53 protein-coding genes and 1 pseudogene (2 of these 54 only partly in view) are annotated in these 55,627 nt (G+C 66.6%); 26 read left to right on the top strand and 28 right to left on the bottom strand.

Annotated elements, in window-relative coordinates; genetic code table 11:
* From treS to AC4BCK_RS02400, 5 genes are all read right to left on the bottom strand, one after another.
* Positions 1-115, bottom strand: partial view of a maltose alpha-D-glucosyltransferase gene (treS, locus tag AC4BCK_RS02380; protein ID WP_490566538.1) — the 5' end (the start) only. Its footprint begins 2,195 nt before the window's first position; the window shows 115 of its 2,310 coding nt (coding positions 1-115); it begins with the start codon at positions 113-115; the stop codon falls past the left edge of the window.
* Positions 116-240: 125 nt separating this feature from the next.
* Positions 241-900, bottom strand: coding sequence for a GntR family transcriptional regulator (locus tag AC4BCK_RS02385; RefSeq protein WP_490566539.1), 660 nt, complete (start codon positions 898-900; stop codon positions 241-243).
* A 131-nt stretch (positions 901-1,031) separates the two neighbouring features.
* Entirely contained in the window at positions 1,032-2,078 is a 1,047-nt protein-coding gene (locus AC4BCK_RS02390; RefSeq protein ID WP_217432513.1) for a transketolase family protein, read from the bottom strand.
* Positions 2,075-2,977 carry a transketolase gene (locus AC4BCK_RS02395; RefSeq protein ID WP_174178404.1) on the bottom strand — a complete coding sequence of 301 codons (903 nt, stop codon included), beginning with the start codon at positions 2,975-2,977 and terminating at the stop codon, positions 2,075-2,077. The genes AC4BCK_RS02390 and AC4BCK_RS02395 overlap by 4 nt, the downstream gene beginning before the upstream one ends.
* The gene (locus AC4BCK_RS02400) at positions 2,974-4,314 is read right to left on the bottom strand and encodes an MFS transporter (RefSeq protein WP_174178405.1); all 1,341 of its coding nucleotides are present in this window, start codon (positions 4,312-4,314) and stop codon (positions 2,974-2,976) included. Before AC4BCK_RS02400 ends, AC4BCK_RS02395 begins: the two co-directional genes overlap by 4 nt.
* Before the next feature lie 200 nt (positions 4,315-4,514).
* Here AC4BCK_RS02400 and AC4BCK_RS02405 point away from each other — a divergent pair, with 200 nt between their 5' ends.
* The 6 genes from AC4BCK_RS02405 (at position 4,515) to AC4BCK_RS02430 (ending at position 9,304) form a co-directional block, all read left to right on the top strand.
* On the top strand, positions 4,515-5,339 hold the full coding sequence (locus AC4BCK_RS02405; RefSeq protein ID WP_490566540.1) for a sugar phosphate isomerase/epimerase family protein: 825 nt from the start codon (positions 4,515-4,517) through the stop codon (positions 5,337-5,339).
* A gap of 90 nt (positions 5,340-5,429) precedes the next feature.
* On the top strand, positions 5,430-6,203 hold the full coding sequence (locus tag AC4BCK_RS02410; RefSeq protein WP_471899880.1) for an SDR family NAD(P)-dependent oxidoreductase: 774 nt from the start codon (positions 5,430-5,432) through the stop codon (positions 6,201-6,203).
* A gap of 45 nt (positions 6,204-6,248) precedes the next feature.
* Positions 6,249-7,997: a dihydroxyacetone kinase family protein gene (locus tag AC4BCK_RS02415; RefSeq protein ID WP_490566541.1), complete on the top strand. Its 1,749-nt coding sequence runs from the start codon at positions 6,249-6,251 to the stop codon at positions 7,995-7,997.
* Complete coding sequence (locus tag AC4BCK_RS02420) at positions 7,994-8,485, top strand: RpiB/LacA/LacB family sugar-phosphate isomerase (protein WP_285835569.1); 492 nt, start codon at positions 7,994-7,996, stop codon at positions 8,483-8,485. The genes AC4BCK_RS02415 and AC4BCK_RS02420 overlap by 4 nt, the downstream gene beginning before the upstream one ends.
* Before the next feature lie 46 nt (positions 8,486-8,531).
* Positions 8,532-8,810 (top strand): hypothetical protein, encoded by a 279-nt coding sequence (locus AC4BCK_RS02425; protein ID WP_251420933.1) that lies wholly within the window; start codon positions 8,532-8,534, stop codon positions 8,808-8,810.
* Between the two features lie 53 nt (positions 8,811-8,863).
* Entirely contained in the window at positions 8,864-9,304 is a 441-nt protein-coding gene (locus tag AC4BCK_RS02430) for an SRPBCC family protein (protein WP_364409416.1), read from the top strand.
* 182 nt (positions 9,305-9,486) lie between these two features.
* Here the strand turns inward: AC4BCK_RS02430 and AC4BCK_RS02435 are convergent, their stop codons facing one another.
* Both AC4BCK_RS02435 and AC4BCK_RS02440 read right to left on the bottom strand, forming a co-directional pair.
* A complete protein-coding gene (locus tag AC4BCK_RS02435; protein WP_364274193.1) occupies positions 9,487-9,777 on the bottom strand; it encodes a hypothetical protein in 291 nt (96 codons plus the stop codon).
* A gap of 285 nt (positions 9,778-10,062) precedes the next feature.
* Positions 10,063-10,362 (bottom strand): DUF4193 domain-containing protein, encoded by a 300-nt coding sequence (locus tag AC4BCK_RS02440; protein WP_174178421.1) that lies wholly within the window; start codon positions 10,360-10,362, stop codon positions 10,063-10,065.
* 116 nt (positions 10,363-10,478) lie between these two features.
* On the opposite strand from AC4BCK_RS02440, the gene AC4BCK_RS02445 reads away from it, so the two are divergent.
* Together AC4BCK_RS02445 and AC4BCK_RS02450 are read left to right on the top strand one after the other, a co-directional pair.
* Positions 10,479-11,102, top strand: a complete 624-nt coding sequence (locus AC4BCK_RS02445; RefSeq protein ID WP_435876500.1) for a TetR/AcrR family transcriptional regulator — start codon at positions 10,479-10,481, stop codon at positions 11,100-11,102.
* Positions 11,099-12,085: a DMT family transporter gene (locus AC4BCK_RS02450; RefSeq protein ID WP_490566542.1), complete on the top strand. Its 987-nt coding sequence runs from the start codon at positions 11,099-11,101 to the stop codon at positions 12,083-12,085. Before AC4BCK_RS02445 ends, AC4BCK_RS02450 begins: the two co-directional genes overlap by 4 nt.
* On the opposite strand, the gene AC4BCK_RS02455 is transcribed toward AC4BCK_RS02450, so the two are convergent.
* Positions 12,002-12,301 (bottom strand): DUF3040 domain-containing protein, encoded by a 300-nt coding sequence (locus tag AC4BCK_RS02455; protein WP_310110296.1) that lies wholly within the window; start codon positions 12,299-12,301, stop codon positions 12,002-12,004. The two genes, AC4BCK_RS02450 and AC4BCK_RS02455, sit on opposite strands and share 84 nt — an antisense overlap.
* Before the next feature lie 157 nt (positions 12,302-12,458).
* Positions 12,459-13,505, bottom strand: a complete 1,047-nt coding sequence (locus AC4BCK_RS02460) for an aldo/keto reductase (protein ID WP_490566543.1) — start codon at positions 13,503-13,505, stop codon at positions 12,459-12,461.
* 364 nt (positions 13,506-13,869) lie between these two features.
* On the opposite strand from AC4BCK_RS02460, the gene malQ reads away from it, so the two are divergent.
* A complete protein-coding gene (gene malQ / locus AC4BCK_RS02465) occupies positions 13,870-16,068 on the top strand; it encodes a 4-alpha-glucanotransferase (protein WP_490566544.1) in 2,199 nt (732 codons plus the stop codon).
* A gap of 122 nt (positions 16,069-16,190) precedes the next feature.
* On the opposite strand, the gene AC4BCK_RS02470 is transcribed toward malQ, so the two are convergent.
* Entirely contained in the window at positions 16,191-19,361 is a 3,171-nt protein-coding gene (locus AC4BCK_RS02470) for an alpha-amylase family glycosyl hydrolase (RefSeq protein ID WP_364409428.1), read from the bottom strand.
* Positions 19,362-19,809: 448 nt separating this feature from the next.
* A complete protein-coding gene (locus tag AC4BCK_RS02475) occupies positions 19,810-20,856 on the bottom strand; it encodes a lactonase family protein (protein WP_490566545.1) in 1,047 nt (348 codons plus the stop codon).
* 102 nt (positions 20,857-20,958) lie between these two features.
* Here AC4BCK_RS02475 and AC4BCK_RS02480 point away from each other — a divergent pair, with 102 nt between their 5' ends.
* The gene (locus tag AC4BCK_RS02480; protein ID WP_490566546.1) at positions 20,959-21,822 is read left to right on the top strand and encodes a putative protein N(5)-glutamine methyltransferase; all 864 of its coding nucleotides are present in this window, start codon (positions 20,959-20,961) and stop codon (positions 21,820-21,822) included.
* Between the two features lie 42 nt (positions 21,823-21,864).
* On the opposite strand, the gene AC4BCK_RS02485 is transcribed toward AC4BCK_RS02480, so the two are convergent.
* From AC4BCK_RS02485 to AC4BCK_RS02525, 9 genes and pseudogenes are all read right to left on the bottom strand, one after another.
* Complete coding sequence (locus tag AC4BCK_RS02485) at positions 21,865-22,467, bottom strand: maleylpyruvate isomerase family mycothiol-dependent enzyme (RefSeq protein ID WP_174178435.1); 603 nt, start codon at positions 22,465-22,467, stop codon at positions 21,865-21,867.
* Positions 22,468-23,025: 558 nt separating this feature from the next.
* Positions 23,026-23,496, bottom strand: a complete 471-nt coding sequence (locus tag AC4BCK_RS02490; RefSeq protein WP_490566547.1) for an HNH endonuclease signature motif containing protein — start codon at positions 23,494-23,496, stop codon at positions 23,026-23,028.
* Entirely contained in the window at positions 23,493-25,124 is a 1,632-nt protein-coding gene (locus AC4BCK_RS02495; protein ID WP_490566548.1) for a hypothetical protein, read from the bottom strand. Before AC4BCK_RS02495 ends, AC4BCK_RS02490 begins: the two co-directional genes overlap by 4 nt.
* Positions 25,125-25,644: 520 nt before the next feature.
* On the bottom strand, positions 25,645-26,124 hold the full coding sequence (locus tag AC4BCK_RS02500; RefSeq protein ID WP_174180616.1) for a YtxH domain-containing protein: 480 nt from the start codon (positions 26,122-26,124) through the stop codon (positions 25,645-25,647).
* A gap of 111 nt (positions 26,125-26,235) precedes the next feature.
* Positions 26,236-26,502, bottom strand: coding sequence for a GlsB/YeaQ/YmgE family stress response membrane protein (locus tag AC4BCK_RS02505; RefSeq protein WP_174180614.1), 267 nt, complete (start codon positions 26,500-26,502; stop codon positions 26,236-26,238).
* A gap of 131 nt (positions 26,503-26,633) precedes the next feature.
* Positions 26,634-27,467, bottom strand: coding sequence for an aldo/keto reductase (locus AC4BCK_RS02510; RefSeq protein ID WP_490566549.1), 834 nt, complete (start codon positions 27,465-27,467; stop codon positions 26,634-26,636).
* 100 nt (positions 27,468-27,567) lie between these two features.
* Positions 27,568-28,598, bottom strand: a pseudogene (locus AC4BCK_RS02515) (NAD-dependent epimerase/dehydratase family protein).
* Positions 28,592-29,563 carry an aldo/keto reductase gene (locus tag AC4BCK_RS02520; RefSeq protein WP_174180608.1) on the bottom strand — a complete coding sequence of 324 codons (972 nt, stop codon included), beginning with the start codon at positions 29,561-29,563 and terminating at the stop codon, positions 28,592-28,594. The pseudogene AC4BCK_RS02515 and the gene AC4BCK_RS02520 overlap by 7 nt, the downstream one beginning before the upstream one ends.
* A 36-nt stretch (positions 29,564-29,599) precedes the next feature.
* Positions 29,600-30,421 (bottom strand): aldo/keto reductase, encoded by an 822-nt coding sequence (locus AC4BCK_RS02525; RefSeq protein ID WP_400576674.1) that lies wholly within the window; start codon positions 30,419-30,421, stop codon positions 29,600-29,602.
* A gap of 198 nt (positions 30,422-30,619) precedes the next feature.
* Between AC4BCK_RS02525 and AC4BCK_RS02530 the strand changes: the two genes are divergently transcribed.
* Both AC4BCK_RS02530 and AC4BCK_RS02535 read left to right on the top strand, forming a co-directional pair.
* Positions 30,620-31,513 (top strand): helix-turn-helix domain-containing protein, encoded by an 894-nt coding sequence (locus tag AC4BCK_RS02530; RefSeq protein WP_251425887.1) that lies wholly within the window; start codon positions 30,620-30,622, stop codon positions 31,511-31,513.
* 127 nt (positions 31,514-31,640) lie between these two features.
* Entirely contained in the window at positions 31,641-31,856 is a 216-nt protein-coding gene (locus AC4BCK_RS02535; protein ID WP_251425886.1) for a hypothetical protein, read from the top strand.
* A gap of 82 nt (positions 31,857-31,938) precedes the next feature.
* On the opposite strand, the gene AC4BCK_RS02540 is transcribed toward AC4BCK_RS02535, so the two are convergent.
* Positions 31,939-32,148 (bottom strand): dodecin, encoded by a 210-nt coding sequence (locus AC4BCK_RS02540; RefSeq protein WP_066273346.1) that lies wholly within the window; start codon positions 32,146-32,148, stop codon positions 31,939-31,941.
* A gap of 169 nt (positions 32,149-32,317) precedes the next feature.
* Positions 32,318-33,022: a FadR/GntR family transcriptional regulator gene (locus AC4BCK_RS02545; RefSeq protein WP_363939889.1), complete on the bottom strand. Its 705-nt coding sequence runs from the start codon at positions 33,020-33,022 to the stop codon at positions 32,318-32,320.
* Positions 33,023-33,193: 171 nt separating this feature from the next.
* Between AC4BCK_RS02545 and AC4BCK_RS02550 the strand changes: the two genes are divergently transcribed.
* From AC4BCK_RS02550 to AC4BCK_RS02580, 7 genes are all read left to right on the top strand, one after another.
* The gene (locus AC4BCK_RS02550) at positions 33,194-34,669 is read left to right on the top strand and encodes a four-carbon acid sugar kinase family protein (RefSeq protein ID WP_490566550.1); all 1,476 of its coding nucleotides are present in this window, start codon (positions 33,194-33,196) and stop codon (positions 34,667-34,669) included.
* A 44-nt stretch (positions 34,670-34,713) separates the two neighbouring features.
* Complete coding sequence (locus AC4BCK_RS02555) at positions 34,714-35,613, top strand: NAD(P)-dependent oxidoreductase (RefSeq protein ID WP_490566551.1); 900 nt, start codon at positions 34,714-34,716, stop codon at positions 35,611-35,613.
* A 138-nt stretch (positions 35,614-35,751) separates the two neighbouring features.
* Complete coding sequence (locus tag AC4BCK_RS02560; protein WP_174180576.1) at positions 35,752-37,170, top strand: GntP family transporter; 1,419 nt, start codon at positions 35,752-35,754, stop codon at positions 37,168-37,170.
* Positions 37,170-38,021 carry a class II fructose-bisphosphate aldolase gene (locus AC4BCK_RS02565; protein ID WP_364319024.1) on the top strand — a complete coding sequence of 284 codons (852 nt, stop codon included), beginning with the start codon at positions 37,170-37,172 and terminating at the stop codon, positions 38,019-38,021. Before AC4BCK_RS02560 ends, AC4BCK_RS02565 begins: the two co-directional genes overlap by 1 nt.
* 99 nt (positions 38,022-38,120) lie before the next feature.
* Positions 38,121-38,525, top strand: a complete 405-nt coding sequence (locus tag AC4BCK_RS02570) for a DUF1304 domain-containing protein (RefSeq protein WP_174180572.1) — start codon at positions 38,121-38,123, stop codon at positions 38,523-38,525.
* A 92-nt stretch (positions 38,526-38,617) separates the two neighbouring features.
* Positions 38,618-39,949, top strand: a complete 1,332-nt coding sequence (locus tag AC4BCK_RS02575; RefSeq protein WP_251425915.1) for an acyltransferase family protein — start codon at positions 38,618-38,620, stop codon at positions 39,947-39,949.
* A 20-nt stretch (positions 39,950-39,969) separates the two neighbouring features.
* On the top strand, positions 39,970-40,299 hold the full coding sequence (locus tag AC4BCK_RS02580; protein ID WP_174180570.1) for a GNAT family N-acetyltransferase: 330 nt from the start codon (positions 39,970-39,972) through the stop codon (positions 40,297-40,299).
* An 88-nt stretch (positions 40,300-40,387) separates the two neighbouring features.
* Here AC4BCK_RS02580 and AC4BCK_RS02585 read toward each other — a convergent pair whose 3' ends face one another.
* Together AC4BCK_RS02585 and AC4BCK_RS02590 are read right to left on the bottom strand one after the other, a co-directional pair.
* Positions 40,388-40,699 carry a hypothetical protein gene (locus AC4BCK_RS02585; protein WP_174180568.1) on the bottom strand — a complete coding sequence of 104 codons (312 nt, stop codon included), beginning with the start codon at positions 40,697-40,699 and terminating at the stop codon, positions 40,388-40,390.
* A 194-nt stretch (positions 40,700-40,893) separates the two neighbouring features.
* Positions 40,894-41,238, bottom strand: a complete 345-nt coding sequence (locus AC4BCK_RS02590; protein WP_400602867.1) for a hypothetical protein — start codon at positions 41,236-41,238, stop codon at positions 40,894-40,896.
* 280 nt (positions 41,239-41,518) lie between these two features.
* On the opposite strand from AC4BCK_RS02590, the gene AC4BCK_RS02595 reads away from it, so the two are divergent.
* The 5 genes from AC4BCK_RS02595 to AC4BCK_RS02615 are packed head-to-tail and all read left to right on the top strand — an operon-like array spanning position 41,519 to position 47,827.
* A complete protein-coding gene (locus AC4BCK_RS02595) occupies positions 41,519-43,120 on the top strand; it encodes a pyridoxal phosphate-dependent decarboxylase family protein (RefSeq protein ID WP_400584273.1) in 1,602 nt (533 codons plus the stop codon).
* Complete coding sequence (locus tag AC4BCK_RS02600) at positions 43,117-44,562, top strand: lysine N(6)-hydroxylase/L-ornithine N(5)-oxygenase family protein (RefSeq protein ID WP_490566552.1); 1,446 nt, start codon at positions 43,117-43,119, stop codon at positions 44,560-44,562. Before AC4BCK_RS02595 ends, AC4BCK_RS02600 begins: the two co-directional genes overlap by 4 nt.
* A complete protein-coding gene (locus tag AC4BCK_RS02605; RefSeq protein WP_490566553.1) occupies positions 44,559-45,152 on the top strand; it encodes a GNAT family N-acetyltransferase in 594 nt (197 codons plus the stop codon). Before AC4BCK_RS02600 ends, AC4BCK_RS02605 begins: the two co-directional genes overlap by 4 nt.
* Complete coding sequence (locus AC4BCK_RS02610; RefSeq protein ID WP_400602653.1) at positions 45,149-47,014, top strand: IucA/IucC family protein; 1,866 nt, start codon at positions 45,149-45,151, stop codon at positions 47,012-47,014. The genes AC4BCK_RS02605 and AC4BCK_RS02610 overlap by 4 nt, the downstream gene beginning before the upstream one ends.
* A gap of 9 nt (positions 47,015-47,023) precedes the next feature.
* Positions 47,024-47,827, top strand: coding sequence for an SDR family NAD(P)-dependent oxidoreductase (locus AC4BCK_RS02615; protein WP_377084732.1), 804 nt, complete (start codon positions 47,024-47,026; stop codon positions 47,825-47,827).
* Here AC4BCK_RS02615 and AC4BCK_RS02620 read toward each other — a convergent pair.
* Both AC4BCK_RS02620 and AC4BCK_RS02625 read right to left on the bottom strand, forming a co-directional pair.
* Positions 47,777-48,886, bottom strand: coding sequence for an FUSC family protein (locus AC4BCK_RS02620; RefSeq protein ID WP_364409731.1), 1,110 nt, complete (start codon positions 48,884-48,886; stop codon positions 47,777-47,779). The two genes, AC4BCK_RS02615 and AC4BCK_RS02620, sit on opposite strands and share 51 nt — an antisense overlap.
* A gap of 233 nt (positions 48,887-49,119) precedes the next feature.
* Positions 49,120-50,736 carry an MFS transporter gene (locus AC4BCK_RS02625; RefSeq protein WP_490566554.1) on the bottom strand — a complete coding sequence of 539 codons (1,617 nt, stop codon included), beginning with the start codon at positions 50,734-50,736 and terminating at the stop codon, positions 49,120-49,122.
* 524 nt (positions 50,737-51,260) lie between these two features.
* Between AC4BCK_RS02625 and AC4BCK_RS02630 the strand changes: the two genes are divergently transcribed.
* The gene (locus AC4BCK_RS02630; protein WP_174180553.1) at positions 51,261-51,521 is read left to right on the top strand and encodes a hypothetical protein; all 261 of its coding nucleotides are present in this window, start codon (positions 51,261-51,263) and stop codon (positions 51,519-51,521) included.
* Positions 51,522-51,638: 117 nt separating this feature from the next.
* Here AC4BCK_RS02630 and AC4BCK_RS02635 read toward each other — a convergent pair whose 3' ends face one another.
* On the bottom strand, positions 51,639-54,089 hold the full coding sequence (locus tag AC4BCK_RS02635; protein ID WP_400576922.1) for an ATP-dependent DNA ligase: 2,451 nt from the start codon (positions 54,087-54,089) through the stop codon (positions 51,639-51,641).
* Between the two features lie 40 nt (positions 54,090-54,129).
* Between AC4BCK_RS02635 and ku the strand changes: the two genes are divergently transcribed.
* On the top strand, positions 54,130-55,257 hold the full coding sequence (ku, locus tag AC4BCK_RS02640) for a non-homologous end joining protein Ku (RefSeq protein WP_174180549.1): 1,128 nt from the start codon (positions 54,130-54,132) through the stop codon (positions 55,255-55,257).
* Positions 55,258-55,396: 139 nt separating this feature from the next.
* Here ku and AC4BCK_RS02645 read toward each other — a convergent pair whose 3' ends face one another.
* Positions 55,397-55,627: the end of an integrase catalytic domain-containing protein gene (locus AC4BCK_RS02645; protein WP_306971031.1), read on the bottom strand. 987 nt of this gene lie beyond the right edge of the window; the window shows 231 of its 1,218 coding nt (coding positions 988-1,218); the start codon falls outside the window, past its right edge — the gene reads right to left on this strand; its stop codon occupies positions 55,397-55,399.

Below are 55,627 nucleotides of genomic sequence, written 5' to 3' on the forward strand. Positions count from 1 at the left end.
CGAAATTGACGTCCGGTTCCACCAAGGGCTCAGCTGCCGCCGAACCTGCTTCCTGGTCATCACCTGCAACGGTCTCCGGTTCAAAGACACCGTCGCTGGCCATAGGTTCCCGCATGAGTCCTCTTTCTACAAGTTGTTTCCGCGGTCCCAAGGCGTGCTGCCTGGCCGCCCTGTCCATAATCCCTGTACCCGGGGGTGCCGGGACTATTCGGGGCGAACTACGAAACTACCAAGAAACGGCTAGGCCACGAGGTTTGCGGCCGCCGTGTCCATGTGGGCCCTGATGGTTTTCCGCGCCTTCGAGGCATCGCCGGTCTCAATGGCGGCCACGATGTCGTGGTGCCGGTCCACGCTCATGTTCTTGACGCCTTTTTCGAGTCCGGCAAACATGATGGACATCCTGATGGACCCTTCCAGGGATTCCCAGGTGTGCAGGAGGGTTTCGTTGCCCGTGAGCCGGCACAGGGTGCGGTGGAACTCCAGGTCCGATTCGACCCGCTGCTGCAGGCTCTCCTTTTCCGCGGCCTTCATCGTGTCAATGGCTGCGCGGAGGGAGGTGATGGCGTGCTGGCGGTCCGGCAGTTCGCAGAGCGTCCGGGCGGCCAGGGACTCAAGGGCGGCGCGGACGGCGTAGATATCGCGGATTTCCTTCTCGTCCAGGTGGCGGACGGAGAGCCTGCCGCGGGGACCGGCGGACAGCAGGCCCTCCTGTTCCAGTTGGCGGAGCGCCTCACGGAGTGTTCCCCGGCTGATCCGGAGCATCTCCGAAAGTTCGGTTTCCACCAGGTGGCGGCCGGGTTCCAGCTCTCCGCTGGTGATCGCTGTGCGCAGTGCCGAGAGGGCCTGCTCGCGCAGGCTCTTCTTTTCCAGTCCCAGCAGCGGTGCTGTCGCTCCGGCCATGGCGTCCATCCTCAATGTTGGAAGTCGACTGTCTACAGTCGGTAATAGTTTCGATAGTACGGCAGAAAGCACGGCACCGGCCGGGACCGGTGCCGTGCTTTCCGTGGTTCCTGCTCCGTGGTTCGCACCAGCTAGCCGAGTTCGGCCAGGACCTTCGCCACGATGCGGTCCACGGCCAGGCCGTAGCGGTCGTGCAGCGTCGGCAGGGCGCCGGCGTCGAGGAACTGGTCCGGGAGGGCCACGGGTACCACGCGCTTGCCCACGCCGGCCGTGACGACGGCGGAGGCGACCGTTTCGAACAGGCCGCCCACCACGGAGTGGTTTTCCAGGGTGACGGCAAGCCGGTCGGTGTTGATCTCGGCAAGGACGGTGGCGGCGTCGAACGGCTTGATGGTGGGGGTGTGGACGACGGCAACGTCCACGTTGTGTGCCGCGAGCGCCTTCGCTGCCTGCAGCGCGCGCATGGTCATCAGCCCGGAGGAGATGAAGACGACGTCGTTGCCGCCGCGCAGCACCTTGGCCTTGCCGAGTTCGAAGGTGTAGCCGTATTCGTCCAGGACGGTGGGGACGTTGCCCCGGAGCAGGCGCAGGTAGGTGGGCCCGTCGCTGGCGGCGAGCTGCGGAACGGCCTGTTCAATGTCGATCGAGTCGCACGGGTCCACGATGGTGAGGTTGGGCATGCCGCGGAAGATCGCCATGTCCTCGGTGGCCTGGTGGCTGGGGCCGTATCCGGTGGTCAGGCCGGGGAGGCCACCCACGATGTTGACGTTCAGGTTCGGCTCGGCAGCGTCGAGGCAGAGGAAGTCGTAGGCGCGGCGGGCGGCGAACACGGAGTAGGTGGACGCGAACGGTACCAGGCCGGTTTCGGCCAGCCCGGCCGCGGCGCCGAACAGCAGCTGCTCGGCCATGCCCATCTGGAAGAAGCGCTCCGGGAAGGCCTTGGCGAAGATGTGCATGTCCGTGTACTTGCCCAGGTCCGCAGTCAGGCCGACGATCCTGTCGTTCTCCTGCGCAGCCTTCACCAGTGCGTGCCCGAACGGGGCAGACGCGGTCTTCTGTCCGGGGTCGGCGAAGGAGGCGATCATCGCCGAGGTCTTTAGTTTCGGCTTGGCCGGTGTTGCAGCGGCTGCTGCGGTGACTGTAGGTGCCGCAGCGGCGGCCGAGGTGGTGGTGCTCATGCTGAAGCCTTTCCTTCGTATCCGGCGGTGAGCTGCTCGCGGCAGACCTGCCATTCGTGTTCGTCGATGCGCATGAAGTGCGCCTTTTCGCGCTCCTCCAGCAGCGGCACTCCGCGGCCCACCTTGGTATCGCACAGGATTACCGAAGGACGTCCGACGGCGGCCGCCTGGGCGGCTGCGTTGTCGAACGCTGCCAGCAGCGCGCCGACGTCGTTTCCGTCCACCCGCTGCGTGTACCAGCCGAAGGATTCCCATTTCTCGGTCACCGGCTCGGTGCGGAGCACCGTGTCCGTCTTGCCGTCGGCCTGCAGGGCGTTGATGTCCACCATCGCGGTGAGGTTGCCCAGCTGGTGGTGGTGCGCACCCATGGCGGCCTCCCAGGTGGAGCCCTCGTCCAGTTCGCCGTCGGACAGGAAGTTGAAGACGCGGGCGCTGGAGCCCTGGTGGCGCAGGCCCAGGGCCATGCCCACGGCAATGGTGAGCCCGTGCCCCAGCGACCCTCCGGAGATTTCCATGCCCGGCGTGTAGGTGGACATGCCGGACATCGGCAGCCGGGAATCGTCCGATCCGTAGGTTTCCAGCTCCTGCACGGGGAGGATGCCGGCCTCGGCGAGGGCCGCGTAGTGGCCGATCGCGTAGTGGCCGGTGGAGAGCAGGAACCTGTCCCGTGCTTCCCAGTGCGGGTCCTCCGCCCGGAAGCGGAGCTGGTCGCCGTAGACCGTGGCGAGCATGTCCGCAGCCCCGAGGGCCTGGCCAACATAGCCCTGCCCCTGGACCTCGCCCATGTTCAGGGCGTGGTGCCGGATGCGGTAGGCCGCAGCGCTGACGTGCGCCAACCGGTCCTGGACGATTCCTGCGGGCATTGCTGACTCCGTGTTCGATTCGTGGGTGATGGTCATGAGACGGTCACTGACTGCGGGGTGCTTTTAGCGGCTTCGTCTGCCAGCTGGCGCTCGCGCTTGCCCCACGTTTCCCGGGTGACGAGGGCGGCCCAGAGACCGATGGCTGCGTAGAAGCTGAAGAGGAGCGCGGGGCCCATCCAGCCAAGGGCTACGAACAGCAGGGTGGTGACGAAGGGGGTGAAGCCGGAGACCATGGCGGAGATCTGGTACGCCAGGGAGGCGCCGGAGGAGCGGGTCTTGGCCTGGAACAGTTCCGGGAACCACGGGCCCTGGGCGCCGGCCAGCGAGTTCTGGCAGACCGCGTAGGAGATCACGATGGTGGCGATGACGAAGATGAACATTCCCGTGTTGACCAGCAGGAACATGGGGATGCCAAACAGGGCGGCGAAGGCGCAGGACCAGATGTACAGGGGACGGCGGCCAATACGGTCCGTGAGCCGGGCCCATGCCATCGTGGCGAAAATGCCGACCGCCGAGGCGATGCAGAGGGCCACCAGGGTTTCGGTCTTGTCCGCCAGCTGCTGGGTGTGCAGGTAGGAAATCATGTACGTGACGGAGACGGCGTAGCCGGCGGTCTCGGCGATGCGCAGGCCGATACCCCGGACAATGCTGCGCCAGTCGGTCCTGATGACCTCGACGATGGGGGACTTGACGATCGAGCCGCTCTCCTTGACCTCGTCGAAGACGGGGGACTCCGGAACCTTGGAACGGATGATCAGGCCGACGGCGACGAGCACGATGCTCGCGAGGAACGGGACGCGCCAGGCCAGTTCGCCGCCGAGGTTCACGCTGACCAGGAAGACGAGGTTGGCCAGCAGGAGGCCCACAGGGAAGCCTGCCTGCACGATGCCGGTGTACCTGCCCTTGGACTTCCACGGCGCATGCTCGTAGCTCATGAGGATGGCGCCGCCCCACTCTGCGCCGAAGGCCAGGCCCTGGACGATGCGGACAAACACCAGCAGGGCCGGCGCCAGGAGGCCCACCTGCTCGTAGGTGGGGAGCAGGCCGATGAGGAACGTGGCCACGCCCATGAGGATCAGGGAAGCAACCAGGACGGGCTTCCTGCCCACCTTGTCACCCAGGTGTCCGCCGATGATGCCGCCGATGGGGCGGGCTGCGAAGCCGACGCCCAGGGTGGCGAACGCCGCAAGCGTTCCGGTCACGGGGTCGCCCGTGGGGAAGAAGGCGGTACCGAAGTACAGGGCCGCAGCGGTGCCGAACCCGATGAAGTCGTAGGTCTCAATCACGGCGCCGACTCCGGAGCCGACGGCTACCCGCTTTGCATCCTTGGTGCCATGCACATGGCCGCGCATTTTTAGAGCTTCGTTGCTCATGGTGTTTCCCTTTCGAAAAGCGGCTCAACTGGATCTGCCGCTGTCGACTGTTAACAAATGATACGCCAAGTGTGACCCGGATCATGATCACTGTCAACAGTCGACTTTTAGAGTTGACTGTTGACAGTCAACGCATCTACTGTGGTCCTCATCACTACCGCCGGCCGCTCCACCAACCGGCAAGAACCGAAGGATCAACGATGTTCCATTCCAGGCTCGGGTGCTCATCCATCAGCTTCCGCCACCAGGAGCTTGATGCTGCGCTGCGCACCATCAAGGACCTGGGTTTCGAGGAAATAGACCTCGGCGCCCTGCCCGGTGTCTGCAACCACGTCCCTTATGAACTGGACGCTGCAGCCGTCGCGGCCGTGTCAGCCGAAGTTGCCGGGTCCGGGCTGCGGGTCCGCTCCGTCAACGGGGACATCGGCGACCTCAACGCAGTGCTCGACGCCGGACAGCAGGCTGGCCGTGCACGGCACCTGGATGCCCTTCTCACCCTCACGGCCAACACCGGCGCGAAGGCGCTGGTCCTTCCATGCGGCGCCCTGGGCCACGACCCCGTCCGGAGCGTGGACGAAGACCTGGACACGATCGCCGCCCGGCTCATCCACGCCGGGCAGCGCGCCGCGGAGTTCGGCGTCGAACTCTGGACCGAATCCCTGCACTTCCTGCGGTTCTGCTGCAACCTGGAGCGCGCGGAACTGCTGGCACAGCGGCTGGCAGGCTCCGGCGTCGGAATTGTCATGGACTTCAGCCACATCGTGGCTGCCGGCGAGGACGTCCAAGCCTACCTCCGACGGCACCAGGACCGCATCCGCCACGTCCACCTGCGGGACGCCGTGCCGGGGAACATCAACCTCAGCATCGGCAACGGCCAGGCGGACTTCGCCGGTGGCCTGAAGCAGCTCGCCGCGGACGGCTACACCGGGCACTTCTCGCTCGAACTCGAAACCCGGGACGTCACCCACGATGAACGCCCCGCAGCGGCAGCCAAGGCCGCCAGCTTCATCACCGACCTCATCTGACCATCGATTGCTGAGTACTTGCCGTTTTGAACGTCCAGAACGACAACTACGGAGCAATCGATCCATCCAAAGAAACCCAAGGAGCACATCATGACCACCATCCAGCGCACCGCCGTCCTCACCGGGGCAACCTCGGACCGGGGCATCGGCATCACCACCGCCCGCCGCTACGCCAGCCAGGGCTGGGCGGTGGTGATCCTCGACCTCGACGGCGAGAAGTCAGCCAAGGTCGCGGCGGAAATCGGCAACGACTTCAACGTCCCCGCCTTCGGCCACGAGGTCGACGTCGCCAATGAAGCATCCGTCACGGCAGCCCAGGCCGCCGTCGCCGCCGAGGTCGCCTCGGGCAACCTGCCGCCGGTGGGAGCACTGGCCAACATCGCCGGCATCACCTCGCCGGTTCCCTTCCTGGAAACCACCCTTGAGCTCTGGCACAAGGTCATGGACGTCAACGCCACCGGCACCTACCTTGTGACCAAGGCATTCCTGCCGGCCATGATCGATAACGGCTGGGGCCGGATCGTGAACATGTCATCGGTCTCCGCCCAGCGCGGCGGCGGCGTGTTCGGCAAGGTCCCCTACTCCGCCGCCAAAGCCGCCATCCTGGGCTTCACCAAGGCGCTGGCCCGCGAGCTCGGCACCACCGGCGTGACCGTCAACGCCATCACCCCCGGGGCAGTGGACACCAACATCCGCGTGGGCAGCACCGAGGAGCAGGAGGCCGCCATCAACGCCGGCATTCCGCTGGGCAGGAACGCTACCACCGAGGAAGTAGCCGCGGTGATCACGTTCCTTTCCTCCGAGGATTCGGCCTACCTCACCGGAACCACCGTCGACATCAACGGCGGCAGCCACATCCACTGACAGTCCGGTCCGGCCCGCTAAGGACCACACGGCAGAGAGCTCAACATGACGAAAATCTTCAATGACCCCTCGGACTTCGCCGAGGAGGCCCTCGCAGGGTTCTGCGACATCCACTCCGGCCTGGTGCGCCAGGTGACCGGCGGTGCCGTGCGGCGCTTCCGGCCGGTGCAGCCCAAGGTGGCTGTCCTTGCCGGCGGCGGGTCCGGGCATTACCCGGCTTTCGCGGGCCTCATCGGAACAGGATTCGCCGACGGCGCCGTGGTGGGCAACATCTTCACGTCCCCTTCGGCGCAGCAGGCGTACGCCGTGGCCAAGGCAGCGGAGTCCGGAGCCGGCGTCGTCTTCACCTACGGAAACTACGCCGGAGACGTCATGAACTTCGGCATGGCCAGCGAACGCCTGGCGGCGGAGGGCATCGCCGTGGACAAGGTCCTGGTGACCGACGACATCGCCAGCGCCCCGCCGTCGGAATCGGAGAAGCGCCGCGGCATCGCCGGTGACTTCATCGTTTTCAAGGTCATGGGCGCCGCCGCCGAGGCCGGCGCGGACCTCGCCGAGGTGGTCCGCCTCGGCCGGAAGGCCAACGACCGCACCCGCACCATCGGCAGCGCGTTCTCCGGCTGCACCTTCCCCGGCGCGGAAACGCCGCTGTTCTCCCTGCCCGAGGGCCAGATGGGGCTAGGGCTGGGCATCCACGGAGAGCCCGGACTGTTCGACACGGACCTGCCGCCGGCCAAGGCGCTGGGGGAAGAACTCGTGGGACGCCTGCTGGCGGAAACCCCGCCCGGAGCAGGCAACCGGATTGCGGTCATCCTCAACGGTCTGGGATCCACCAAGCATGAGGAACTGTTCGTGCTCTGGGGAACCGTGGCCCCGCTGCTCCGGGAAGCCGGGTACACCCTGGTGATGCCGGAAGTTGGAGAACTCGTCACCAGCCTGGACATGGCAGGGGTTTCGCTCACGGTGACCTGGCTGGACGGGGAGCTGGAACCGCTGTGGCTTGCCCCGGCGGACACGCCCGCCTACCGCCGCGGCAACGCCGTCCGGGAAGGCGGGCCCGTGGCGGACGGGGGAACGTCCGACGTCGAGGCGACGTCCGCCCCGTTCGTCGCCACCGGCTCCTCCCGGGATTACGCCACCGCCTGCCTTGCTGCGCTGGAGGCCACGCAGGCCCTCCTGCACGAGGCCGAGGAACGGCTCGGCAGGATGGACGCAATCGCCGGTGACGGCGACCACGGACGCGGCATGGTGCGCGGGATTGACGCTGCCACGGCCGCTGCTTCCGCCGCTCTGGGGCAGGGGGCCGGAGCCGGCGATGTGCTCGCAGCCGCCGGTGATGCCTGGGCCGATAAGGCAGGCGGGACGTCCGGCGTCCTGTGGGGAGCCGGACTTCGGGCTTTCGGCGAAGCTGTGGGCAACAGCGCGGCACCGGAGCCCGGACAGCTCTCGGCGGCGGTCAGGGCCTTCGCGGACCGGATTGTGCAGCTGGGCAAAGCCGAGACAGGCGATAAGACCATGGTGGACGCATTGCTGCCGTTCGCATCATCCTTTGCCGGCCTGGTGGCGGCAGGCGCGGAACCGGCCCGTGCGTGGGGGGACGCCGCACGCGATGCGACGGCGGCAGCCGAGGCGACGGCCGGCCTGCTGCCCCTCAAGGGCCGGGCGCGTCCGCTGGCCGAAAAGAGCCTGGGCACACCGGACCCCGGAGCAACCTCGCTGGCCATGATCTTCACCATCATGGGTCCGCACCTCACCGCCGCCGCGTCCCGGGAAACCGTTGGAGTGCGGCAATGAACACTGAAGGAAAGACCATGGGACTGAGACTGGTTGTAGGCGCTGACGAAGCGGGGGTGGACTACAAGGACAAGGTCCTCGAGGATCTCCGCCAGGATCCCCGGGTGAGCGAAGTGATCGATATTGGAGTCAACCGTTCCGACGCGCCGGATGACTTCACCAGGCCGTACCCGTACGTGGGAATCGCGGCGGGCGAGATGATCAGGGACGGAGCCGCGGACCGGGCCATCCTCTTCTGCGGCACCGGAATCGGTGTGGCCATCGCGGCGAACAAGGTGGAAGGCATCAGGGCCACTGCGGCGCACGATTCCTTCTCCGTGGAACGCTCGGTCCTGTCCAACGACTGCCAGGTGCTGACCATGGGCCAGCGCGTGGTGGGCATCGAACTCGCGCGCCGGCTCGCCAGGGAATGGATCGGCTACACCTTCGACCCGGCGTCCGCCTCCGCGGGCAAGGTCAAGGTCCTCACGGACTTCGAAGCCTGCTAGGCCCTGGTCTTCTGGTACGTCTTGCCACGCTGCAGGAAGGATCACGATGGAGAGTTACCGGTTGAGCGACTGGTGCCGCCTGATCGGCATCCCGGTGGAGGTCCGCAAGGACTTTGAGCTGGTCCGGTCAGGCGTGGTGGACGATGCCATGGAAGATTCTTCAGCCCTATGGATCGCCGCGGATGCTTCCGGCGGCAGGGCGCTTTTCGCGGCTGCGGAAGGCTACGAGGTGTGGATCCGGCCCCGGGAGCTGGAGGGAAGGCTGTGCTACAAGATGGCCGCTGCCCTGCGGCCACTTCCTGCTGGTGCGGCAGGCCGGGCCTAGCCGCTGGTGGCCGGGGGCTGTGTTTGCAGGCGGCCTGTTCCTACACTGGGGTGATGATCACAGTCGCTGGAAGCGTGGAAACCACATTGTCCGCCGAGAAGGCCTTTGCCTTTTTGAGCCAGTTCGAGAACACCCCCAAGTGGGATCCCAACACTCCTGTCATGGATAAAGTCACGCCGGGGCCGGTGGCCGTGGGGCACAAATACAACGCCGAAGCCGAGTTCCGGGGCAAGCGGCAAAGCCTGGTCTACGAGGTCATCGAGCTGACGGACAACCACATCAAGCTGCGCGGCGAGAACAAAACCGTCACCTCCTTCGATTCCATCGACGTCACCCCCAACGGGGCAGGCTCGGTGGTGAAGTACACGGCCGAGTTCAGCATCAAGGGACCCGCCAAGATCATCCAGCCGCTCCTGAAGCCGGCCTTCATGTCGCTCCGGGATCCGGCACTGAACGGGATCCGGGACACGCTTAACTCGCTGGCCGCAGCCTGACGGCTTCGAAGAACTCCCGGAGCTCCCGGCGGGGGTCCGCCTCCAGCCGGGGCTCCTCGTCCAGGATCATCGTGGCCCGCAACGCACCGTACTCCGGCGGACTGTTCCTGAGCGTGGGTGGGCGTCTGTCATGGTTGACACCATAAGCCTTCCCCGGAGGTGGTCCGGAATGCTCCCGGCGCCTACATGGATGGGCCGGGTCCCCGTGGGCCGGTGTGTGCCTGGACCAGGGGAGAGCCGCTCAACGGTGCCCGGGCCGGCAGGCCTGCTTCGGCGCAATGCTCGTTGACCGCCTGCGCCAGTGCGTCACGGTCCGTGACGGAAAGCCCCGCCAGCCCGGCGCTGTAGTCCCTGATGGCCTGTTCCGAGGCGTCGCCGCCCAAGGCCAGGTGCGCCAGCCACAGCCGGTCCAGGTCCAGGCCATGTTCCAGTATCACCGCGCCAATCAGGGCCTGCTGGTCCACCTCGTCCATCGTCCGTCCGTCCCCTCGGGAGAGTAGTTCTCCCAAGGGTTTCGGAGCGCGCCCGCTGTTGGATGGGGTGGGTTGTGTTTGTCAGGCAGGCTGGGCGGCAGGCCCCAGGACTGGCTGGGCGGCAAGCTCCCGCGCCCGTCCGGCAAGCCAGCGTGCGCTCTCTTTGGGGGATCCGCTCCTGGGTGCGCGAGCTCTGCCGTTCAGCGCCGACCCGCTGCGCGCCTTGGCTGCCCAGCGGCAGTTCCTTGAGGCATCGCTGCGAAGCCTGGTGGCTTTGCATCGACCCTAGGACTCACACTCCTTGCAGTACTTCCTGCCGTCCTTTTCCCTGGCGAGCTGGCTGCGGTGGTGCACCAGGAAGCAGGACATGCAGGTGAACTCGTCGGCCTGGACCGGCACCACCTGGATCAGCAGCTCCTCGTTGGACAGGTCCGCCCCGGGCAGTTCGAAGCTGTCCGCGAGCTCGGTCTCGTCGACGTCGGCAATGGCCTCCCTTCGGCCCGACTTCTCGGTTTTCAGCTCCTCGAAGCCGCTGTTTGGCTCTTCCTCGGGCGTCACCCGGGGAGCGTCATAGTCAACTGACATTGGTGCGTTCTCCTGTCGGCTGGATGCAGTTCATCCTGAACAGAGCAACAACAGAACGGGGGCTTCGGATATTCCCCACCAATTTGTAGGTAGACTGACCTACCTACTCTGTGTCCATGAAGGAGGCCTTTTTGTCCGCCAGGAATAACGTTGCGCACACGCCTGCGCCGCCGAAGCGTCCGGCCCGCGCGCTGCTGCTTGACGCTGCGTCGCGGCTCTTCTATGCGCAGGGCGTGGCCGCCACCGGCATCGACACCATCACCACCGAAGCCGGTGTGGCCAAGAAGAGCCTCTACAACAATTTCGCTTCCAAGGCCGAGCTGGTGGCCGCGTACCTTGAGGCCCGGCATGCGGAATGGCTGGGGCTGTACAGCAGGCGGCTGGAGGAGGCCAGGGATCCGCGCGAGCGGGTGCTGGCCGTTTTTGACGCCTATGCGGACCATGCCAACGCCGCCTACCCCAACGGGTTTCGTGGATGCGGACTGCTCAATGCGGCAGCGGAACTGCCGGCAGGTGCGCCGGGGCGGCTGGCGGTCCGGAAGCACAAGGAAGAGGTTGAGGCGCTCCTGTCACGGCACGTGGCCGAGCTGCTCCCGGCGGGCGATGGCCGCGCCGCAGGACTGGCCCGGCAGCTGGCCTTCCTCCTGGAGGGTGCCATGGCCCGGGCCGGGCTTGAGGGCAATGACGCGTGCCTGAAAGAATGCCGGACCATCGCTGCCCGGCTGCTGGCGGACGTGTGAAACCGGCGGCCGGTTCGGCCAACGCGCCGCTCTGGGGCGCTTTGTGCGTGGTGGCGGCTTCCGTGCTGTGGGGCACCACAGGCACTGCTGCCACGTTTGCGCCGTCCGTGAGTCCGCTGGCCGTCGGTGCGGTGGCCATGGGAATCGGGGGCCTGCTGCAGGCGCTGTACGCAACCAACGCAATGACCGGGCAGTGGCCGGGCCTGCTGGACCGCTGGCGTTTGGTTGCCCTGGGCGCGGCGGCGGTGGCCGTCTATCCGCTGGCCTTCTACAGTTCCATGCGGCTTTCAGGCGTGGCGGTGGGAACGGTGGTGTCCATCGGTTCCGCGCCGGTGGCAGCCGCGCTCATCGAGCGCTTCGCCGACGGCAAACACCTCACCCGCCGGTGGATGGCGGGAGCCCTGCTGGGCGTCTCGGGCGCTGCCCTGCTGTCCTTCGCCGGGCACGCGCCGGCCGGTTCCCCGGGCGGTTCCTGGACATCCCTGGCCGGGATTGCCCTGGGGCTACTGGCTGGCGCCACCTATGCCTTGTATTCCTGGGCAGCCCACCGCCTGATCGGAGGAGGGCTGTCATCGCGGGCGGCCATGGGGGCAGTCTTTGGTCTCGGCGGACTGCTGTTGATGCCCGTGCTGGCAGTCACCGGCCGGCCCCTGGTTGAGTCATGGGTCAATTTCTCGGTGGGCGCCTACATGGCCCTGGTGCCGATGTTCGCCGGGTACGTCCTCTTTGGATGGGGCCTGGCCAGGATCCGGGCCAGCACCGCCACCGGGATTTCCCTGCTTGAAACGGTGGTGGCCGCTGGTCTGGCGGTCCTGGTGGTGGGTGAGCGGTTGCCGCCGCATGGCTGGCTTGGCGCCGCCGTCGTCCTTTTCAGCCTCTTTGTCCTGACGCCGGGGCGGTCAGCCCGCGGGCCGCTCCGGTCCCCTTCTCCGCCCGGGAAAAAACTTGCCCAGCAGCAGGCCGGTGCCCAGCCCCACGAGTGAAAGTCCCAGGGCCAGGAGGGCAACAATCCGGCCGCTGGCGCCGGCGATGAGCAGCACCAGCCCGGTCAGGCCCGCGAGGGCACCGAAAAATAGGTCCGCCCTGAACCGGGGCGCGGGGTAGCCGGAGAGCAGCTCCATGGCCAGGTGGGGGTCGTCGGCGATCAGCCCCAGCTCCAGCTCCTTGAGCAGCCGCCGTTCCTCTTCGGACATTGGCATGGGATGCCCCTGGTTTCCGGGTAAAAGGGATATCGGTATTGACGCTAGGACTCCTGTGCCGTGGCGTCAAGAGCTCCGGTGACGGCACTCGAAGCATCGATTCTGGACGTCGTCCTGGCCCTGCCGTGGCACCCCGGTGAGGTCCGCGGAGGGGTGGTTACCGCCGTCGGAGTTCCGCGAACTCAAGCGAGGGGACGATGGCGCCCGCGTCCCGCTCCACGAAGTTGGTACCTGGTGGCACCACGTCATCAATGGCGTCAAGGACGGACTCGCTGAGCCGGACCTGCGAGGCCTGCACGTAGGCCCGCAGGTGCTCCTCGCTGCGGGGGCCGATAATCACGCTGCTGATGGCCGGGTGCGTCAGGGCGAAGCCGACGGCAAGGTCCACCAGCGACAGTTCCAGCTTGTCGGCCAGCCGCGCCAGGGCATCCGCGGCCAGGAGCTTCCGCTCGCTGGCGGGACCGGTCATGTCGTAGCGGCCCGGGAGCGAGTGGACCCGGGTGGGCGCCTTCCCCGGTTCAGGGGAGAAGCTGCCGGACAACCAGCCTCCGGCCAGGGGACCGTACGCCAGGACCCCCAGCCCGTATCGCTGGGCGATGGGCAGCACGTCGCGTTCGGTGCCGCGTACCAGCATGGAGTACGGCACCTGGTTGCCCAGCGGCGGAATCAGGTGGTTGGTGGTGGCCAGCCACTGCGCCTCCACCAGTTGCGCGGGTGTGAAGACGGAGGTGCCGTAGTAGAGGATCTTGCCCTGCCGGATCAGGTCGTTGAGCGTGGTGATGGTTTCCAGCACGTCGGTGTTGTAGTCCGGCCGGTGCGCCTGGTACAGATCAATCCGGTCCGTCTGCAGCCGCCGGAGGCTGCCCTCCACAGCCTGGGTGATCCAGCGGCGCGAGTTCCCGGAATGGGCCGGGTTGGGGCTCATCTGGCCGTGGAACTTGGTGGCCAGGAAAATGTCGTCGCGGCGCCCGCGAAGTGCGCGGCCCACCACCTGTTCGGATTCACCCTGGGAGTAGACGTCCGCGGTGTCGACGGCGGTGATCCCGGCATCCAGCGCCGCATGGATGATGCGGATGCTTTCCTCGGCCCCGGTCGGGGCGCCGTGCGGGCCGCCGTTGCCTTCGCCGAAGTTCATGGTTCCCAACGTGAGTGGGCTGACGGGGGTACCCGACCGCCCAAACACCCGCAGTTCACTGAGGCTCATCCCGGTCTCCTTCCGCCGCGCTGCCACGCGTCCCCTCGACCGTCACGAGGCTACACAGCTTCCCGGAAGCAGGGCAGAGGTACGCCATAGTCCTTAGTTTTTCGTCGCACGGGGTAACGCGGCTGCCCGGGATGACGAATTGTGGCGGCCGCGTGCAACTTTGGGAGTGTGGACTTGCCCGCGCCTGTAACCCCGGGCCGGGTTTCGTCTGTGCGCCGCCCTGCAATAATCTGAACCAATCGGTTGTGCGCGGGGGTGCAGGCGCCCGGTGCAACAGGCAGCACTGTAAGTTCGGGCGGCATCACACCAGACGAGGCGGACACGCATGACGGCTTCAGACCAGCAGAATCCACAGCAACCAGGGATGCCAACAGACCCTCCCGGGCTTTCGCCCGCGGCGGGCGGGGCTGCTGCCGGCCTGGCCGTGGACCCCCATTCGCTCCAGAAACTGGCAGATGCGCACGGCGTGGGCACCTCCTTCCAGGGCTGGGACGGCCTGCCGCACACGGTGGCAGAAGAGACGCTGGTCAAGGTCCTGGCTGCCTTGGGGGTACGGGCGGACACGAACCAGGCCATCGAGGCCGCGCTGGCGGAAGCTGAACTGGCCCCCTGGCGGCGGATGCTGCCGCCCGCCGTCGTCATCCAGCAGGGTGAACCCGCGCTGGTCCCGGTCCATGTGCGCGATGGCGTTGCAGTTAAGCTGGGCATCGCCCTTGAAGGCGGGGCCGGCCCTGTTGACGCCGTCCAGGAGGACGTCCGGGAACAGCCCCGGGATGTCGACGGGGTGGCTACCCGCCGTATGACCTTCGCCCTCCCGCAGGACCTGCCCCTCGGCTGGCATACCCTGAACGCCCAGGCCGGTGACGTGACCGCGGAGGCCACCTTGGTGGTGACGCCGCGCCAGCTCACCACCGCGCAGCCGCTCGAACAGCGCCGCGGCTGGGGGCTGGCCACACAGCTGTATTCCGTCCGGTCCAGGCGCTCCTGGGGGATCGGTGACTTCGCCGACCTCGCCGACCTCGCCGCCATCAGCGGCGAACGCGGGGCCGACTATGTGCTGGTCAACCCGCTGCATGCGGCCGAACCCGTGCCGCCGGTGCAGCCGTCGCCGTACTCGCCGTCCACACGCCGGTTCTTCAACCCGCTCTACATCCGCATCGAAGCTGTTCCCGAAGTGGCATACCTGAAGCCGCGCCGGCGCGCCGCGGTGGAGAAGCTCCGTGAGGAAGTGTCCGGGCTGAACAAGGACGGCGCGCGGCTGGACCGGAACGCCGTCTACGCGGCCAAGCTACAGGCCCTGGAAATGCTCTACCACGCACGCCGCTCCCCGGCCAGGCAGGCCGCCTTCGATGAGTTCTGCCGGATCTCCGGCCAGGGACTGGACGATTTCGCGCTGTGGTCCGCCATCCGGGAGGACCTCGCGCCGGATGACCCGTTGTGGACCGATCCCGCCTGCGCGCTGGGCACCCCGGAGGCCGAGGCGCTGCGGGAAAAGCTGGGAGACAGGATCGGGTTCCACCGGTGGCTGCAGTGGATCTGCGATGAGCAGCTCGAAGAGGCCCAGAGGGCTGCGCTGCGTTCCGGCATGAGGCTTGGGGTGGTGCACGACCTCGCCGTGGGCGTGGACCACAGCAGCGCCGATGCCTGGACCCTGCGCGGCGTGCTGGCTCCCGCGACCAGCGTGGGCGCGCCCCCTGACATGTACAACCAGCAGGGCCAGGACTGGGGACAGCCGCCATGGCATCCGGCGCGCCTGGCCGAGGCCGGCTACATCCCGTTCCGGAACATGCTGGCCACGGTCCTGCGGCATGCGGGCGGGATCCGGGTGGACCACATCCTGGGCCTGTTCCGGCTGTGGTGGATTCCGGTGGGAAATGCCCCGGGTGACGGCGCGTACGTGCGCTACGACCATGCGGCGCTGATTGGCATCCTCGCCCTGGAGGCGCAGCGTGCCGGGGCCGTGGTCATTGGCGAGGACCTTGGCACCTTCGAGCCGTGGGTGCGCGACTATCTGGCTGCCCGCGGCATCCTTGGTACGTCCATCCTGTGGTTCGAGTACGACGGCGACTCCCCCCTTGCGCCCGAAAAGTACCGGACGCAGGCCCTCGCCAGCGTCAACACCCACGACCTTCCGCCCACGGCCGGCTACCTCGCCGGTGACCACGTGGCGCTGCGCAGCGGCTTGGGTTTGCTGGAGCGCTCCGAGGCGGAGGAGCGTGCCGAGCACAACGCGTCCCTGGAGAAGATGCTCGCCCTGGTCCGGGAACGTGGCTACCTGCCCGGGGCAACCGCGGGCGGGCAGGCGGAGACGGAAGAGCAGACCATCGAGGCGCTGCACCTCCTGCTCACCCAGACGCCGTCGGTCCTGCTGGGTGTTGCCCTTGTGGACGCGGTGGGGGAGCGGCGGGTCCAGAACCAGCCCGGCACCACCGAAGCGCTGTATCCGAACTGGCAGGTTCCGCTCGGCGGGCCGGATGGCAAGCCGGTGTTCCTTGACGATCTTCCCGCCAACCCGCGCTTTAACACGCTGCTGGCAGCGGTTGAAGGGGCCCTGCACAGCTAACTGACCGCCAGCAGCCTGTGCCGCCAACACCTTGTTGCCGCACACAAAAAACGCGGGGCCACGTTGCGCCCGTCCGATGCTCCGGAACGGGTGCGACGCGACCCCGCGTTTTTGTGGTTCCGCTAGCCGGCCGTGATCACGTGGGTGAAATGGTCGTAGCGGAAGGTGGCCGGGCCGCCGCCGTGCTCGAACACGATGTTGGCCCCGGGCGACGCGCCGCCCGCGCCGTAGCTGACATTCCATGACCGGTCCAGGGCGGCCTTGAATTCATAGGTGCCGGCGGGCAGGGCCGGAGCGGACAGCTTCCACACGAGGTCAGCCGGATCGAGCTGAAGCTGTGCCTGGTCGCAGGCAGGCTCCCAGTCTGCGCCGCAGCCAAGCTCACTGTTCATGCTCCCGGCAGCCGCGACGGCACCCGGCTGCTGGGAGGCATAGACGGCGCTGAGCAGGTGGGTGCTGTTGTCGTAGCGGAACGTCACGGGGCCGCCGGGATGGTCCAGCGTGATGTTTTGCCCGTTGAGGGCGCCGCCTGCACCGTAGTTCTCGTCCCAGCCGCCGTTCAGCGCTGCCTTGTATTCGTACTGTCCCTTGGGAAGGTCCACCGTAAGGCGCCAGATCTTGTCCGCGGGGTCGAGTGCCATCATTGCCTGGGAACAGGCCGGGTCCCAAGGTTCAGCGCAACCCATTGCCTGGTTCAGGGAACCGGCCACCGTCACGGAATCGGGCTGCGGTGCTTCGCCCACCGTCACGGTCCGGGTTTCGCTAACCACGCTGAAGCCGGGCCCGCTCAAGGAGGCCCGGTAGCCCACCTTGGTGCCGTCATCGAGCCCGGAGACGTCGTCCTTTGCCGAGTACACGGGCGAGGAATCATCCGTGGACACCTCGGTCCAGGCGCCGTCCGCCACGCTTCGTTCGAAGGTAACTGTGTGGCTTGCCTTCTCGGGGTCCACGGTGGCACTCAGCTCCACCTGGCCCTCGGCGCTGCTGCCCTCTGCGGGCTTGTCCAGCGTCACGATGGGAGCCGGCACGCTCGCCGTGCGTGGCTGCGAGGTGGCGGTGTGCCCGCCGTTGTCCAAAACAGTGGCGCGGTAGTCGACGGGTGTCCCGGAGTCCAGCCCCGCCACGTCATGGAACACCTGGTACGGGGCGGTGTCGTCAGTGCCGATGGGCACCCACTCGCCGCCTGCTGTCCTGGCCTCAAAGGTGACCTCGTAGAACGAAGAACCGCCGACGTCGGCCGTCACCTTGAGGCGCCCGTTGTCACCGGGAGCCGCTGCCGGGTCCTGGAGGGCGACGGCGGGCGCGGCCTTGGAGTGCGGGATCCGCCCGGACGACTGGTACACCACGGCGGAGAGCGGCGGGACCGTAACCGTCAGCGTGCCGGCCTCGGACGTCTTGGTTTCAGCCGCAGCGTCTCCGTAGATGCGGGTGTAGTTGCGCTTGCCAATGTAAGTGGGAACCTCAGCGGTCTGCGCCTGTTCGCTGTTGTTCAGGGCCACCACGTACTCGCGCTGGTCTCCTGCGTCCGTGCGGGAGAAGGCGTAGATCCCCTGGCCTTCGGAGGCGTACCGGTGCTGGTGTGCGCCGTCGCGCAGGGCCGGGTGCTCGCTGGTGAGGGCGGCCAGCTCACTGATCTTGCGGTACAGCGGGTGCCCGGTGTTGAAGTTGTCGGTGGCGTGCGTGGCATCCGTGCCCAGAAGGTTGTCGTCGAGGTACTCCGGCACCTGGCTGGCGAACAGCGTCTGGCGGGCGTCCTGGTCCCCGCCGGGGCCGGTGAAGCCCTGCTCGTCACCGTAGTAGATGACGGGGTTGCCGCGGGAGAAGTACATCAGCTCGTGGGCTAGCTGGTCGCGTGCCACCTGTTCGGCGTCGGACGATCCGGGGTTGTCAGCGGCGATGAAGCTGCCGATGCGGCCCATGTCATGGTTCCCGAGGAACGTTGGCAACTGGTAGACGTTCGAGTCCGCGTCCGTGTACCAGTCATCTCCGGCGAAGAACGTCTCCAGCGTGCGGGCGTCCTGGCTCTTGGAGGCGAAGCTGCGGGCGGCGTCCTGGAAGGGGAAGTCCAGGACGGCCTGCATCCGGTTCCGGGTTGTGTACTGGGAGGTGAAGCTCTTGGTGGTGTCGAAGACTTCGCCGAACATGAAGAACTCGTCCTTGCCCTGGGCTTTGGCGTAGCTGAGGACGTCCGGGCCGAACTCCTGCCAGAACTCGTTGTTGACGTGCTTCATGGTGTCGATGCGGAAACCGTCAACGCCAAAGTCGCCGATCCAGGTCTTGTAGATGTCCTTCATGCCGTCCACCACGGTGGGGTGCTCGGTGAACAGGTCGTCCAGGCCGAAGAAGTCGCCGTAGTAGGCGTCCTCGCCCACGAAGGTTGTGTCGCCCCGGTTGTGGTACAGCGTGGGGTCGTTCAGCCAGGCGGGAACCTTCAGGTCCTCCTCGCCGCCCTCCAGGACCGGGATGTAGGGGAAGGAAGTTTCCGGGTCGAGCTCAGGGAAGCTTTCCGAGCCGGCGTAGTCGCGGTCGTCGAACACCTCGCCGTCCGCGGTCTTGTAAGGAACGTCGTCCTTGGAGGTGTAACCCTTGCGGGCGCCTCCTTCATAGCCGATGACATCCGCCGTGTGGTTGGTGATGATGTCGAAGTAGACCTTCATGCCGCGGGCGTGGGCCTCGTCGATGAGGGCCTTCAGTTCATCGTTGGTGCCGAGGTGCGGATCGATCTGCGTGAAGTCGGTGATCCAGTACCCGTGGTACCCGGCCGACTTGTCCTCGGGCTGGACCGCCTTGTTCTTGAAGCTGGGGGTGAGCCAGATGGAGGTGGTGCCGAGGCCTTGGATGTAGTCGATCTTCTCCAGCAGGCCGGCCAGGTCTCCGCCGTTGTAGAAACCCTTCCTGGTGGGGTCGAAGCCGGACACCATGGGGTCGCCGCCCAGCCCGCCGTCGTCGTTCGCGGCGCTGCCGTTGCTGAAGCGGTCGGCCATGACGAAGTAGAAGTTCTCGTCCGTGACGGGAGCGCGGAGCGAGTGGAAGGCCGACGCCGGGCCCGGGTCTTTCGGGCCGGGTGCGGCGTGGGCGGGGAGGACTGCCGCTGAAACTGCGACGGCGGCCGCCAGCAGCCCCGCGGCTGAACGGAAGGCGGTTGCTTTGGCGGTTGTTTTGGTCGTGATGCGGGCGGTGGTGCCGGCCCGGTCGGTGCGGTCGGCCCGCTCGGCCTGGGACGGTGGGACGGGTGGAGAAGCGGCTGATCTGCGGGCGCGCGAGGGCCCGCCGGAATGGGTGCGGAATAACAAGGGGTGAGACCTTCCTGGGAGCGTCGCTGCTGTTCAGGCTTGCCGGGGTAACAGGCGGCAATGATGAGTGCGGTTCACGGGAAAGCCAGCCTTTCCGTGAGGCACATCACAACTGTAAGCGCTTGCACCGAATAACTCCAGTGATTGTGCGATGGCGTAGGTGGCCGCCTGGCGTATGTCCCGCTCTACGGCCCGCCTCAGATGCGGGCCGGCAGGGCTCAAGCGGCAGGGCCTAAACGGCAGCGCTGCCCCGGGCTGTCGCCTTTCAGTGCTCACCTGTAATTGGCAGCGGCCCTCCGTCCAGTGGCTGCCCGGCAGTGCTCGTTCGGCAGCCCTGCGCCGCATACTCGACTGGCTGTGCATATGTAGCGGACCTGCTCCGGACGCCGCCCGGCAGTGCCTATCCGGCAGTCTTCACCGGCCCTTCCCAGTGCCCAGCCGGGGCCGGCTAGATTGAAGGCACCAGGGCGGTTGGCGAGGGGGTCTGGAGGTTGTGAACAATGTCTCCCGGGCAGCCCGAGAGGGAGTCCAGGGCAAAGGTGGCCACGTTGTCGGACCGCTCGTGGGCCACGTGGAGCCAGTTCTCCCGCACCAGGTGGTGACGAGGCCAGTTACCCCCGCTGGGCGAGTCCTTGACGGGAATCAGTTCCGTCCCGCCGGCACCAACCTTGAGGACGCTGATGATATTGGAGCCGCGAACGCCCACGTACGCATAGGAACCTTGGAAGCCGAGGCAGATTTCCGCGCCGGAGTCGTCCGGCAGGCTGCGGCCCGAGGTTGCCGGACCGCGGAAGACCAGCTCGAATACCCCCGCTTCCGGCCTCACGACGAATACTTCAACGGAGTACTCGGACACCACGAACACGTTTCCGTTCTGGTGCTGCACCAGGTGCCGGGGGCCACTGCCGAAGGGGAGGACAACTTCGTGGTCAGCCACCAGCCCGGTGCCCGGCACGTAGTTCCACACCCGAAGGGTGTCGTGGCCCAGATCCGTCGTCATGATGCGTCCGTCCGCCAGCATCAGGCTTGCGTGGGCGCGGCTCTGTCGGGGCTCACCTGTACCCAGGCCCGCGTGTGGATCCACCGACGGTGCAGCAGGGAGACGGCCGGTCATTCCGCCGTCGGCATCCAGTTCGAAGAGCAGGACCTGCCCGTCGCCCCAGCAGGTTACGGTGACGAAGCGGCCCTGCCGGTCCACAGCGACATGGCACGTTGCTTCTCCGGCGGGTTGCGGATCGCCGAGGGGCTCCAGCCCGTAGTCGCCTGAGCGGCGGAAAGCCCGAACCATTTTGCGCTGTTCGGCCACTGCGTACACCACGGGCAGGGTGGCGTGAACGGCAACGAACGACGGCGAGTCCGTTTTCGCCGCAGTCCCCAGCCGTTCAAGGCTTCCGTCGGGCTTAGCGGCCAGGGCGCCGATGCCGTCAGCACGGCCTCCTCCGTCGGGCGTGTACGTGCCGGTCCAAATAACGGGCTGCTGCCCAGGCAAAGTCATGGGTCCATCCTGCCAACAAACGGATGCTTTGCGGTGCACCTGCCCACTAGCATGGGCCTGCAGTCACGCTGTTGGCTGCAGGCCCTCGGGAAGGGATGATGAATGCCAGTTGACGATGCAACGGCCGCGCCCCATACCCTTGCTCCCATTGTGTCCGCCCTGCGGGCAGCCGGCTGCGTTTTCGCGGAAGACGAAGCGCAGCTGCTGGTAGCCGAGGCGCCGGACTCCGAAGCCCTCGCCGAATGGGTGGACCGCCGCATGTCCGGCATGCCACTGGAACACATTCTTGGGTGGGCGGACTTCTGCGGGGAACGGATCGCCGTGGACCCGGGAGTTTTTGTGCCCCGGCGCAGGACTGAACTGCTGGTTCACCAGGCGGTAAGCCTGCTGCAGCGGGACCGGCCGTTGTCACCGACCCCTGTTGTTGTCGACCTTTGCTGCGGGTCGGGCGCGGTGGGTACGGCTATTGCCCGGCTGTACCCGGAGGCGGAACTGCACTCAGCCGATATTGATCCTGCCGCAGTGAACTGTGCCCGCCGCAATGTGGACGCCGTGGGTGGCCGCGTATATCAGGGTGACCTGTTCGCAGCCCTGCCGCCGGGACTTCAGGGACGGGTGCGGATCCTCGCCGTCAACGCGCCTTATGTCCCCACTGAGGCGATAAAGACAATGCCGCCCGAAGCGCGCCTCCATGAGTCACGGGCAGCGCTCGACGGCGGCGACGACGGTTTGGACTTCCACCGCCGCGTGGCAGCAGAGGCCAGCGAATGGCTTTTGCCTGACGGGCACCTGCTGATCGAGACCAGTGGACTGCAGTCCGGGCGGACAGCCGGGATTGTGGCTGGGGCAGGGTTCACTGTCCGCGCCGTCCACTCTGATGAGCTGGACGGAACTGTGGTGGTTGGTGCGCCTCTTTGTGGCAAACGCCCCCGAGGGTTTCCAGGGCGCCGGACGCCGTCTTGCTGATCAATCCGTGTCCTCAGTCGGTGGCAGGCCGAGTTGCGCCGCTTAGGTCCGCGACCGGAGGATGGGCAAGCCGGGGCCGGCAAGCTCGTCCAGGTAAGGCTTGCGGCCGGCCATGCCCATTACCAGGGCGAGGGTTGAACCGGTGACCATCGGGCCGGTGCCCGCGGCGAACGAGCCATCATCAGCGCGTAACTGCAGGCCGGCCGCAAGTGTGCCGCTTTTCACGGTGAAGTCGCGTCCAGCATAAAAATCGGCTACGACGGTCAACGCCTCAACGCTCGGCCTCCGGGGAAGTCCCAGCGGTTGGCGGATGTCTTGGGCATGCACCACAACTTCGCCGAGGTAGGCCGCAAGGTGGCCTGAGGGCGCTTTGGTACTGCCGAGTATGGCGCGGAAGCGCTCTAGCGTCTCGGCCGGCGTCCTGCCGCGATGCTCGGCCAGCCTGCGCTGATTATGGACGTCGGGCCGGAAACGCGCACCGAGTATGCTGCGGAGCCACTGCCACTGGTTCAAACTCGCGGCGGCCGTGAGGTGGGCGAGAACTTGCTCGACATCCCACTGCGAACACAGAGTGGGGTGCTGCCACTGCTCTGCGGTGAGGCTCTCCAGGTCTTCTGCCAGGGCGGTCCGCTCAGCTTGGACCATGTGCCATAAGTGTTCGCTTTTCAATGACGTCCCCCTACATTCTCGCGGCCAGTGCTCACCGGCGACGCTCACGCGAGGCCGACGTGCCAGCGGCTGCCCGGATCAGACGGGAGGCACCGCTGCCGTCGAGTCTCTCATGGGTAACCCGGCGCACGGAGACTGTGAGCAGCAAATCGAGAGGGTCGGCCTCGACCTCGTCTCCCTTCGCCAGGTTGCTCGGGTACTTCGGTCGATCAGCAGGAAGCCCGCGGCACGGTCGCGTCCTCCGCCGAAAGAAACAGGGTGCGCAGTTGGTAGGAGAGCGCCCGGACGATGGCGTGCCATGGATAGTTCCCAGACGTGCCCACTGTTCACCGGGCAAATCCGACAGATCAGCGGCAGGTTGGCGCCTCTCGGAGTGGACAACTTGCCAGACGGTAGCTGCTGACGTGCGCATGAGGGTTCTTTCATCCGTGGGTGTGAACTGCAGATTATCTGGAGGAACACCGAGACAGACACTATCGGGAAACATGAATCGTTGCCCCCGGTTTATCGAACAGGTCAGGGTTATGAGTCCTCTCACACCCGCTGTGTTCGCGGTGGCGGGGGTGGTCTGAAGTAGTGGTTCTGTTGTGGTTTTTGTTGGGGGTCGATGTGTGGCGGTGGCGTGAACCAGGGTGTGCCGTGGCGGGACGCGATAATCCATTGTTCTTTGTGTACGAGGTGGTGGTGCGCTGAACAGAGAAGTGCGCCGTTGCTGGTAGTTGTGGGTCCGCCGTTGGACCAGTAGGTGATGTGGTGTGCTTCGCACCACGGTGCGGGAATGGTGCAGTTGGGGAAGGTGCAGCCTTGATCGCGGGCAATGAGGGCGAGGCGTTGGACCGGGGTGAAGAGGCGGGTCTTGCGTCCCAGGTCCAGGATCTCGCCCTCGGTGCCCAGGACTGCGGGGATGATGTCGGCGTCGCAGGCGAGCTTGCGCAGGGTGGAGGCGGACACTGGACCGGTGAAGACAAAGTTCCCGGCCCCGGAATGGGAGCCTGTCCCGTTCACGGTGCTGGTATCCCCGACTGAGACTGCACCGGCGCTTGCTTCAGTGCCAGTGCCAGCGCCCGTGCCTGTGGCTGCTCCAGAGTTAGCGCCAGTGGTTGCGCCGTTGCCGGTGCTTGTGTCAAAGTGCCTGTGGGTGCGCCGCCCGTTCCTTCGCTCCAGGGGCCTGTTTCCTGGCGTCCGGCGGTGGTGGGGCGGTGGGGGAAGAGGTCCTGGTAGTTGATGGTGGCGATGATCTGTGGACGGTTGCCGCCGGCGGCAGGCAGGGAGTTGGTGGAGAGTCCTGCTTTGACGGCGCCGATGATGCCGTCGAGTTGTTTTTGGGGGCGGGTGCGACGTTCAAGGTCCGGACTCGCATCCTGGGGCGCGTCGTTCCAGACAGTGTCCTGCACGGTCGCACTTCCGTCTCCGCTTGCGGCGGCCATGACTCTGTTCATTGCGGCGCCGCTGCCTGTGTCGGTTTGGGGCTCGGTGCGTGTCCCGCTGCCTGCCTCAGTTTCGATGCCTGCCGCTGACCCTGCTCCTGCCTCTGCCTCTGCCCCCGTCCCGGTCTCGGTGGAGACGGTGGTGCGGGGGTTCGTGGCGGCGTTCATGGCAGTGAGGAGGTGTTCGTACTGGTCTGTGGTGGCGAAAATCTCGAGTCGGTGCAGGCCATGGCGGGGTTTGCGGATGAACGCTCCCTGGGTGTGGCGGAGGGCTTCTTCGCTGGGTTCGGTGCCGTCGGCGTCGATGGTCTCGGCCCAGCGCTGCGCCAGGCGGGCCACGAAGTCTGGGTCGGCGGTGGCCGCGGCGTCGGTGAGGTCGTGTTCAATCCGGTCCAGTACATCCGGAGTGGTGTGGTGCCGGATGCGGTCCAGCGCAGCGGTGATGATTGTCCCGGCGTAAGAGGACACCACTGGCGCAGAAGCCCGGTCCGGTGAGACCCGCTCCGTACCCTCATCCGTCTCTTCGCCCGTGTCCGCAGCTGTTTCTTCGAAAGTCGTGGCTCCATCGGCTGACCCGGCCGTGGATGGGTTGGGTGCAGGGGCAAGGGCGCTTGCGAGATGTGGCCGGGCCGGCGGGAGGGGCTCGCCCGTGAGGCTGGTCCCGGGCAGGGCCTGGTCAGCGAGTGCGAGGCGGCGGCGGGCCTCGCGCAGGGGGATTCGGAGCCTCAGACGGAGGAACTCCGCGGTGTTCCTGCACCCGTCGTCGGCCGGCGAAGTCACAACCGGCACTGCGCCCCACGTTCCTGTTCCCGCCACGGGAGTGACCACGCCACCGGCAGCAGTGGCTGCGCTGGGTGCCGGTTCAGTGGGCATCGGGTCGCTGGGTCTCAGGTAGCTGTGGTCCGTGCCGCGCGTTGTGGTTTTGCCCGGCCAGTCGGCGTCTGTCTCGTTGAGTGTTTCGACGCCGCTTTCCCACCCGGTGACCCAGCCCCGGGACCGCGTGGACCGGGCGGCTGCCGCTGCGATGACTGCTTCGCTTCGGGTCCGGTCAACAGCGCCGGCAGCGAGTAGCTGCAGGCATTCAATACTCCGGGCGAGTTCCTCAACCTGGCCGGCGAAGTCGGCGGCCTGGACGTAGCCTGCCGCCGCAAGGGTATCCGGGGCAGTAAGCGCCGCAGCATTAAGCAGGTCTCCGATTCCTGACAACCCGGCCTGCGGCTGTCCAGCTGCTTCTTCAACACGTCCGGAGGCGCCGTCAGTAGCAGGTGCGGGGGGCGAACCGGGCCCGTCAGCAGGGGCCGGAGTACATTCGACAGCTACTGCAGTGAGGTGGCCTGGGATCACAGGCCGGGTGCCTGGCGGAGGTGGAAGGAGGAAACATGCATTGCGGAGTCCGGGGGTAAAACCGCCGGACTCCGCAAGCTGGTTCGCCATCACCTTCATGGGATAACTCTGCCAAAGGCCACTGGCAAAAGGGTCGGCTAAAGCGGCTGTGTGGATAACCCGGGAAACCGATACCAGTATGGGCAGGATATCCACATAGCCGCGGAGCCGTTTGGCAATTCGCTGCTGGGGTGGAAACCCGCTCCAGTGGTTAAGACGCCGCTGGCCGCCGCGTCCCCCAAGGATCGCGACGGCCAGCAAAGCCATTCAGTTGTAGCACAGGCAAGCGGTAATTACGTTGTCAAGCGGAAACCGCTCTGCCGTATACCGTCAGAGCCGCCTGTCAGGACTTCGAATCAGTTTCGTCCGAGGTGCCGAGGTTGTGGGTTTCCGGGTGCGTACTGTGCGCGGGGATGTGGCCTTCGCCAAGGTCGTCGCCGCCCGGGGTGCCAGCACTACGAATGCCCGTAGTTCCAGCAGTGCCGAAGCCGCCCGAAGTACCGGCAGCGCTGGTGCCGTTAGCGCCGGTCGTCGCGGCGTCGTCGGACGTTGGCGACTTCTTCTCACCCGAGGCGCCCTCGCGATGCATTGCCGAGCCGATGACCGTGCCTGCCCGGCGGGCGGCCTCACTCAACTGGTCCGCAACTTCGGGAGCTTTTTCCTTGATGGTCTCCGTCGCCACGGCAACCTTGTCCTGCACGGGCTTACTGTCCCAGATGCCGGCGGCCCTGGCCTTGAGCTTGTCGTACGCTGCCCGGCCCGACCGCGATCCAAGCACATATCCGGCGGCGATTCCTACGCCCAAAAGAAGTTTGTTTTTCATAATGAAATCCTGCTCCCTGAAAAGATTCAGTTCCGGCCAGAGAGACCGGGAGATGGAAAAGCCGGCCTGGGGATGTTGTCCCCAGGCCGGCTTTCCTGGCTGGCGCGGCAGTTAGCTGCGTGCGCCACGCTTGGTGATCATGCCGTATACCAGCAGCACGATAAGTGCGCCGCCGATGGCCAGCAGCCAGGTCTGCAGCGAGAAGAACTCCTGCAGTCCGCTGCCGAAGATCATTCCGCCGATCCAGCCGCCGAGGAGTGCTCCAACGACGCCCAGGACCAGGGTGATGATCCAGCCGCCGCCCTGACGGCCCGGGAGGATCGCCTTAGCGATCGCGCCAGCAATAAGGCCGAGAATTAGAAATGCAATGAATCCCATTTTTTGTTCCTCTTCCTAAGTAAAGGAGGCCTCCGGATCCCGGGGGCACTTCATCCTTCTGCCTCAATAGTAATCATGCTTACTATCTATTTGCCAACCCCGGATTGAAGAAAAGCCCATTTCAGGGCCGTTTAGTGCCCCGTAACGTCGGAATCGTTGCCCGCGCCGGGCCCTTCGTCGAGGATAGCCAATTCCGCTAGATCCTGCGGATCCAGGGCGAAATCGAAGATATCCAGGTTTTCCCTCATACGCTCCGGATTGGCTGTTTTCGGAATCGTTACAATTCCGTGCTGAACGTGCCACCGAAGGACCAGTTGGCCGGGCGTTTTACCGTGCTTTTCGCCGAGCTGGGAGAGGATGGGCGCGCCGAGCAGGCCCGCCCCGGAGCCGCCCAACGGGCTGTAGGACTCCGTGACGATGCCGTGCTTTTCATGGAATTCCCGCTCGGCAGCGCGCGTTATTGCCGGGGACAGTTGGATCTGGTTGAGGGCGGGAACAATGTCCGTTTCAGCCATCAGCCGCTCCAGGTGGGAGGGCTTGAAGTTGGAGACCCCGGTGGAGCGCACTTTCCCCTCCGATTGGAGGCGTTCAAAGGTCCTCCAGGTGGAGATGTACTCGTCCCGCGCCGGCAGGGGCCAGTGGATCAGCAGCAGGTCCACGTACTCCAGCCCCAGCCGCTCCAGCGATCCCTCCAGTCCTTCCATCGCCCTGTCGTTGCCCTGGAACTGGCCGTCCAGCTTGGTGGTGATGAAGAGCTCATCGCGGTCAACGCCGCTGGCCCGGATGCCGTTGCCCACGCCCTGCTCATTGCCATACTTCACGGCCGTGTCGATGTGCCGGTATCCGGCTTCAAGGGCTTGTACGACGGCGGTGGCCGCCTGGTCATCATCCAGCGGCCAGGTGCCAAGGCCCACCTGCGGGATGGAGTGGCCATCATTGAGTGTGATCAGCGGTGCACGTGTCATTGGAACAGTCTCTCCCGGATTTGCATGTCCCAGCCCTTGGACGCCCTAAGAATATTGTCGGCGTTGTACTGGAGGGACACGCCGGCAGGACGGCACGCCCTCAGGCGCCACTGCGCACCCACGCGATGAGCCGGTCGCTGAGTGCCATGTAGTCCTGGTCCACGGTCTGCAGCCGGGGGTTCGCGTCAAACCACTGAACGATTTGGCGGGCGCCGTCGGCGAACGGGATGGTGGCGTGGTAGCCGGGGACCAGGGACTTGATCTTGGTGTTGTCGAAGACCACGGAGTGTGAGCGGTCGCCCAGGAGGTTAGCGCCGAGTTCGGCGCTGTGGGCGGCGATGGTTTCCGAACACACATGGACCAGCTCCGGCTCCGGAACGCCCGCGGCCAGCGCGAACAGCTGGTAGATCTGGTTCCACGGCAGGTACTCATCCGAGGTGATGGTGTAGCTTTCGCCCACCGCCTGCGGCCGGCCCAGCAGCCCCACGAAGGCCTTGGCAAAGTCCTGGCTGTGGGTCAGGGTCCACAGGGATGTCCCGTCGCCGTGCACCATGACCGGCAGCCCCGAGCGCATCCGGTGGATATCAGTCCAGCCGCCCACCATGGCGATCTTGGTGCGGTCATAGGTGTGCGAAGGGCGGACCGCGGTCAGCGGGAAGTCCTGCTCGCGATATGCCTTGTAGAACAGTTCCTCGCAGGCAATCTTGTCCCGGGAGTACTGCCAGAACGGATTCTTCAGCGGCGTGGACTCAAGAATCGGCAGCCTGGTGGGCGGCTTCTGGTAGGCGGACGCGGAGCTGATGAACACGTACTGCCCGGTGCGGCCGGCGAATAGATCCAGGCTGGCCTGCGCCTGGTCTGCCGTAAAGGTAATAAAGTCAGCGACGGCGTCGAACTCGCGCCCGGCGAGCACCGCACGGACCGCGGACGCGTCCCGGACATCGGCCGTGAGAATTTCCGCCCCATCCGGGACCGGCCTTGTGGACCGGCCCCGGTTGAGGATGGTGAGCCGGTGTCCCAGTGCGACGGCCCGTTCTGCCGCCGCCGCGCTGATGACTCCGGTGCGCCGCCGATGAAAAGGATGTTTCTCGGCGCCACAGTGTCGGCGTCAGGGGTGAGTGGGTTCACCACGCGTAGTCTTCCGGCGCCGTGCGGTGCCCCGGGAAGATGTCATCCAGCCGCTTGAGGGCGTCGGCGTCAAGGGTGACGTCGAGGGCGCGCACGGCAGCGTCGAGCTGTTCCTGGGTCCGCGGTCCCACGATGGGGGCCGTGACGGCAGGCTGGTGCAGGAGCCAGGCAAGGGCAACGTCGCCGGGCTCGTGGCCGAGCTCATCCGCGAAGTCCTCGTACTGGCGGATCTGGTCCTGGTGCTTCTTGAGGGTCTCCGCCGCACGGCCCTCGGTGCGCCGGACGCCGTCGCGCTCCTTCTTCAGTACCCCGCCCAGGAGCCCGCCCTGCAGAGGGGACCAGGGGATGAGGCCCAGCCCGTACTGCTGTGCGGCCGGAATGACCTCCAGCTCCACCTGGCGCATGAAGAGGTTGTAGATGGACTGCTCGCTGACCAGGCCGGTGTAGTTACGGCGGCGGGCCGCCTCCTGCGCCTGGGCGATGTGCCAGCCGGCGAAGTTGCTGCTGCCGGAGTACAGGATCTTGCCCTGCTGGACGGCGACCTCGATGGCCTGCCAGATTTCGTCCCACGGGGTGTCTCGGTCGATGTGGTGGAACTGGTAGACGTCGATGTAGTCGGTCTGCAGGCGCTTCAGGCTGGCGTCCAGGGCCCGGCGGATGTTCAGGGCGGAGAGCTTGGATTCGTTGGGGCGGTCCGTCATGGTGCCGTACAGCTTGGTGGCCAGCACCGTGTGTTCCCGGCGCTCGCCGCCCTTCGCGAACCAGCGGCCAATGATCTCTTCCGTCCAGCCGCGGTGGCCGGCGCCACCGTAGACGTTGGCGGTGTCGAAGAAGTTGATGCCCTGCTCATGTGCCGAATCCATGATGGAGTGGGCATCCGCTTCTTCCGTCTGCGGGCCGAAGTTCATGGTGCCGAGGCAGAGGCGGGAGACTGTGAGGCCGGAGCGGCCAAGATGGGTGTACTGCATGGGTTGTCCTTTCGGGGACGGGTCCGGGGCGCTGGTCTACAGCTGGGTGAAGGCGGCGACGGCGGGGTCTGACCCGATCCTGGCGCCGGACTCCAGGGCGGTGATGGCGGAAAGTTCGTCCTCCGTGAGCTTCAGGGAGCATGCGGCGAAGTTCTCCCGCATGCGTCCCGGGTCCACGGACTTGGGGATCACGATGTTGCCTGTTGCCAGGTGCCAGGCGAGCACCACCTGGGCCGTGGTGGCGTTGTGGGCGTCGGCGATGGACGTGACGGCGTTTCCGTTGAGGTCGCCGCCCTGGCCGAGAGGGCTGTAGGCCTCGACGCCGATGCCCAGGTCGCGGCACTTGGCTGCAAGGGCCGCCTGCTGGTAGCTGGGGTGGAGCTCGATCTGGTTGACGGCGGGGACGATCTCCGCGGACTCCAGCAGGTTGTCCAGGTGTTCGGCCAGGAAGTTGGAGACGCCGATGGCGCGGATCTGCTTGTTCTCGTATAGCCGCTCCATCTCTTTCCAGGCCTGGACGTAGAGCCCTTGGGAGGGGACCGGCCAATGGATCAGGTAGAGGTCAACGAAGTCCAGCCCCAGTGCTTTGCGGCTGTTCTGGAAGGCTTCCTGCGCCCGGCCCTGTTCGCCGTTCCGGAGCTTGGTGGTGACGAAGATGTCCTCGCGCGGAATCCCCGTGGCTGCAATCGCCGCGCCCACTCCGGCCTCGTTGCGGTACCCGGCGGCGGTGTCGATGTGGCGGTAGCCGGCCTCGAAGGCGTCCTCCACAATCCGCTGCGTGTCTTCGGGCGGGACCTGGAAAACGCCGAGGCCAAGCTGGGGGATGGTGACGCCGTTGTTCAGTGTCAGCTCTGACATGGGGGCTCCTTGGTGCGCTGGTGCGGTAATGGGGTGCCGCGGACTCGACAGGAAGAAAGCGGTTTCCGCTGGCTCCCTCCTGAGCCTATGCACTTTTGGCCGGTAAGTCAGCAGGAGTGCCTGATTCTGTTTTTCCTAGGACTGCCAGTCCTACCTTCGTTGTAGAACAGAACCACCGTGCCGGGCACAATGGTCTGCATGGGTCAAAGCGCCGAGTTCGGAAAATTCCTCAAAGCCATGCGGTCCCGCCTGAGCCCCGAGGATGCTGGTGCGGGGCCGGCATCCGGCGCCCGCAGGGTTCCCGGCTTGCGCCGCGAGGAAGTCGCCCGCCTGGCCGGAGTCAGCACGGACTACTACGTCCGCCTTGAGCAAGGGCGGAACATCCACCCTTCACGCACTGTCCTGGATGCAGTGTCGCGCGCCCTCAGGCTGGATACCGGCGAGCACGCGCACATGCTGGACCTGCTGGAGAACTGCGCCGGGTCCGCCCGGTCCAGCGTCGCGGCCGCCCAGGGTGTCCGCCCGGCACTTCGCCAGCTCCTGGAAGCGGTGGGGGACGTGCCGGCCATGGTGCTCGGGCGGCGCAGTGATGTCCTTGCCGGAAACCGGATGGCCTTCCTGCTGTTCACTGACTTTCCCGCTCTTCCAGCAGCGGAACGGAACCTGACCCGCTGGCTCATTCTTGATCCCGGGGCCCGGGAGCTTTTCCGGGACTGGAAAACTGTTGCGGCAGAGGCGGCAGGCGCCTTGCGGGTGGACGTCGGCCGGCATCCCAACGACGCCCAGGCCAACCAGCTGGTGGGCGAACTGGCGGTACACAGCGAGCACTTCCGGCAGTGGTGGGCAGGACACCGGGTGGCCACGAGGTCGGCGGGGAGCGTTCGGCTGCATCATCCCGCCGTCGGGGACCTGGAACTGAACTTTGAGAACCTGGCTTTCCCGGACGATCCCGACCAGACGCTCCGGGTGTATTCCGCCAAGGCTGGCTCGCCGTCGGCCGATGCCCTTGCGTTGCTGGGGAGCCTGGGGGCCGCTGGACCGGAGGCAGCAGTCCGCGACGCCGCTCCGGCGGTTGCCGAGAACCGGGAGTAGAGACCCGGGAACATTGTGCTTTTGGCCAGTTGAAGCGGGTGATTCTGGCCACGAGCCCATTGGGGAAGAACTGCGCGCTTCCTAGGCTGGAGCTACACGCTTTCTCCACCCAAGGATGGTCTCAACGATGAAACGCATCGCACTGCTCAAGGAACGCAGGAGCGCCACGGCCGGCGCCCCTTCCACGGCCACAGGCTCGCACTGCCCGGTGTCCGGTCTCTGGAGTCCGGACCATGATCCGCACACCGTCCTGTCCTTCTTCGAAGGCCACGTGTTCCCAGCCTTCGACGGCGTTCCAACAGTCTGGCGCCGGCGCTCAGCCGGTACCGTCTCGGCGAACTAGTTGAACCCAAACTGGCCCGCACCCGACGTCCCCGAATCGGGGTTTTTCGACGTTAGGTGCGGGCCAGTTTGGGTTCGGGCCGTTATTCTTCGAGGCGGAAGCCGATCTTCATGGTGACCTGCCAGTCAGCGATCTTGCCCTCTTCAAGGTGGCCCCGGATTTCCTTCACCTCGAACCAGTCCAGGTTGCGGAGGGTCTGTGAGGCCTTCGCGATGCCATTGCGGACGGCCTCGTCCACACCCTGGTCCGACGTGCCGACAATTTCAGAAATGCTGTACGTGTGGTTGGACAACTTCGCTCCTAGTGATCGCCTTGGGGCTCCCGGTTGCGGGCCGTTCTTGAAGACTAGTAGGACTCCGAGAACGTTGACCAGCCTTATCCGGATGTTCCGTGGCTGGTGCCGGGGAGGCCGTCACCGCCCCGCCGGCGCGGTGACGCCCTGATCCCAGGGGAAAGCCGGCCTACTTCGCCTCGAGCACCAGGTTCTTGAGGTCGTCCAGCGTCTGCTGCATGTGGTTATCCATGGCCTCCCGGGACCGCGCAGGGTCACGGGATTCCAGCGCCTCGGCGATTTTCTGGTGGTGCCCGATTGCGTGCTCCTGGATTTCCCGGACCGCGGACGTCTGGGTGCGGCGCTTCTGCAGCACCTGGTGCAGCGGTTCGAACAGGACGGACACAAAAACGTTCTCGGAGGCATGCAGGATCAGGTCGTGGAATGCCAGGTCCGCTTCCACAAAGGCGGCAACATTGTTGACCTCGTGGGCGGCGCGCATGCTGTCCACGTGGCTGTAGAGAGCCTGGATATCCTCATCGCGGATCCGCCCGGCAGCCAGTTCGCAGGCACCTGTTTCCAGCATCCGCCGGAGCTCGATGAGCTGGACCGAGGTCTCCGCCTCGTTCTTTCCCTCCGACGCAGCACGCAAGACCGCCTCTAGCGACGCCCAGCGGTTCAGGGGGTTAACGAACGTGCCGCGGCCGCGTTCAACACTGAGGATCCGCTGGGCCTGCAGTGTTTTCATGGCTTCGCGCACCGTCATCCTGCTGACCTCGTGCCTGGCACTCAGTTCGTGTTCGCCCGGCACCGTGGCGCCGGGCGGGAACTCACCGGTGATGATGCGGTCCAGTAGCTCATCCGCCACCTGTCCCACCAGTGATTGCCTCGCCATTGTGCCCCCGTTGATCCTTCACTGCATATGTCGGACAAGTCTACTTGCGCGTCTGTATGTCGTGTGCCACACTAAACGAAATGCAAGATGTCAGACATCTTACAGTTACCTTTCCACCGGGATCCGCCGCGCCGGATTCGTACAACGTATTCATACACAATGGAGTGCACTGTGACGCTTGAAGCAGACGTTCTGGCCGCCTACCCGGCCGAGGTCCGGATTCCCGCCGACCTGGTGGCCAGCACCCTGGCCGCCTCCAATGCGGAAACCCCGCGGGTCCTGGTAGTCCTCGACGACGACCCCACCGGAACCCAGTCAGTTTCGGATTTGCCCGTGCTCACCCAGTGGGAAGTAGCGGACTTCATCTGGGCCTTCAGCCAGTCCAAGCCTGCCGTCTATGTCCTCACGAACACCCGCAGCCTGGACCCTGCCGAGGCCGCCGCCCGCAATGAGGAAGTGGTCCGCAACGCCCTCGCAGCCGCAGGGTCCCCCCAGGAACTGCGCCTCGGGTTCGTCAGCCGCAGCGATTCCACCCTCCGCGGCCACTACCCCCTGGAGCCGGACGTCATTGCCGCAACGGTTGCGGACGTCAGCGAAGAAAAGACCGACGGCGTGGTCCTGGTCCCAGCCTTTCCCGACGCCGGGCGCGTCACCATCGGCGGAGTCCACTACATGCGCGGCACAGGAGCGGAGACCGGCACACTCACCCCCGTGTCCGAGACGGAATTCGCCAAGGACGCCACCTTCGGGTTCAGCACCTCCGTCATGGCCGACTACGTTGAAGAGAAGTCGCAGGGCCGCTTCGGCGCCGGCTCGGTGATCGTCCTGGACCTCAACATCATCCGCGCCTCCACCGATCCGCAGGCCACTGCCAATGCCATCGCCGACGCCATCGAACCGGCCACCGGTTCCACCCCCATCGTGGCGGACATCGTCACCGAAAACGACCTTCGCGCCCTGTCCCTGGGCCTCGAAGAAGCCGAACGGCGCGGCAAGAAGCTCCTCTACCGGGTGGGCCCCCCGTTCGGGCGTGCCCGGATCGGCCAGGAGATCCGCACCGAACTCAGCGGCGCCGAGGCCTACGCAGGCAACACCCCCTCCGAGGCGGGGGGCCTGATCGTCGTCGGATCCCACGTGGGAGTCACCACGCGCCAGCTCAAGGCACTCACCGACCAGCACAGCGCCGCCCGGATCGTGGAGATCGACGTCGAAAAGCTGCTCGGAGCCCCCAGTGACGCCGAAGCGCACCTGGACCGGACCGTGGACACCGTCGTCGAAGCCCTCCGCGGCGGCGACGTCATCGTCCACACCAGCCGCCTGCTGATCAAGGCAGACGACCCCGCCGAAAGCCTGCGGATCGCCCGCACGGTTTCCGCCGCCGTCGTCGCCGTGGTCAACCGGACACTGAAGACCTTCCCGCCCCGGTTCGTCATCGCCAAGGGCGGCATCACCTCCTCGGACGTGGCCGCCCACGGCCTTGAGATCCGCCACGCCATTGTCCGCGGCCCCATGCTGCCGGGCATCGTCTCCCTTTGGGAGCCCGTGGATGGCCCCGCCAAGGGCATCCCGTACATCGTCTTCGCCGGCAACGTGGGCGATGACCAGTCCCTCGCCGACGTGACCCGCAAGCTCAGCAGCACCTTCTAGTCCCCACCCGCTACAGATCCCGCACACATTCAATGGAGAACACCATGACCAGCAACTACACCGTCACGGTCCTGGGCCTCGGCGCCATGGGCCTGCCCATGGCCACCCGCCTGGCGTCCCAGCTGACCGTCCACGGCTTCGACATCGCCGAACCCCGCCTGAAGCTCGCCGAAGAGGCCGGCATCGCAACCTTCGCCACCGCCCGCGAGGCCGCCAAGGGCGCCGACGCCGTCCTCCTGGCCGTCCGCAACGGCGAGCAGCTCAACGACGTCCTGTTCGGCCAGGGCGGCGTGGCCTCGGTGCTGGAGCCGGGCGCCGTCGTCATCCTCGGCAGCACCGTCGGCACCGAAGCCATCCCCGCAACGGTCGCCAAGCTGGCCGAATACGGCGTCGAGCTTGTTGACGCACCGTTGTCCGGCGGCCCCAAGCGCGCCGGCGAAGGCGACCTGCTGATCGTCGTCGGCGCTTCCCCGGAAGCCCGCGCAAAAGCGGCCCCCGCGCTGGAACTGCTGGCCTCCACCCTGACCGTGGTGGGCGACAATCCCGGCGACGGACAGGCCCTCAAGACCGTCAACCAGCTGCTCTGCGGCGTCCACATCGCCGCGGCCGCAGAAGCCATGGCCCTCGCCGACGCGCTGGGACTGGACCAGGCCAAGACCCTCGCCGCGCTCGAGGCCGGCGCCGCGGGTTCGTTCATGCTCTCCAACCGCGGCCCGCGCATCCTTGAGGCGTACACCGAGGAAGGCGCCGAGGTCCTGTCCCGCCTGGACATCTTCGTCAAGGACATGGGCATCGTGGGCAAGGCCACCCGCGCCGCGGGCCTGGCAGCCCCGGTAGCCGCCGCCGCCGAACAGCTCTACCTCTTGGGCCAAGCCCAGGGCCTCGCCGCTGCCGACGACTCCGCCGTCATCAAGGTCGTCGCACCCACCAAGCGCACAAAGTAGCCCCGCCTTCCCCCCAAACGTGCGACGGCGGCGGTCCCCCTCCGCCGCCGTCGCACCCTCCCTCCCTGCCGTTCCCCAGCATTCCCCTCGAAAAACCAGCTCGCTAGTCTTGACTGGCGATGTCAAAGGAGACACACGATGAGCGCACTAGCTCTCCTGGCCATAGCAGCGGCGGGCGTCGCCCTGTTGCTTGTGGCCGTCATCAAGTTCAAAATCCCCGCCTTCCTCGCCCTTCTGGTGGTCAGCGTCGCTGTTGCCCTGGTGGCGGGCATTCCGCTGCCGGACGTCATCAAAACGGTCACCGAAGGCATGGGCGGAACCCTCGGGTCCGTGGCCATTTTGGTCGGCCTCGGCGCCATGCTCGGCAAGATGATCGAAATTTCCGGCGGCGCACAGTCGCTGGCCGGCAAGTTCACGCAGCTGCTCGGCCCCCGCCGGGTCATCGCCGCGTTGACGGCCGCAGCCTTCCTGCTGGCCATCCCCGTCTTCTTCGACGTCGGATTCATCATCCTGATCCCCATCATCTACGGCTTCGCAAAGGCCGCCGGCGTCAACCCCGTCAAGATCGGCCTTCCGGTGGGCGCCATCATGCTCGCCATCCACGTTGTTGTCCCTCCGCACCCCGGCGTTGTGGGCGGCGCCGGCATCCTCGGCGCGGATATCGGCTGGACCACCATCCTCGGCCTCGTACTCTGCATTCCCGTGGGCGTCCTGGGCTACTTCGTTGCCCGCAGGCTGAACCGCCGCGACTTCCCCATGCTTCCCGCCACCGCCGAGCAGTTCCGCCTCTTTGGCACCGGCACGTCCCAGGTTGAACAGGAAGCCGCGCAGGGGACCTCCTCCGTGGCTGTCAGGAACCAGGTGAAGACGGCCCCCAGCCCGGCCATGATCATCACGCTCATCGTCCTGCCCATCCTGATGATCATGGTTGGCACCGTAGGCGCGGTCATCCTGCCCAAGGACTCCTTCCCCGCCCAGCTGGCCGCCTTTGTTGGCGCCCCGCTGATCGCCCTGCTCACCGCCCTGGGCCTGGCGTACTACTTCCTGGGAATCCGCCGCGGCTGGTCCTCCCAGCACACCGGCGAAGTCATGGACTCAGCCCTGGCTCCCACCGCCATCGTCATCCTGGTCACCGGTGCGGGCGGCGTCTTCGGCAAAGTCCTCACTGTCTCCGGCATCGGCAAGGCCCTCGCCGAAGGGCTGCAGACTGCAGGCCTTCCGGTCATCGTGATGGCGTTCATCCTCGCCGCCATCCTGCGCGCTTCCCAGGGTTCCGCCACCGTTGCCATCATCACCACCTCCGGCCTGCTGGCAGCATCCGTTGCCGACGGCGGGTTCTCACCCATCCAGACGGCCCTCATCCTGGTTGCGATCGGGTTCGGCGCCTTCGGACTCAGCCACGTCAATGACTCCGGTTTCTGGATCGTCACCCGGTACCTGGGGCTGTCCGTGGCTGACGGACTGAAGACCTGGACCGTGCTCACCACCATCCTGGGCCTGGCCGGGTTCGCGCTGACCTTCCTGGTGTGGGTCCTCGTGGGAGGCCTGGGCGTCTGATGCGCACCCGACTCGACCACCTGGTGACCTCGGCCCTCCAGCACGGCTCCGCCGTCCCGGCCTTCACCTGCTACGACTTCACCACGGCCATGGCAGTGGTGGCCGCAGCGGAGGAGGCGGGCCGCGGCGCCATCCTGCTGGTGGCTCCCAAGACTGCCGCCACGCCCAACGGACTGCGCCTCATAGGAGCCCTCCGGGGCCTCGCTGATGCCGCATCCGTGCCTGTGGCCGTGCAGCTTGACCACGCAACGGACCTTCAGGTGATGGCCGACGCCGCCGCGGCAGGGGCGGATTCCGTCCTCGCCGACGGTTCCGCGCTGCCGTACGAGGACAACATCGCGCTGGTCCGTGGTGCCCGGTCGCTCCTGGGCCCGGATGTTGTGCTTGAGGCCGAGCTTGGCGGCCTCGCCGGAGACGAGGACCGCGCCTTTGGTGCAGACCAGTCCGGTGTGGCCGTGGCCGGCCTGACGGATTCGGCGCTGGTGGAGGACTTTGTGTCCCGGACCGGCGCGGAACTGCTCGCCGTGGCGGTGGGGAATGTGCACGGCAAGTACAAGGGGGAGCCGCAGCTGCGCTGGGACGTCCTGCAGGACATCGCTGTGCGGACGCATATTCCGCTGGTGCTGCATGGTGCCTCGGGGATTCCCGCGGAGGAGCTGGTGAAGGCAGCCGCCATGAATGTTGGCAAGGTCAACTTCAACACCGAGCTCCGCACCGGGGTGCTGGCCACGCTGCAGGACCAGCTGCCGGGGCACCGGTCCGACGGTGAAAACCTCCAGGGGCTCCTGGGCCACTGGAACAGCTCGGCCCGCACCTTCGCCGCCCAAACGCTGGCAACGCTCACCCGCTGACGTTCACTCGATTTCTTGTCCAGTTGTGCAGGGTTGGACCCGCCTGGGGTCTGCATCGGTGGACAAAAGCTCCCGGAAGGGGAGGCTAGGATCAATCCCATGATCCTGGCCTCCCTCTTTTTTGCCCTCCTGGCTGGTGCGCTCCACGTCTATATCTTCACCATGGAGTCCGTCACCTGGACCAGGCCTGCCACCTGGAAGCGCTTCGGTGTGGCCACCCAGGCGGACGCGGAGACCACCAGGCCGCTTGCCTATAACCAGGGTTTCTACAACTTGTTCCTGGCGGTGGGAGCTTTCGTGGGGGCAGGGTTCGTGGCGCTGGCACCGGAGGACCAGGTCCTTGCAACCGCAGGCTGGACGCTGGTCTTCAGCTGCTGCGGTTCCATGCTGCTGGCTGCGCTTGTCCTGGCCCTGACTGGCAGGAAGTACCTCCGCGCTGCCGCAACCCAGGGGGCCACGCCGCTGCTCGCCGTCGTGCTGGGTGCCGCCGCACTCGCTGTCTAGCCACGGCTGGCCCTCCCTGACCGCTCCTTAACCTGCGCCACGGGCAGGCGCACAATGGAGCTGTAACCGGCAGTACCGCAAAGGGATGCAACGTGGGCGGAGCGAAGGAGCAGGGGCCAGACCCGTACGCCGGTCCGGCAGGCGGCCGTGACGAGGTCCTGGACCTTGTCCGGTTCAGCTGCCTGGCGCTGGTGGTGATGGGGCATACCATGATGGTCAGCCCTGTGCTGCACGCGGACGGGACGGTGACCTCCGAAAACACGTTGGGGAACCAGGACTGGTTCGAGCCCGTCATCTGGGTTTTTATGGTCATGCCGCTGTTCTTCGTGGCCGGCGGGGCCACCGGCCTGCAGTCCTGGCAGCGGCTCAGATGCCAGGGCGGCACTGCCGCTGACTTCCTCCACGCACGGCTCCTCCGCCTGGTGCGTCCGGCCGCTGTCCTGCTGGCAGCCATGTTCCTTGGATTCTGGATGGCCGGACGGCTTGGGGTGCACCCCCAGGTGGTGCAGCTGATGGCGGCCGGCGCGGCGATGCCGCTCTGGTTCCTTGCCGCCTACCTCGCCGCGCAGCTGGCCATCCCGGTCCTGGCTGCTTTCCACGCCCGCGGTCCCTGGCTGGCCATCGGGAGCCTGACAGCCCTGGTGGTGGCTGTCGACTGCCTGCGGGCCACACTGCCGCTGCTCGCCTACGCCAACCTGGTGTTTCTCTGGTGCGCCGTCCAACAGCTGGGCTTCCTTGCTGCGGACGGCCGCTTCGCCAGGATTTCCCGCTCACGGCTGCTGGCGCTGGTGCTCACGGCGCATCTCCTGCTGGGCCTCCTGACGGCCCTGGGGCTGTACCCGGTCAACATGCTGGTGAACCTCAATCCGCCCAACCTCACCCTTTTCCTCCTGGGCGTTTCGCAGGTGGCCCTGCTCGAACTGGCACGGCCCGCGTTGGCCCCCCTCTGTTCCCTCGGCTGGGTTCGTACGGTGCTCCGCGTGGCCGGCGGACGCTCGCTGACCGTCTATCTGTGGCATCTTCCCCTCCTGGCGGGAATGTCGGGCCTGCTCCTTCTCACCCCCGTCCCGATGCCTGCCTCCGGAAGCGCGGAGTGGTGGTGGTCGCGGCCCTTGGTCCTGCTGGCGCTGGTTGTCCTGCTGGTGCCCGCCGTTGCGGCGTTTGGACGCCTCGAGGAACGTCCGACGGCGCCGCCCCGCTTCCGCCGCCGGCCCGCCTTCCAGGTGGCGGGCGCGGCAGTGGTAGTCTTTATCCCGGCAGCAGCCGCCGCCGTCAACGGGCTGACGCTTGGACTGCTGGGGGCCGCGGCCGTGTGCTTCCTGGCGGCGCTGGCGTTCCTGCGCGGAGTGCGGCTCCCGTTCCGGCGCGGACGGCCCAACGGCCAGGAAATGACGGCAGGGGAAGAGGCATTGCCAGCGGAGTGAAGTAGTGCCAGTGTCGAACCATGACCGAGAACATGACGTCCACCGAAGACCAGTTCAGCCCTGACGTTTCACTGGCACGCAATGATGCAGAGCACCGGTATGAGCTGCGGGTGGACGGGAAACTGGCTGTCCAGTCCTTCTTCACGGACAAGCCCGGCCACATCGACTTCAGCCACACGGAAACCACGGAGGGCTTTGAAGGCCAGGGCCTGGGGAAGGTGCTGGCCCACTTCGCGCTCGACGATGTTGTGGCCACCGGCAAAAGGATCATTCCCCATTGCCCCTTCATCGCAGCCTATTTACGGAAGCATGAAGGGTATGAACAGTTCGTTGACTGGCCGGACAGCTGACCCGCGGACTGCACGGGCAGCCTGCCAAGCAGGCGCCCGCACCGGACGTGCGGGCAAGCAATCCTGCCGCGGCGTCCTGCGGCAGCCCTCAGCTGGCCAGGGCGTGCCCGCTGAGGACGGGTGCGTCGATGGTGAAACCACACGCGCACCGGTAGGTCTCCACGTGCTCGGACACCGGGCCGGTGCCCACCGGGCCCACCGTGGTTCCATCCACGTGGACGGGCAGCCGGACAGGCAGTTCTTCCGGATCCACCCGCTGCATCGGAGCGCGGCAATGCATGCGGGAACTCAGTGTCAGAAGCAGCCCCATGTCCGCGGGCGGGGTGGCGTCCAGCAGGGTTTCTGCCCGTACGCCGGTTACGTCGGGCGCCGTAAGCTGGTGGTCTGCAACGGTGGTCATGATGGGTCATCCTTGGGCTTCTTCACGGAACTGCCGGCGTTGGCAGCCCCGCCGCGAACTGCTTGCGGAGGTTCATTTACCCCAACACCTAAGCATGCTTACTAATGCCCGGGCAAATCCGCCGGTGCTCCAGCGCACCTTTCCGCCGCTTGCCGGCCCCGGGGCTGGCGGGGTCCAGCGGTTACGGATGCCTTTTAGCGACGCCGGCGCTGCCACTGCAGTGCATGCCAGAACAGCAGGCAGACCAGCGCCGCGAGTCCGGCGAAAATCGCGTAGGGGGCAAAGGTGAAAACGAGGAAAGATGTCGGCATGCCTCCCGCGGAGGGTCCCACCATGGAGTTCGCGTTGAGGAACACCCAGGCGCCGCCGCTGATGAGGGTGATGGTGAGGATCCACAGGGCAGCAATGAAGGGATTGACGGCCAGGCTGCGGCCCCTGCCGTAGTCTTCATCCCCCGCAGCGGTGGCTTCGCTGCGGACGGGGTTCCCGCCGCTGTCCACTTCCCTGAATCCGATCGCGCCCGCTGGTCCCTGTTCCACGTTTCCCCCTGGTTGCCGCGCAGCCCGGTCCGGCCGCCCAGTGCCAACCCTAGGCCCGTCGGGTCATGCCCGTCTTGTCATACGCCCGGACCGGCGCGGGGGATTGTGCAGCAGTCAGACCGCCCGCCGCCAGTCAATGACGGCTCCTGCGGTGCAATTTGGCGGAATGGACACTGTTTCGGGAAATACATCACAAAAGTTTGATTAAAAGGGTGGCCTAAGTAAGGCTGTCCTTTGTGATTTTCCGTGATTCCCGAGAGAAGGACGACCAGTGCCGCTGATGCCCCGCCTTGACGAGACAGATCTGGATAAGCCAGCCAACCCGGCGGCAGGGCCGGCTACCCTGGCCCCTGGCCACGATTTCGGCTCCCGCGTTGAACTGGCCCTGGGCGCCACGAACCACCTCCTGAACGCCCGCAATGCGACGCGCTATGTCGCCCAGGTCCTGCAGGGCGTCACTGCCGTGGCCACCAAACTGGAGCGGACCGCCCGGCCGTTCACCGGCGTCGATCCCGCCGGCATGAAGGCGCGGGTGGGCGCCGTGGACCTTGACACCCCTCTGCCGGACACGGCGGCCGCGCTGCAGGAACTCGAGGACGTGTACCTGCGCGATGCCGTCTACTTCCACGATCCCAAGTACGCGGCCCACCTGAACTGCCCCGTGGTCATCCCGGCCCTGGTGGGGGAGGCTGTCCTGTCGGCCGTGAATTCCTCCCTGGACACGTGGGACCAAAGTGCCGGCGCCACCATGATCGAGCGGCGGCTCATCGACTGGTCGGCCGAACGGCTGCACCTTGGCGGCAGCGCGGACGGCATCTTCACCTCCGGCGGCAGCCAGTCCAACCTCCAGGCGCTGCTGATCGCGCGCAACCATGCAGTGGCCGGCCTCCGGCAGGACCCGGCACGCGCCGGCCTCCGCCTGCCGGCGCTGCTGGACACCCTGCGGATCTTCACCTCGGAGGACAGCCACTTCAGCATCCAAAAGTCGGCCTCCATGCTGGGCCTGGGGTTCGACGCCGTCATCGCCATCCGGTGCACGCCCGACCACCGGATGGATCCTGCCGCCCTCGCCGAGGCCATGGCGGACGCACGCGGCGCCGGCCTTGTTCCGATGGCGGTGGTGGCCACCGCGGGAACCACGGACTTCGGCGCGGTGGACCCGCTCGCGGAAACCGCCGCCCTGGCCCGGGCCTACGGTGCGTGGTTCCACATCGACGCCGCCTACGGGGGCGGGCTGATGGTATCCGGCCGATACCGCCGTCTCCTGGACGGAACACGGCTGGCGGACTCGGTCACGGTGGACTTCCACAAAACCTTCTTCCAGCCGGTCAGCTCCAGCGCACTGCTCGTCCGGGACCGTGCCATGCTGCGCCACATCACCTACTACGCGGATTACCTGAACCCGGAAAGCGCAGCCCTGGCCGAGATCCCCAACCAGGTGGACAAAAGCATCCAGACCACCCGCCGGTTCGACGCCCTCAAACTGTGGCTCACCCTGCGGATCATGGGAGCGGACGCCATTGGCGCCCTGTTTGACGAAGCCATCGACCTGGCCGCCCGCGTGGGCTCGCTGCTCGCTGCTGACGATGACTTTGACCTGGCCGCACCGCCGCAGCTCAGCACCCTCGTGTTCCGCTACCGGCCGCGCCTGGACAGCGGGGAGCGGCTGTCCGAGGACGCTGCTGACGCCCTCAACCCGGCCATCCGCGCCGCCGTCTTCGCCTCCGGAGAAGCTGTTGTGGCGGGAACAAAGGTGGGCGGCCGCCACTACCTGAAATTCACCCTGCTCAACGCCGAAGCCACGCTGGAAGACATCGCCGGAATCATCGGCCTCCTCCGCACCACCGGCGCAGGACTCCTGAAGGGCGGGGTATCCGCATGAGCACCGCCGACAACCGGAAGGCAGCCAACGGCAGGATCCTCGACTTCGCGGCGATCGGCGTCGGGCCCTTCAACCTGGGCCTCGCGGCACTGGCCGCACCGGTGGAAGGCCTGGACGGCATCTTCCTGGAACAGCGGGACTCCTTTGAGTGGCACCCCGGCATGATGCTGGAACCGGCCCATCTGCAGGTCCCCTTCATGGCGGATTTGGTGACCCTCGCGGACCCCACCTCGCCCTACTCCTTCCTGAACTTCCTCAAGCAGACGGGGCGGCTGTACCGCTTCTACATCCGCGAAAATTTCTACCCGCTCCGGGCCGAATACAACCAGTACTGCCAGTGGGTGGCCGGGCAGCTGCCCGCCGTCCGCTTCGGCACGGCTGTGCTGGATGTGGCGTACGACGACGGCGTGTACCGGCTGTCCGTGTCCGGTCCGGACGGGCCGGAGGTGCTGTACGCGCGGCGGCTGGTGCTGGGCACCGGCACCACCCCCTACGTACCGGAGGCCGCCGCAGGCATCATCGCGGAGGCTGCCGCCGGCAGCGGGGGAGTGGCTTTCCACAACGCCGACTATCTGGCCCGCAAGTCGGAACTGCAGGGGAAACGCAGCATCACCGTCCTGGGCAGCGGCCAGAGCGCGGCGGAGATCTACTATGACCTTTTGCAGGAGGCGGACGCCCACGGCTACCGGTTGGACTGGGTCACCCGCTCCGGCCGGTTCTTTCCCCTGGAGTACACCAAGCTGACCCTGGAAATGACGTCCCCGGAATATGTCGACTACTTCCACGGCCTGCCGGAGCACCAGCGCGACCACCTGAACAAGACCCAGAAGAACCTCTACAAGGGCATCAACTCGGAGCTGATCGACGCCATCTACGACCTTCTCTACACCAGGAGCATCTCCGGCATGGTGGATACGCGGCTGCTGACCCATTCGTCCCTGGCCGCCGCCCAGTGGAACCCCGCGGCAGGAAACCACACGCTGCACCTGAGGCACGACGAACAGGGCAGCTCCTACACCCTGGACACCGACGCCGTGGTGCTCGCCACGGGCTACAGCTACCGGGAGCCGGGATTCCTGGCAGGCGTGCGGGACCGCATCGCCCGGGACGGTGCCGGCAGGTTCGCAGTGGACCGGAACTACAGCACCGGCGTCCAGCCCGGGGAAATCTTCGTCCAGAACGCCGAACTGCACACCCACGGCTTCGTCACCCCGGACCTGGGCATGGGCGCGTACCGCAACTCCTGCATCCTGCGGGAAATCACCGGCCGGGAGGTATACCCGGTGGAGGAGAGCATCGCCTTCCAGCAGTTCGGGGCACCCGCGGACCCGGCCGCCCGCGGCGGGGGACGGCCCCCCAGCCGGCCCGGGAGCACCGCAGTTTCCGGCACCGCAGTTTACGGCACCGCAGCCGCTGGCATCGGGGCGGGGATGCCGGCATGAGGTTCTCGTTCCGCTGCCTCGATCCCGCAACCGATGCCGCACTCCTGCACAGCTGGGTGACCCGGCCCTACGCCACGTTTTGGGGCATGCTCTCCGCCACCGTTGAAGACGTGGCCCGGGAGTACGCAAAGATCCAGTCAAGCGGCCACCACCACGCCCTGCTGGGGCTCGACGGCGGCACTCCCGCCTTCCTAATGGAGGAATACCAGCCGGCCTACTCGCCGCTGGCAGCCGTTTATCCTGTCCTGCCCGGTGACGTGGGCATGCACCTGCTGGTGGCGCCGCCGTCGGAAGGTCCTGAGCCCGGCTACACCGCAGCGGTGATGGATGCTGTGCTGGGCCGCCTGTTCAGCGTGCCCGGGGTGGAGCGCATCGTGGTGGAACCGGATGCGCGGAACACAAAAATCCATGTCCTCAACGAGCGGCTGGGCTTCCAGCCCGCGGGTGTGGTGACCCTCCCGGACAAGGAAGCGCTGTTGAGCTTCTGCTGCCGGTCCGACTACCTCGCCGCCTGCACCGCCCTGCCCGCCCGCACCGCCCTTCCCGCCATGCCGTCCCGCCCGCTTATCCCCCAGGGAGCATCACTGTGACCATCCAGCTCGAACAATCCACCACCGCCGGCCAGCCCGCCGCCCCCGTCCCGCACCTCACGGCAGAGGCCTGGGCCAGGGCGAACCGGCACCTGTTGCGCAAGGCGCTCGCCGAGTTTTCGCACGAACGGATCCTGGCCCCCGAACCGGTGAACGGAAGCGGCAGCTACCGTCTGGCCAGCGGCGACGGCACGCACCAGTACCACTTCGACGCCCGGCTCCTGGAACTCGAACACTGGTCCATCGACGCTGATTCCATCAGGTATTTCCGGGACGGCACCGAGGCGCCGCTGGACGTGCTGGAGTTCGTCACGGCGTTCCATGAAACCCTTGGCATCAACATCCAGATGCTGCCCGTCTACCTGGAGGAGATCAGCAGCACGCTGGCAAGCCATGCGTACAGGCAATGGGCCGGCCAGCCGTCGTCGGCCGGGCTGGCGGCCGGCATCACCGGCGGACAGAACCCGGCGGCTGACTTCCAGGCCATCGAGCGCAGCATGACGGAAGGCCACCCGTGCTTCGTCGCCAACAACGGGCGCCTGGGCTTCGGCATCAGCGACTACCACGCCTTCGCCCCGGAAACCGGCGCCCCGGTCCTGCTGGAATGGATCGCCGTGCACCGGAGCAGCGCCGTCTTCACCGCCGCCGAAGGGCTGGACTACCGGGCCCACCTGGACGCCGAACTGGGCCCCCTCCTGGGCACCTTCCACGCCCGGCTCCACGCGCTGGGCCTGGACCCGGACCTCTACTTCCTGATGCCGGTCCACCCATGGCAGTGGGAGAACAAACTGGCTGTCACCTTCGCCGCGGAGATTGCCCGGCAGCGCATTGTGCATGTGGGAACCGGGTCGGACAGCTACCAGGCACAGCAGTCCATCCGCACGTTCTTCAATGTCACTGCGCCGGAGCGGACCTACGTCAAGACCGCCATGTCCGTGCTCAACATGGGCTTCATGCGGGGCCTGTCGCCGCAGTACATGAAAGCCACGCCCGCCATCAACGGCTGGCTGCGGAACCTGATCGAGGCGGACGGCGCGCTGCAGCGGCGTGGCTTCACCATGATCGCCGAGGTGGCAGCGATCGGCTACCACAACGGGTACTACGAGGCAGGGTCCGCGCCCGGGTCCCCCTACCGCAAGATGCTCTCCGCACTCTGGCGCGAAAGCCCGCTGCCGCTGCTGGCGGACGGGCAGCAACTGGCCACCATGGCCTCGCTCCTGCACACCGATTCCGCCGGCACGCCCATGGTGGCAGCCCTGGTGGAGCGTTCCGGCCTCCGCCCCGAGGAGTGGCTGCGGCGCTACTTCGAGGCCTACCTCGTCCCGCTGGTCCACTGCCTCTACCGGTACGAACTGGCCTTCATGCCGCACGGCGAGAACGTGATCCTGGTGCTGGAGGACGGCGTCCCCGTCAGGGCAATCATGAAGGACATTGCCGAGGAGATCGTGGTGATGGGGGAGAGGGTGGACCTCCCCGGGGACGTCTCGCGCATCAAGGCGGACATCCCCGACGGCGAGAAGGTCCTGGCCATCTTCACGGACATCTTCGACTGCATCTTCCGCTTCCTGGCCGCCCTGTTTGAAGAGGAGGGCATCCTGGCCCAGGAGGGCTTCTGGCGGACGGCCGCGGAGGCCATCAAGGACTACCAGGCCCAGCATCCCGAGCTCGCAGCCCAGTTCGCCCGCCATGACCTTTTCGCGGCGGACTTCGAGCTGTCCTGCCTGAACCGGCTCCAACTGCGCAACAACCAGCAGATGCTGGACCTCACCGACCCCTCCGGGGGACTCCAGATGGCCGGCCGGCTGGCCAACCCCCTTGCCAGGTTCCGCGCAGCGCAGGCCACGGAGGAGGGATCTGGCTAGGCTTGCCCCATGACCCCAAAGACTTCCGATGCAGCCGCCAGGACCACCGCCCTCATCACCGGAGCCAGTGCCGGGCTGGGAGCCGAGTTCGCCCGGCAGCTCGCCTCGCAGGGCCACGACGTGGTGCTGGTGGCACGGAACCGCGCCCGCCTCGAGGAATCCGCGGCGGAGCTGGAGCGGCGTTACGGGGTCACGGCTGAGGTACTCCCAGCAGACCTCGCGTCAGACGACGGCGTGGCAGCCGTCGTCGGACGCCTGTCCGATCCGCAGCGTCCGGTGGAGATCCTGGTGAACAACGCCGGGATCGGGCTGTTGCACAACTTCGAGGACAACCCCATCTCGGAGGAGAAAAAGCACCTGAAGCTGCATGGGGAAACGGCCATGGAGCTGACCCATGCAGCCTTGAAGGGGATGCTGGAGCGCCGTTCCGGCCGGATCATCAACGTGGCCAGCATTGCGGCCTTCCTCCCCCGGGGGACGTACTCCGCTGCCAAGGCCTGGCTGGTGAGTTTCAGCCGGTGGGCGAACCTCGCCTACGCCAGGCAGGGTATCAAGGTCACCGCGGTCTGCCCCGGCTTCACCCACACGGAGTTCCACGACCGGATGGGGATGGACAAGTCTGTCGCGCCGTCGTGGGCGTGGCTGCATGCCGGGCGGGTGGTCCGTGACGGCCTGGCGGACAACGCGCGGGGCAAAGCAGTTTCCATCCCGTCCAGGCGGTACAAAGTAGTGGCGGCCGTGGCGCGGATAGCGCCGGCACGGCTAGTGGCGGGGCCTGCGCGGAGGCCGAAGGGCGCCCGCACGCCCCAGTAGGGCAGCCGGCGTGCGGGTCGCTGCCGGCCGGACGGCCACCACCACGGCGATCCCCACCAGGGCCCCTGCCAGGGTCTCCGCCCCGCGCTCCAGGATCAGGACCGCGGGATCGATGGGATGGGCAAGCTGTGTCATCAGCAGGATCACGGGCGTAAAGGAAACCATGGCAAGACCGTAGTGGCGGGTCATGAAGAGCTCGGTGGTGAACTGGAAGAGGACCACCAGGAGGGCCAGCACCACGGCCTGCCCGCCCGGAAACAGGCCCGCCAGGGACCAAGGAACGGGAAGAATCACGACGGCGGTCACTGCCAGCCCCAGGAACGTTCCCACAATGCGGTGGACGCCGCGCCGGACGCTGCTGGGGAGGTCGGCTCCCGCGAGCGGCACGGCGGCTGCCGCCATGGCCCAGTGCGGATGCCCGCCTCCCGTCAGGACGCCTGCCGTGCCGGCGGCACCTACAGCCAGGATGTAGCGGGCGGCGTGCACCAGCACCTCCCGGTGCCCGGCGGGGGTCACGCCGGGAGCAGCCCGGACGGCGCCGCGCTGCCAGGACCTCCGGCGGAACCAGCCGCCGAACCCCACCAGCATGGAGAACGCGGCGGAGCCTGCGGCGATCAGGATGGCCATCTGCCAGGGCACCACCGTGGGTACCGAGGCGCAGGCGCCCAGTGCAAGGATCCCGAAAAACGGTCCGTTGGGCTTGAGCCGTACGCGGTCAGCAAAGACCGATCCGACGCCGGCCAGGGCGGCCTCCACGCCCACCAGCCACCAAGAGTGGAGATGGTTTACGGACAGGAACACACCCACAGCCACGCCGGTGAGCAGGACGACGGCGGCCTGGGACTGGTGCCTGAGCCGCAGCTGGTGCGGTTCGGACCGGCCGTACATGCCGGTCAGGGCACCAAACACGGCGTAAATGATCAGGTCGGTGCGGCCCGCTGCCAGAAGCAGGAGCGACGGAACGGCCACGCTGAGGGCCACGCGGGCGGCGGCGAGATGGTCGTTGTTGGCCGGCTCCAGCCGGTGGAGCGCGCGCACCTGAAGGAGGACGCGTTCCATGGCACCCAACCTCCTGCTGATTTCCCGACCGGCCATCAGGAAGTTACCACCGGGCGGCACGGCCGGTCATTTCCGCCGGGGGCCAGGGGACATGGGGCGTCATTGTGACTGGGACGCCAAAGGCCCGCCCAGCGTGCTTCCCCCAAGGAAACACGCGGGACGGGCCTTCTGAGCGGGGCTGCATGACGTGCCCCGGAAAGGTTGCGCCGCAGGCGGTGCTGCGGCAGGACAGGCTAGACGCCGGCAGCAACCTTCCCGGTATCCCGTGAATCGGTGATGTCCTGTTCGTCGAACGGGAGTTCGTCCAGGTTGAGCAGCGGGTTCTCGTCCTGCGTGGCAACAAGTTCGCGGGCCTCAGCCTGGGTATCCACGCTGGGCATGGATCCGGGCAGCGGACGCTGGGCCGACTCCTTCAGGAAGTAGATGGCCACGGCGCCCACCAGCGAGGTTGCCATCAGGTAGTACGCGGGCATCATGTCGTTGCCCGTGGCGCCGATGAGGGCTGCGACGATGAACGGCGTGGTGCCGCCGAAGATCGCCACCGAGAAGTTGTACGCGATGCCCATGGCCCCATACCGGCTGGAGGTGGGGAACTGCGCCGGGAGGGCCGAGGCCAGGTTGGCAACGTAGAAGGTCACGGGGAACGCAATCAGCGCCAGGCCGGCCAGGGTTGACCAGATCTCACCGATGCCGATCAGCATGAAGGCCGGAATGGCCAAAACCACCGTGCTGACTGCCCCGATCCACAGGACGGGCCTGCGGCCGATCCGGTCCGACAACTTCCCGGTCAGCGGAATGCAGAGGCTCATGACCACCAGCACGGGGATGGTCAGCAGGGTGCCGTGCACCGGATCGTAGCCCTTGGACTCAGTGAGGTATGTGGGCATGTAGGACGTGAGCGCGTAGCCGGCCGTGTTGGCCGCCGCCACCAGGACCATGGCAACAACGATGGAGCGCCAGTAGGCCTTGACGATTCCCACCGGGCCCTTGGCCGTTGCCTGGTCAGAGGCGGCAGCATTCTTGGCAAGGTCCTCCTGGGCATCCAGGGTGGCCTGGAACTGCGGGGATTCCTCGATCTTGCTCCGGAAGTAGACGGCGATCAGTCCCAGCGGGCCGGCGATCAGGAAGGGAATCCGCCAGCCCCATTCCTCCATGGCTGCCTGGCCGAGCGTCAGCTGCAGGACCGAGACCAGGGCGGCGCCGATGGCGAAGCCCATGTAGCTGCCCAGGTCCAGGAAGCTGGCAAAGAAGCCGCGGCGCTTGTCGGGGGAGTACTCGCTGACGAAGGTCGTGGCGCCGGCATACTCACCGCCGGTGGAGAAGCCCTGGATGATCTTCAGCAGCACCAGGAGCCCGGCGGCCCACAGCCCGATCTGCGCATATCCGGGCAGGAGGCCGATGGCGAACGTGCTTGCGGCCATCAGCATCAGTGTGGCGGCAAGGACCTTTTGCCGGCCCATCTTGTCACCCAGCCAGCCGAAGATCACGCCGCCCAGGGGGCGGGCGATGAATGTGGCGGCAAAGGTACCCAGCAGGAACAGGGTCTGGGTGGTGGGATCGGATTCCGGCAGGAAGACAGGACCCATCGTGGTGATGAGGTAGCCGAACACGCCGACGTCGTACCACTCCATGGTGTTGCCCACGATGGTTCCGCCGAGGGCCTTCTTCAGCATGGGCTGGTCAACCACGTTGACGTCCGACTCCTTGAGCCGGCGCCGTGCGAGTATTTTTGGTTTCCGGGGATTCCTGGAAGCCGCCGGAGACGTCGCTCCGGGGGGTGCAGCTGGGTTGGTTCCGGAGGCGGGATTAAGGCCTGCGGAAGAGTGGTTCACGCTTCGGTCTGTGGGCATTTGGGCAACTCCTGTGGAGGTCATTTGCTTGCGACTTGTAGCTGCCCCGCTCTGGGCAGGCCTTCAATTTTACGCGAATGCCGTGGCGGACGGCCTTCTGATGCCGTAGGATCGGCCCTTTTCGGGGTCCTCGGTACGCTTCAGCGGAGGTTCCCCTCCCCGCCGATTCCCTTGCCATCACTGGCGAAGCCCGCCACAGGCGCACCCGCTGCCCAAGTATTTAAGTGGTATGCGCCACAGTGCCGCGATTAGCGCCGCTTTCGGGGGCCCATTGTGACGGCGGCCACGGCGTTTCCTGCCGTTCCGCGCAACCGGCGGGACGTCGTCGTCGGCCCTTTCCCGCCGGGGCGAAAAGGGGGGTTCACAGGCGCGCCGCGCCTCCCTAAGGTTGTGCCATGGGAACACTCTCTTTCATCTAGGCGGACGCCTGCGGCCCGCGCCCGGCCCGCCTCTCCTTCAGTCGTACACGGCCCTGAGCGGCCACTCTTGGTAGCACTTCATTTCACCGCGGAAAGGAAGAACAAATGGCTGACGACAACATGAAAAAGCACATCAATCCGGAGGTGGCGAGCCACCTCGCCGAGGCAATGGACACCCCTGACATGCCGGGCGCGGAAGCACCGCTTGCCCCGATGGCGGGACCCGGGCAGCGCACCTGGCCGGACGGCAACGGAAAGCGGCGGCACCCGAAGGAGCGGGATGCAAGCCACGGCCGCATGGGGCAGGGAGCCGCAGTGACGGCCATCCACCGCACCAGCCGGCCGCAGATGCCCCACTCCTCCTGAGGAAACCCATCCCCTGGGATGCACACAAGGGCTGGGAACGCCGGACAGGTGTTCCCAGCCCTTTGTGCTGTTCCGGTCGTTCCCCGAAGATCGGCGGCCAGCTCGCCCGCCTGCGGCTCAGTCTTCGCGCACTACCTCCGACGGCTCTTTGTCCAGCCGCCAGCCCCGCCACACGGGGTGCCGGAGCCGTCCCGTGCCCGTCCACTCGCTGTACGTCACCTCACCAACCAGTTCGGGGGAGATCCAGTGCGCATCCGCGGCATCCTCGCGCGGGACGTCCTGGAACGGGGAGGTTTTCCTTGCCAGGCGTTCAACAGTCTGCCGGAGCTCCGCCAGTTCCCGGGAGCTGAACCCGCTGCCCACCCGTCCCGCATACTGCAGCTTCCTGCCGTCCGGGATGCCCACCAGCAGGGAGCCCACGGTGTCCTGCCGACCGCCTTTGCCGGGGCGCCAGCCGCCCACCACCACCTCCTGCGTCTGCTCCACTTTCAGCTTGGTCCAGGTGCGGGTCCGCTGCCCGCTCACGTAGCGGCTGTCCGTCCGCTTGGCCATCACCCCTTCCAGGCCCAGTTCCCGGGCGCTCTCCAGGATGTGTTCCACCTGTTCCTCCAGAACCGGTGAGAGGCCCACGGGGCAGCCGGACGGGGTGAAGAATTCCTCCAGCCGTTGCCGGCGCGTGGCCAGCGGCAGCCGCCGGAGGTCCGTGCCACCGTCGTTCAGCAGGTCGAACAGCATCAGCTGGACGGGGATGGCAGTCCGCGCCCTTGCGACGTCGGCGGGCCGGGTGAGCTTCATCCGTCCCTGGAGCAGGCCGAAGTCAGGCCTGCCGGACGGCCCGACGGCGATGATCTCGCCATCCGCCACGAACGGCTGGTCCGGCCAGCACTGCCTGTCGGCCAGTTCCGGGTAGCTCCGGGTGACGTCGTTTCCGTTGCGGCTGAAGATCCTGATTGCTTTTTCGTCGGCCACCAGGATGGCGCGCACCCCGTCCCACTTGAGTTCGAACTGCCAGTCGCTGCCCTGCAGGGCGGCAACGTCGCCAGAGGTGGCCATCATGGGCCGGTACTCCCCGGGACCGGGTGCCGGGCCCGCCGCCCCGGTCGGCGTCCCGCCGTCGTCCTTTTCCGGCCCTGGAACGGAGGGGCCCGGAACTGCCTGCCCCGGAACCGCCTGTTTCCGCCTGCCGCCGTGGCGTCCCGGATCCATCAGGTGGATGAGCCACTGTCCCTCTGAGTCTTTCCCCTGGCCGCGGCCGGTGTGGATGAGCGCGAACTTCCTGGTTCCGCCCAGGCCACCTCCCTCCGAACCGGTCAAAGTGGCGATGACTTCCCGGCCGTTGATCCACTTGTGCAGCTCATAGGTCCCGTGGTCCCAGATGGTGACCTCGCCGGCACCGTACTCGCCCTTGGGGATGGTCCCTTCAAAGCCGGCGTAGTCAAGGGGATGGTCCTCGGTCTGGACCGCCAGGTGGTTCTTGCCGCTTGATTCCGGAACGCCCCTTGGCAGCGCCCAGGACACCAGCACTCCCTCGTGCTCCAGCCTGAAGTCATAGTGCAGGCGGCTGGCATGGTGTTCCTGGATCACGAAGGTGTCGCCGCTGCCGGGCGCACCCGTGAAGGGCTCGGGGGTCTTGGCGGGATCGCGCATGGAGCGGTACTTGCCCAGGCGGGGGTCGCCGCCGGCATCGACGACGACGGCGAACGGGTCCGTGCCGTCCTGCACCCGCCTCATGACCTCCCTGTAGTCCAGGTGCGTGAGTCCGGGGGAGCCGATCTCCTCCCAGGTCCGGGGCGCAGCCACCATGGGCGTGGGGCGGCCGCGGAGGGAATAGGGGACGATGGTGGTTTTGGCCGCGTTGTTCTGGCTCCAGTCCACCAGCACCTTGCCCTTGCGCAGGGTCTTCTTCATGTCGCTGACGGCCAGGTCCGGGTGGTCGGCTTCAAGGGCCCGCGCGAGCTCGCGGGCGAAGGCGGAGATCTGCTCTGAGGTTTGGGACCGGTCCAGGGCGGCGTACAGGTGGATGCCCTTGCTGCCGCTGGTGACGGGGACCGGGTCCATGCCCACGTCCTGGAGGATGGTGCGGGCCAGGAGGGCCACTTCCACGCAGGCCTCCAGCCCTGCGCCTTCCCCGGGATCCAGGTCCAGGACCAGCCTGTCGGGGTTCAGTTGGCTGCCGTGGGAGTCCACCTGCCACTGGGGCACGTGGATTTCCAGCGAGTTGATCTGGCCGAACCAGGTGAGCGTGGCGGGGTCGTTGACCATCGGATAGTGGATGGTGCGGTCCTTGTGGGTGATGGCGGCCCGCGGGAGCCACCCCGGGGCCGAGTCCTCCAGGTTCTTCTGGAAGAACACCTCGCCGGGCTTGTCCGCTGTCCCCACGCCGTTCACCCACCGTTTCCTGGTGGCCGGCCTGTTGTATGCCGCGGGGATCAGGACGTGGGCCACGGCGGCGTAGTAGGCCAGGACGTCCGCCTTGGTGGTGCCGGTCTCCGGATAGATGACCTTGTCCAGGTTGGTGAGGGTCAGTTCCCGCCCAGCAACCCGGACACGGTCCTTAGCGGCAGGCATGGGGCTTCACCTGCGGCGTTGCGTGATGTTCACTTGATGAATGAGAGCCATTTGGAAGGGTGCCATCGCGTTCGGCCTGGTCAACGTGCCCGTGAAGGTCTACAGCGCCACTGAGGATCATGACATCAGTCTGCACCAGGTCCACAATGCCGACGGCGGCCGGATCCGCTACCAGCGCCGGTGCGAGGTCTGCAGCCAGGTCATTGATTACTCGGACATCGAGAAGGCCTTTGAAGAGGACGGCCGGACCGTGGTCCTGTCCAAAGAGGAGCTCAAGGCGATTCCGGCCGAGAACAGCCACGAGATCGAAGTGGTGCAGTTCGTTCCGTCGGAGCAGCTTGAGCCAATGATGTTCGAGAAGAGCTACTACCTGGAACCGGACTCCAAGTCGCCCAAGGCCTACGTGCTGCTTCGCAGGGCGCTGGAGGACACGGACCGGGTAGCCATCGTCCAGTTCGCGCTGCGGGAGAAGACCCGGCTCGGCGCCCTGCGGATCAAGGACGATGTCCTGGTGCTCCAGTCCCTCCTCTGGCCGGACGAGGTGCGCGAGGCGAACTTCCCGTCCCTGGAGGCGGATGTCCGGATCAGCGCGCAGGAACGGGACATGTCCGCAGCGCTGGTGGAGTCCATGGCGGCGGATTTCGATCCCGCTTCCTTCACGGACGACTACCAGGTGCAGCTCCGCCAGCTCATTGAGGCCAAGCTGGAGCAGGGCGAGTCGCTGGACACGGAGGAAACCTTTGGGGTGGAAGCCGGAGAAGGCAGCAAGGGTGAAGTCATCGACCTGATGGAGGCCTTGAAGCGGAGCCTCGACCGGAAAAGGGGTTCCGGTTCCGCGGCAGGCAGCGCTGGTGACGAGGCTGGCGGGGATTCCGGCGGCGCCGCCGGGGAGGGGGAGGAAGAAACGAAACCGGCGCGCAAGCGGTCCACGTCCGCCCCAGCCAAGTCCGCCGCAGCCAAGTCCGCGGATAAGCCCCCTGCCGGCAAAACCAGTTCCTCGAAATCGGCCGGGGACAAGGCAGGCGCCGCCAAGTCCTCGGAGGCCAAGGGCGCGGCGAGCAAGTCCGCGGGCTCCAGGTCCGCGGCTGCCAAGTCCACCGCCGCGAAACCTGCTGCCAAATCCGCCGCCGGCAAGGCTACCGGCACGCGGGCGCGCAAGCCGGCGTGATGGTCCGCGGACTGCGGAGCCTGCTCCGTGGTTCGATGCCATGCCTAAGAAACTACTACTGGGCCTGCTTGCTTTCCGGTAGCGGGCACCTGTTTAAGTAGCGGGGACCTGTTTGTTCCGGGTCCCCCGAGGAATTATGTCAAGATGCCCGCCTGGGTTGATTCGTGGAATCATTTGATTTTGCCCGGATAGCGGGCTGCTTTTTGGCGCCTTGTTTCGCGGTCGTCAGGGCCAGCAGTTCTGCGCAGAGGGCCTGGATTTGGCGCTGGATGGCGGCCGGGTTCAGAGACTTGTTTTCGCGTTTTAGGCGGGCTTTGACGGTCTTGCTGACGGTGCCGGTGTCGGCCAGCACGCGCTGGTACGGGGTCGC

This window comes from Pseudarthrobacter sp. As-47 (assembly GCF_058215595.1).

What these genes read in the sequence shown, in the direction of transcription:
- AC4BCK_RS02505 (WP_174180614.1), bottom strand. Translation starts at nt 26,502, where the DNA reads ATGGGATTCATTGCATTTCTAATTCTCGGCCTTATTGCTGGCGCGATC.
- malQ (WP_490566544.1), top strand. Translation starts at nt 13,870, where the DNA reads ATGCCAACAGACCCTCCCGGGCTTTCGCCCGCGGCGGGCGGGGCTGCT.
- AC4BCK_RS02420 (WP_285835569.1), top strand. Translation starts at nt 7,994, where the DNA reads ATGAACACTGAAGGAAAGACCATGGGACTGAGACTGGTTGTAGGCGCT.
- AC4BCK_RS02535 (WP_251425886.1), top strand. Translation starts at nt 31,641, where the DNA reads ATGAAACGCATCGCACTGCTCAAGGAACGCAGGAGCGCCACGGCCGGC.
- AC4BCK_RS02570 (WP_174180572.1), top strand. Translation starts at nt 38,121, where the DNA reads ATGATCCTGGCCTCCCTCTTTTTTGCCCTCCTGGCTGGTGCGCTCCAC.
- AC4BCK_RS02600 (WP_490566552.1), top strand. Translation starts at nt 43,117, where the DNA reads ATGAGCACCGCCGACAACCGGAAGGCAGCCAACGGCAGGATCCTCGAC.
- AC4BCK_RS02510 (WP_490566549.1), bottom strand. Translation starts at nt 27,467, where the DNA reads ATGACACGTGCACCGCTGATCACACTCAATGATGGCCACTCCATCCCG.
- AC4BCK_RS02410 (WP_471899880.1), top strand. Translation starts at nt 5,430, where the DNA reads ATGACCACCATCCAGCGCACCGCCGTCCTCACCGGGGCAACCTCGGAC.
- AC4BCK_RS02530 (WP_251425887.1), top strand. Translation starts at nt 30,620, where the DNA reads ATGGGTCAAAGCGCCGAGTTCGGAAAATTCCTCAAAGCCATGCGGTCC.
- AC4BCK_RS02585 (WP_174180568.1), bottom strand. Translation starts at nt 40,699, where the DNA reads ATGACCACCGTTGCAGACCACCAGCTTACGGCGCCCGACGTAACCGGC.
- AC4BCK_RS02455 (WP_310110296.1), bottom strand. Translation starts at nt 12,301, where the DNA reads ATGCCAATGTCCGAAGAGGAACGGCGGCTGCTCAAGGAGCTGGAGCTG.
- AC4BCK_RS02390 (WP_217432513.1), bottom strand. Translation starts at nt 2,078, where the DNA reads ATGAGCACCACCACCTCGGCCGCCGCTGCGGCACCTACAGTCACCGCA.
- AC4BCK_RS02500 (WP_174180616.1), bottom strand. Translation starts at nt 26,124, where the DNA reads ATGAAAAACAAACTTCTTTTGGGCGTAGGAATCGCCGCCGGATATGTG.
- AC4BCK_RS02555 (WP_490566551.1), top strand. Translation starts at nt 34,714, where the DNA reads ATGACCAGCAACTACACCGTCACGGTCCTGGGCCTCGGCGCCATGGGC.
- AC4BCK_RS02520 (WP_174180608.1), bottom strand. Translation starts at nt 29,563, where the DNA reads ATGCAGTACACCCATCTTGGCCGCTCCGGCCTCACAGTCTCCCGCCTC.
- AC4BCK_RS02565 (WP_364319024.1), top strand. Translation starts at nt 37,170, where the DNA reads ATGCGCACCCGACTCGACCACCTGGTGACCTCGGCCCTCCAGCACGGC.
- AC4BCK_RS02485 (WP_174178435.1), bottom strand. Translation starts at nt 22,467, where the DNA reads ATGGTCCAAGCTGAGCGGACCGCCCTGGCAGAAGACCTGGAGAGCCTC.
- AC4BCK_RS02625 (WP_490566554.1), bottom strand. Translation starts at nt 50,736, where the DNA reads ATGCCCACAGACCGAAGCGTGAACCACTCTTCCGCAGGCCTTAATCCC.
- AC4BCK_RS02525 (WP_400576674.1), bottom strand. Translation starts at nt 30,421, where the DNA reads ATGTCAGAGCTGACACTGAACAACGGCGTCACCATCCCCCAGCTTGGC.
- AC4BCK_RS02605 (WP_490566553.1), top strand. Translation starts at nt 44,559, where the DNA reads ATGAGGTTCTCGTTCCGCTGCCTCGATCCCGCAACCGATGCCGCACTC.
- AC4BCK_RS02440 (WP_174178421.1), bottom strand. Translation starts at nt 10,362, where the DNA reads ATGTCAGTTGACTATGACGCTCCCCGGGTGACGCCCGAGGAAGAGCCA.
- AC4BCK_RS02620 (WP_364409731.1), bottom strand. Translation starts at nt 48,886, where the DNA reads ATGGAACGCGTCCTCCTTCAGGTGCGCGCGCTCCACCGGCTGGAGCCG.
- AC4BCK_RS02385 (WP_490566539.1), bottom strand. Translation starts at nt 900, where the DNA reads ATGGCCGGAGCGACAGCACCGCTGCTGGGACTGGAAAAGAAGAGCCTG.
- AC4BCK_RS02615 (WP_377084732.1), top strand. Translation starts at nt 47,024, where the DNA reads ATGACCCCAAAGACTTCCGATGCAGCCGCCAGGACCACCGCCCTCATC.
- AC4BCK_RS02445 (WP_435876500.1), top strand. Translation starts at nt 10,479, where the DNA reads ATGAAGGAGGCCTTTTTGTCCGCCAGGAATAACGTTGCGCACACGCCT.
- AC4BCK_RS02595 (WP_400584273.1), top strand. Translation starts at nt 41,519, where the DNA reads ATGCCCCGCCTTGACGAGACAGATCTGGATAAGCCAGCCAACCCGGCG.
- AC4BCK_RS02430 (WP_364409416.1), top strand. Translation starts at nt 8,864, where the DNA reads ATGATCACAGTCGCTGGAAGCGTGGAAACCACATTGTCCGCCGAGAAG.
- AC4BCK_RS02395 (WP_174178404.1), bottom strand. Translation starts at nt 2,977, where the DNA reads ATGACCATCACCCACGAATCGAACACGGAGTCAGCAATGCCCGCAGGA.
- AC4BCK_RS02580 (WP_174180570.1), top strand. Translation starts at nt 39,970, where the DNA reads ATGACCGAGAACATGACGTCCACCGAAGACCAGTTCAGCCCTGACGTT.
- AC4BCK_RS02460 (WP_490566543.1), bottom strand. Translation starts at nt 13,505, where the DNA reads ATGAGCCTCAGTGAACTGCGGGTGTTTGGGCGGTCGGGTACCCCCGTC.
- ku (WP_174180549.1), top strand. Translation starts at nt 54,130, where the DNA reads ATGAGAGCCATTTGGAAGGGTGCCATCGCGTTCGGCCTGGTCAACGTG.
- AC4BCK_RS02425 (WP_251420933.1), top strand. Translation starts at nt 8,532, where the DNA reads ATGGAGAGTTACCGGTTGAGCGACTGGTGCCGCCTGATCGGCATCCCG.
- AC4BCK_RS02475 (WP_490566545.1), bottom strand. Translation starts at nt 20,856, where the DNA reads ATGACTTTGCCTGGGCAGCAGCCCGTTATTTGGACCGGCACGTACACG.
- AC4BCK_RS02435 (WP_364274193.1), bottom strand. Translation starts at nt 9,777, where the DNA reads ATGGACGAGGTGGACCAGCAGGCCCTGATTGGCGCGGTGATACTGGAA.
- AC4BCK_RS02405 (WP_490566540.1), top strand. Translation starts at nt 4,515, where the DNA reads ATGTTCCATTCCAGGCTCGGGTGCTCATCCATCAGCTTCCGCCACCAG.
- AC4BCK_RS02635 (WP_400576922.1), bottom strand. Translation starts at nt 54,089, where the DNA reads ATGCCTGCCGCTAAGGACCGTGTCCGGGTTGCTGGGCGGGAACTGACC.
- AC4BCK_RS02480 (WP_490566546.1), top strand. Translation starts at nt 20,959, where the DNA reads ATGCCAGTTGACGATGCAACGGCCGCGCCCCATACCCTTGCTCCCATT.
- AC4BCK_RS02545 (WP_363939889.1), bottom strand. Translation starts at nt 33,022, where the DNA reads ATGGCGAGGCAATCACTGGTGGGACAGGTGGCGGATGAGCTACTGGAC.
- AC4BCK_RS02560 (WP_174180576.1), top strand. Translation starts at nt 35,752, where the DNA reads ATGAGCGCACTAGCTCTCCTGGCCATAGCAGCGGCGGGCGTCGCCCTG.
- AC4BCK_RS02415 (WP_490566541.1), top strand. Translation starts at nt 6,249, where the DNA reads ATGACGAAAATCTTCAATGACCCCTCGGACTTCGCCGAGGAGGCCCTC.
- AC4BCK_RS02400 (WP_174178405.1), bottom strand. Translation starts at nt 4,314, where the DNA reads ATGAGCAACGAAGCTCTAAAAATGCGCGGCCATGTGCATGGCACCAAG.
- AC4BCK_RS02630 (WP_174180553.1), top strand. Translation starts at nt 51,261, where the DNA reads ATGGCTGACGACAACATGAAAAAGCACATCAATCCGGAGGTGGCGAGC.